Here is a 57,671-nt window from a genome sequence, read left to right as displayed (position 1 = left end):
CGGCCACGGACTCGGCTACACCGACTGGACGTACGAACACATCGAGCTCACGGACACCGAAACGGTCCGCATCCGGCTGCGCAACACCGGCGACCGCACCGGCCGGGAAGTGGTCCAGCTCTACGTCGCCCCCACCCGGCCCGATACCGCGGAACAGCCGGAGCGCTGCCTCGCGGGATTCGCAGCCGTCACCGCGGAACCGGGCGAGGCCGCAACGGCCGACATCCCCCTTCCCGAGCGCGCCTTCACCCTCTGGGACGAGAACAGCGGCGGCTGGACGACGGTCCCCGGCGAGTACCAGGTGCTGGCCGGCCACAACGTCGCCGACACCCGCCTCTCGGCCGTCATCGCCGTACCCGCCGAGGACGCCTGAGACTCGACCGCTTCCATGAAGGCACTCCACGAAGGCAGCACTCCACGAAAGGGACTCGACCGCCATGCAGTCCGCCCCGCCCGCCGAGCCCCTCAACATCCTGTGGCTGTACTGCGACGAACTGCGCGCGGACGCGCTCGGCTGCTACGCCACAGGACCCTTCCGCCCCCACACGCCCGCCGTCGACCAACTCGCCGCATCCGGCGCCGTGTTCCAGGAGTGCCACACCAACTCCCCGGTCTGCGTGCCTTCTCGCACCGCGCTCCTCACCGGGCAGCCACCCGAGCGCACCGGCGTCTACCACAACGAGGCGTACGCCGACGGCTTTCCCCTGCCACCCGGCCTGACCACCTTCCCGGAGGTCTTCGTCCGCCACGGCTACCGCACGGCCAGCTTCGGCAAGGAACACCTCCCGGCCGGGCTGACCCCGTGGCAGGTGCACGACCCCGCCGGCGGCGCCATGCGAGCCCCGCTCAGCGGCCGGAACCCGGCAGACTGCGCCCCGGCACTCGCCCCGAACGGGAAGACGATCGTCGCCGGCACACTCCCCGAAGGACAGCCGTACACCCCCGCCCAGGTCACGGAGAACGCCGCCGCCTGGATCGCGCAGGCACAGGAACCCTTCCTCGTACGGGCTTCCTTCCCGCAGCCGCACACCCCGGTGATCGTTCCGCACGCGTACGGGCAGGTGCACAGGCCCGAGGACTTCCCGGACGTGCTCCCCGGCTCACGTACACCGGTGAGCCGGTTCGAGCGACGCTTCGCGGAAGTCAGCGGCGGCGGCCCGGACGCCGACCCGGCCGTTGCCCGCCAGGCCCACGCGGCGTACCACAACCTGGTCAGCTGGGTCGACGCCCAACTCGCCGTCCTCATGGACGCCTTGCGCGCCAAGGGAGTTGCGGACCGCACCGTCGTCGTCCTCACCTCGGACCACGGCGCCCACCTCGGCGAGAACGGGGCGTACGGCAAACACACCTTCGCGCGCGGCTCCCACCGGGTGCCGCTGATCATCAGCGCACCCGGACGCCTCGCGCGCCAGGTCCGCACCGACCTGGCCCAGTCGCTCGACCTGGCCCGGACCCTGTTCGGGCTGTGCGGCATCGAGGCGCCGGAGTCGTTCGACGGACGCGACCTCTTCCACGACCCGGCACCGACCGGGATCTTCTCGACCATCGGCTACGGCGCACCATGGAGCCGGGCCTTCCCCAACCAACAGCACGGAACCTACGACGACGGCCGAGGCTGGCCCCGCCGCTCGTGCATCCGCACCGACCGCTACCGCCTCGACGCCACCGTCCGGATCGACGGCCGCCCACCACGCGACAACGAGGAGGAGGACCTCGTCCTGATCGACCGCGTGGCCGACCCCGACGAGACGGTCAACCTGGCAAACGACCGTCAACTGGCCGACCTGGTCAAGGACTTGCATGCCCGCCTTCTGAAGAACGCCGTGGAAGTCGACGACGACCTGCTCAAGGACCTCGCCCTCAAGACCCTTGAACGGCACCGGGAGCTGCGGCGCAGCGGCCGTAGCACGCTGTGAGGCTCGGCAGCCGCTGCCTGTGCGGTTCATCAGCACGCAGCACCCCGGCGACAGCTCGATCGCCCGGACTCCGGCCGAGACGGTTACCCCGCCTGCTGTGGCTGCATCAAGTCCGAGGCCCCTCACCCCGCACCGGCCTGCCCAGCGTCTTCACCACAGGCGACGTGTGTCCGGCGCGGAACCCATCCGGCACAGGACGGATCAGATGGATCTCCTCGACCAGGACCTGCGCCAACTGGAATGGGTGCCACTGGAGTTCCGCTACCGCTTCCGCTGCAACGTCTCCGACTGCACCGGTCACGACATGGCTTTCCGGGACCGGGAGGCCGGCGAGTCGTACCGCAAGTACCTGCGCCAGTACGAGCAGCAGGGCGTGGAGGAGAAGCTGCGGGAGCGCTGGTTCACCTGGATGTTCGCGCCGGACCACGTCGTCCACTGCTTCGTCGGCAACCTGGCCAAGCAACCCAGGACGTTCATGCTGCTGGCTTCTTCCATCCGCGGCGCGACATCGTCGAGAACTACCAGGAAGAGCTGTTCTCGCTGTAAACAGCCCGCGCAGCACGTCTCAAAGGTCCTCTCATGATGCCCGGATTTTCTGCGGGAGCGACGGGCATTGCCTCCGGGTAGCACGCCCGGGGATCCGCAGGAGGGCCGCACGCACAGGGGCCTGAACGAGCGACAGCAGGACGTTCTCGACCGGGTGGACCAGGGGTGTCCTGAAGGGATTTGGCCGGACAGCACATACAAGGTCAGCACTCAGGCTTGGCAAAGCCGAGGATTGATCAAAGTCATCAAACGCCGGGGGCATTGGAACGCCCAACTCACCGACAAGGGTCGGCAGTACCTCGCAAACGGCGACACCAGCCCCGGAGAGCGCAGCGGCGAAGCATCTGAAGTGCCCGGGGGAACGCTGACGCCGCCACGGCCCCATCCCGTTCCGAAGGCCCGCACGAACTACACCGCCGACCAGCTCCTCAAAGAGCTAAGCGCCAACAACAACTTCCTCGTCAAGCACGTCGAATCCGGCCCACACACGGTCAATTGGGCATCACGGGTCAACGCCGCACGCAAGTCCGGCAAGATCCCGCACACCCAGGATCTTCGCGGAAAGCAGACCCGCCGCGGCTACGAAATCAAGCTCATCGACATCCCAGCTTGGCGCCATATCGAACCCGCCCCGGTCCCCGTACCGGCGCGATTGACCCGACCTCATTCGGTGGTGATCGCACATCGCACTTCAAAGCAGGCTCAGCCCATGGGCCTGACCAAACCCGTTCAAGGGCGCGCCCTGCGCATCATCCAGGCACTCATCACCACCACCGCATCGCAAGGCCACACGGCAGCACTCGGCCCCACGCAGGGCGCTCCCCCATCGCATCGACGCCGCAGCGCACCACCCCACTTCACCATCACCGCCCGAGACGCAACGGTCGGCTTCCTCGTCCTCCAGGAACAGAACCGCAGCGCACACATCCCCACCGACAAGGAACTTGCCGACGCCAAGAAGCACACATGGATGCGCATCCCCCGCTTCGACCACACCCCCGCCAACCGGCTGTGTTTCATCCTCCGCGGCGGCAGCCCGCACCGCGGCAACGAAGGGACCGATCTCCCCGACCGACCTCTGGAAGACCAACTCGCCGAAATCGTGCAAGAAGTCGACCTTCGCGGCGAAGCCGCGGAACGCGACCGCCACGCAGACGAGCAGCACCAGGAGGCGGCAGGGCAGAACTGGGAAAGCGCCGCGCTCAAAGCCCGCGCCGCACACACCCACACCTATCGCGTCAAGCACCTCGAAGAACAGGTAGACGCCTGGCACCAGGCCAAGCGCCTGACCGAGTACGTCACAGCGGTGCGCGACCACGCCACGTCACTGCTTCCCGGGCAGGAAAGGACCGAGATCGAGGCGTGGCTCGCGTTCGCAGACGCCCACCTTCAACAGCTCACCGAGTCCGCCTCGGCACCAAAGCTACCCATACCGCCGCAGCCCAGCGGAGCAGACCTTGAGCCTTTCCTCGGCCGTCGAAGCCCCTGCGGACCCCGCTCCCCCCAGGCCCCAAATCAGGCCATAACCGGCAAGGCTTCACCAAGAGACAGCAAAGAAGGGGCCCCGGAAGACCGCACCTGACGCACCGCCACCTGCAGGACCGCACCCCTGACGATCCATCAGGACATGCGTCAAACGTGCGTCAGAAAGGCCTCACGCGCGTCGAATGTGCGACAAGATATCACCCGTAACGCCCACACCACACATCCTGCGCACGCGAAAAACCGCAGGTCAGACGCCCTTCGATGCCCTCTCAAGGATCGCCACGCACTCCACATGGTGGGTCACAGGAAACAGATCGAACGCCCGCATCCGCCGAGGCACATACCCGGCCTCCCGGAAGTACTTCAGGTCGCGGGCGAGGGCGGCCGGGTCGCAGGCGACGTAGGCGATGCGGCGGGGGGTGAGGGCGGCGAGTTGGGTGACGGTGTTCCGGCCGGCGCCGGCGCGCGGGGGGTCGAGGACGACGAGGTCGGCGTCGGTGATGCCGGTGCGGGGGAGGATCGTCTCGACCTTGCCGTGTTCGATGCGGACGCGGTCGAGGTCCTGGAGGTTGTGGCGGGCGTCCTCGACGGCGCGCTTGCCGGATTCGATGCCGAGGACGGCGCCCTTGTCGCCGACGCGTTCGGCCAGGGCTCCGGCGAAGAGGCCGACGCCGCAGTAGAGGTCGAGGGCCATGTCGCCCTTCTTCGGCATCAGGCCCTGCATGACGGCCTCGACGAGGAGGTCGGCGGCCTTCGGGTGGACCTGCCAGAAGCCGCCGTTGCCGACCCGCCAGGTGCGGTCGGCGGCGCGTTCGCGGACGAAGGGGCGGCCGTGGACGCGGTGGACGCCGCCGTCCTTCTCGTCGACGCGGAGGACCGAGACGGGCTTGTCGAGCTCGACGAGGGGGAGGCGGCCGCCGGGCTGGGGGGTGAGGATGACCTGGCGGTCGTGGGAGCCGGTGGCGGCAATCGCTTCGACGGAGGCGATCTGCGGCCACTCGCGCTGCTCGATGCCCAGTTCGGAGACGCCGGGGGCGGCGATCAGGCAGTGGGTGACCGGCTCGACCTCATGGGAGCGGTGCTTGCGCAGGCCCGCGCGGCCCTCGGCGTCGACGGCGTACTGGACGCGGGTGCGCCAGGCCGGGACCTCGCCCTTGGCGACCTTGTCGCCGGGGGCCGGCTCGACGGTGCCGTCCCAGCGGGCGTCCTCGGGGGTGAGGCCGGCCAGCCGCTCCAGCTGTTCGGTGATCACCGCGCCCTTGAGGCGGCGCTGGGCGCCGGGGGCGGCGTGCTGCCAGTCGCAGCCGCCGCACTTGCCGGGGCCCGAGAAGGGGCAGGGCGCCTCGACGCGGTCCTTGGAGGGGGTGTGGATCTCGACGGCGTCGGCGCGCAGGAAGCGGGCGCCCTCCTCGCCGTCGGTGACGCGGGCGGTGACCCGCTCGCCGGGGAGTGCGTGCCGCACGAAGAGGACCTGGCCCTCGTCGGTGCGGGCGATGCAGTGGCCGCCGTGCGCGACCGGGCCGACCTCGACCTCGTACTCCGCGCCGACCAGCGACTTCTCGGGTTCTGTCTGCATGGCGGCGAAGCTCCAAAGGTGGGGGTGGCGCGGCGGGGCCGCGGCCGGGTACGGCGGGACGACAGCCTTCGAGTCTACGTGCCGTCGTGCCGTGCCTTGTGCCGCGGCCGCCGCCCGCCCCGCGGGGCCGCCGCCGCTACTTCTTGGTGGCCGCCTTGTCCTTCTTCGGCTGGGTGACAGGGCCGCGGCGGACGGCACCCGGCGCGTTCCACTCGGCGCGCTTGCGGGCCCGCCGCTTGGCGGCCTCGGAGGAGTCGAGCTGCCAGGGCACGGAGGTGACCATGACGCCGGGGGTGAACAGGAGCCGGCCCTTGAGGCGCAGGGCGCTCTGGTTGTGGAGGAGGTGCTCGTACCAGTGGCCGACGACGTATTCCGGGATGTAGACGGAGACGGCGTCGCGCGGGCTCTCCCGGCGCAGCGACTTGACGTAGTCGATGATCGGGCGGGTGATCTCGCGGTACGGGGAGGCGAGGACCTTGAGGGGGACCTCAATGCCGCGGCGTTCCCACTCGGCGCGCAGTGCCTTGGTGTCGGCCGGGTCGACGTCGACGCTGAGTGCTTCGAGGGTGTCGGAGCGCATCAGCTTGGCGTAGTTCAGGGCGCGCAGGGTGGGCTTGTGCACCTTGGAGACCAGGACTATGGCGTGTACCCGGGAAGGGCGGACGACCTCGTCGTCGGGGGTTTCCTCAGCGGCGATCTCGTCGGCGACCCGATCGTAGTGCCGTCGGATGGCACTCATCGTCACGAAGAATATGACCATGCCGAGCAGCGCGACCCAGGCGCCGTGCGTGAACTTCGTCAGCAGCACGACGATCAGGACGAGGCCGGTGAAGGTGGCGCCGAACGCGTTGATCGCGCGGGAGCGGTGCATCCGGCGGCGGGCGGCGACGGACTTCTCGGCGCGCAGGTGGCGGTTCCAGTGCCGGACCATGCCGATCTGGCTGAGTGTGAAGGAGACGAAGACGCCGACGATGTAGAGCTGGATCAGGCGGGTGGAGTCCGCGCCGTAGATGTAGACGAGGACGGCGGCCGCGCCGGCCAGCAGCACGATGCCGTTGGAGAACGCCAGCCGGTCGCCGCGGGTGTGCAGCTGGCGCGGCAGGTAGCGGTCCTGGGCAAGGATCGAGCCGAGCAGCGGGAAGCCGTTGTAGGCGGTGTTGGCGGCGAGGAAGAGGACCAGGGCGGTGGCGGCGGCCAGCACGACGAAGAGGAACGAGCCGCTGCCGAAGACCGCGGCGGCGACCTGCGAGATGACCGGGTCCTGGGTGAAGCCGGAGCCGACCGGGACGCCGTGGTGCAGCAGGTCCTTGGCCGGCGACTCGGCCATCTTGACGTCGGTGGCCATGGCCAGGGCGATGATGCCGCAGAACATGGTGACGGCCAGGCCGCCCATGAGGGCGAGGGTGCTGGCGGCGTTCTTGGACTTCGGCTTGCGGAAGGCGGGCACGCCGTTGCTGATCGCCTCGACGCCGGTGAGCGCGGCGCAGCCGGAGGAGAAGGCGCGCAGCAGCAGGAAGACCAGGGCGAAGCCGGCCAGGCCCTGGTGTTCGGCGTGGACGGTGAAGTCGGCGGTGGGGGCCTTCATCGAGTCGCCCATGATCAGGCCGCGGAACGCACCCCAGAGGATCATGATGAAGACACCGGCGACGAAGACGTACGTCGGGATGGCGAAGAGCTTGCCGGATTCCTTGACGCCGCGCAGGTTCATCAAGGTCAGCAGCACGATGGTGGCGATGGCGCAGAGCGTCTTGTGCTCGACGACGAACGGGATCGCGGAGCCGAGGTTCTCCACGCCCGATGAGATGGAGACCGCGACGGTCAGGACGTAGTCGACCAGCAGGGCGCTGGCCACGGTCAGACCGGCCTTGGGTCCGAGGTTGGTGTTGGCGACCTCGTAGTCGCCGCCGCCGCTCGGGTACGCGTGCACGTTCTGCCGGTACGACGCCACGACGGTGAACATCAGCACCACGACGGCGACCGCGATCCACGGGCTGAAGTGGTACGCCGACACACCCGCGACGGACAGCACCAGCAGCACCTCGCCCGGCGCGTAGGCCACGGAGGAGAGCGGGTCGGAGGCGAAGACGGGGAGTGCGATGCGCTTGGGGAGAAGGGTCTCGCCGAGCTTGTCGCTGCGCAGTGCGCGCCCGATCAAGATGCGTTTGGGCACGTCGGTCAGTTTGGACACGCAGAGGATGCTAAGCCTTCGTCAAGGCCGTCGCCCACCCGCCTCCCTCGCGGGCGGACGGCCCGCCGCCGGGTGTCCCCCCGCCCGGCCTGGCCGGAAGCCCGCCGGGCGTCCCGCCACCTGCACACGATCTGCACGACTCGTCCGCCGGATACCGACGAGGGGTGCAGGAGGCCCCGCCGGGTGCCGCCGCGGCGGGGCGCCGGCCTCGGACCCGGGCTCTCAGCGGGCCCGCCAGGTGGCCTTCACCTCCTGCCAGCGGCGGGCCGCGTCGCCGGTGAGGCGGCCGCGGATCTCGGCGAGCTTGAGCAGGTTGGCCTCGGCGCCGCCGGTCAGCGTCTGCGCCTCGCTGCGGTAGTGGTCGTCGATCAGCGCGTCGACTTCCGTGTCGTTCATCACGGGGACCAGGCGCGCCGCGAGCTTGTTGGTGTTGCGGTAGGAGCCCTGGAGCAGGAACGGCGGTTCGGTGCGGGTGGTGTCCGCCTGGGAGGCGGAGGCGAGGTAAGCGCGGTTGACGTCGAGCACCGTGCGCCGCACGCGCAACAGCTTGCGCAGCACGGCGAGGATCTGCTCCAGCTCTTCCGGGGCGTACGGGTGGGCGAGCAGGTCGGCGCGGGCGGCCGGGGCGTTCTGGGCGAGCCGGACCAGCAGGGCGGTGTCGGCGCGGTCGCGGGCGGCGAGCGGGGCGAGGACGGGGTTGGCGGTGAGGGCGTTCTCGATGTGGGAGAGCGCGAAGAGGTCTTCCTTGCCGGTGAGGACGTCGCCGAGGTTCCAGACGTCCGCGCGGTTGGCGAGCATGTCGGGCAGCCGGAAGCGCTGTCCCGACTCGGTGTACGGGTTGCCGGACATGCAGACCGCGAAGCGCTTGCCGCGCAGGTCGTAGCTGCGCGCCCGGCCGTCCCACACGCCTTCCATGCGGCGCTGCGCGTCGCAGAGCGGGATGAACTTCTGGAGCAGTTCGGGCGAGGTGTGCTGGATGTCGTCGAGGTGGAGGAGGACGTTGCTGCCCATCTCCAGCGCGAACGAGATCTTCTCCACCTCGCGGCGGGCGGCGGCGTCGGGGGCCGCGGCCGGGTCGAGGGAGGTGGTGCCGTGGCCGAGGGCGGGGCCGTCGACGGTGACGAGGACCAGGCCGAGGCGGGCGGCGACGTATTCCAGCAGGGTCGTCTTGCCGTAGCCGGGCGGTGACAGGAGCAGCAGCAGGCCCTGGCTGTCGGTGCGCCGTTCGTCGCCGGCCGCACCGAGCTGCTTGGCGAGGTTGTCGCCGATGAGCGGCAGGTACACCTCGTCGATGAGGCGGCTGCGGACGAAGGAGGGCAGGACGTCGGGGCGGTAGGAGTCCAGCCGCAGCCGGCGGCGTTCGGCGGCGAGGAGGGCGGTGCGGCGGCGGGTGTAGGCGCGGTGTGCGGGGACGCGGGTGGTGCGGAAGGTGCGGGTGCGGGCGAGGAGTTCGTCCAGGCGCAGCGGCAGGGTGCCGTCGGCGCGGATCCGGGGGTGGCTGCCGAGCAGTCCGCCGACGACAGTGGCGACGGGTGCGTCGATCTCGCGGCGCGGCAGGTCAGGGCCGCACAGTTCGATGGCGGCGGCCTCGGCGAGGTCGTCGCGGGGCGCGCCGCGGTCGTCGGCGTAGCCGCGCAGCCAGGCGGTGACGAGGTGGTGGCGGGCGGCCAGGTCTTCGCCGAGGGCGCGCAGGTCCTCGGCGAATTCCTTGACGGCGGTGGATTCGGGGCCGCCGAGTGCCTGCCGGAAGCCGGCCAGCAGGGCGCGGGCGGCGGCTCCGGTGGCGAAGTGCGGGCGGCCGGCGGCCAGTTCCTCGACGAGGTAGCCGCCGAGGCCGGCCGGGCCGTGGGGGTCTGGTGCCGCGTCGGCGGGCGGCAGGCCGGTGTCCGTCAGGAAGCGGGTGGCGGCCTGCGTCAGTTCGGCGGCCAGTTCGGCGGTGTCCGCGCGGCGGCCGAAGCGGGCGCGGGCGCGGGCCAGGGAGTGCGCGCGGGTGGTCCACAGGGTGCGGGCGGTGTGGTCGGTGCCGTGGCGCCAGAACAGCTGAGCTGTGGCGCGGGTTTCCGGGGTGAAGCGGAGCAGTCCCGCGTCGGCGCGCAGTTGCAGCAGGGCGGTGAGCACGGCGGTGGTGTCGTGGTCGTGCACGCCGCGGTCGTAGCCCTCGTCGTAGCGGTCCTGGGCGGCCCGGCCGACCAGGCCGGCCAGGGTGCCGTCGGCGGCCGCCGCGCGCAGCGTGTCCAGGGTGAGGTCGTCCTCGCCGGTTTCGGCCCGGTCCAGCAGGAGGGCCGCGAGGTGTTCGGCGCGGTAGACGGCGGGTGATTCCGAGGGCAGCGGCTGGTCCCAGAAGGCGCGGTCGGCGGTGAGGCGGTCGTCGGCGGCGGGTGCGCGGTAGTCGGTTCCGGTGACGGCGAAGGCGAGGCGGCCTTCGTACGGGACGAGGGTGAGGTCGAGGGGCTGGGTGTTGACGGCGAAGCGGTGGCGGCCGAGGCGGAGGGTGCCTGCGGTGTCGTAGAGGTCGGCGCGGTCGCGCAGGGCCCGGCCGGCTTCCTGGCGGGCGGCGGCGAGCCGGCCCTCCAGTTCGCCGGCGCGTACCGGGTCGGCGAGGGCGCGCAGTTTCTCGGCGGTGGCGCGGACCTTGGCGACCAGCGGGTCGGCGGCGAAGTAGGCGTGGACCTCGTCGGCGGTGTCGAGGGCGCGGGCGTGGCGGGTGACGGTGGTCAGGACCCGGTCGGCGGATGCGGCGAGCCGGTCGGTGCGCCGGGCGCGTTCGTCGAGCTGGGCCTGTTTGCGGGCGGCGAATGCCTCGCTGATCTCCTCGCGCCGGGCGGCGATCCGCGCCGTGCGGTCGTCCTGGCCGGTGGCGGCGCCGTCGTCGGTTCCTGCGAAGCGCGCTTCGAGGTTTTCGACCTGGAGGAGCAGCCTGCCGAGCTGTTCGTCGCACTCCTCGGGACTGGCGGCGTCGGCCAGCGCACCCGCCAGGGCCTGCCCGAGCAGGGCGAAGTGGGCGGCGAACTCCTCTCGGCCCTCGGCGTCGGCGAGGGTGCGGCGGCGGGATTCGAGGGTGGCGCGGGCGCGGTTGACGGCGCCCAGGACGTCGCCGAGGCGGGTGAGGACGGCGGTGCGGACGGTGGTGTCGGGGAGGTCGAGGGTGCCGACGACGTCGGTGACGATCCGCAGCGCTTCGGCCTGTTCGTCGATGCGGGCGGCGAGCGGCGCGGCGTCGGCGGCGGCGCCGATGGCGGCGGCCTGGTCGGTGAGGCCGGCGACGGTGCGGTGGGTGGCGGCGAAGGCGTCGTCGGCGCTGAGGAAGGCGACGGCGCGGCGGCCGGTGGCGGCCAGGTCGTCGGCGAGTGCGGCGGTGAGCGTGTCGATCCGGTCGGTGTCGGTGTTCCGGGTCTCGCGCAGGCTCTCCAGGTGGCCCTGGGCGTGGCGGAGCGCGGCGAGATGGCGGACCCAGGTGTCGGCGGACTCCGGCCGGTCGGCGCGGATCCGGCGGACCAGGGCGGTGGTGCGGGTCTCGGCTTCCGCGAGCTGTTCGGCGGCGCGTTCGCGGAGCGCGGTGACCCGCGCGAATTCGTCGATGACCTGGGATGCGGTGGCCCGGACGGTCGCCAACGGCTCGGCGGGCGCACCGAGTTCGGGGTCGGCGAGCCAGTGGTGGGTGTCGGCGGCGCGGGCGGCGGCGGCCGCGATGGCGTCGAAGACGGCGGCGGACGGCTCGGTCCCGGCCGTCATCCGGGCCACGGCGAGGACGTCGGAGATGCCGCGGACGAGTTCGGCGTTGCCGATGCGGGCCAGCGGTCCCTCGCCCTGTGGCAGGGCCGCCGTGTAGGCGTCGGAGGTGAAAGGGGTGCGCCAGATCTGGAGGGGGTGGACGCGGGCCGGCTCGGGGCCCCGGTCGCGCAGTACGGCCAGGGTGCCGTCGTCGAAGAGGGCGTAGCCGCGGGTGGTGAGCGGGGCGGCGGCCTCTTCGCGGATGACGTTGTAGGGGAGCAGGAGGGTGCGGCCCTCGGCACGGTCCTGGAAGACGTACAGCAGGTCCTCGCCGTTCGGGGAGCGGACCGCGCGGACGAATTCCAGTCCTCGGGTGCCGGTGTCGAACGTTCGGGTGGCGCCGGTGGTGAGGTGGTAGCCGCCGGGGAAGACGATGCCCTGGTCCTCGGGGAGGGTTCGGCACGCCTGGCCGATGGCATCGATGCGGACGGCGGTGCGGGTGCGGGTGTGGTAGACGAGGTGGCGGTCGGCACTCTCCTTGTAGGGGCGTATCCGCAGCAGGATCAGCGGGCCGACCCGGGCGTGTGCCACGTCGGCGTCGGCGAGCGACTGGAGGGGTTCGTCGACGGGTTCGCGGTGGATGCCGTCGGCGGTGGTGGTGTCGTTGTCGGCCTTGAGGGTGAGGGCGCCGCCGGAGGTGGAGACGTAGACGGTGTCCTGCACGGCGATGTGCGGGTGGCGTCCGGCGACGTGGTCCTCGCGGGTGGCGGGGGTCCAGGTGACGTCGTGCGGGGGCGGCAGGGTGAGGTCGCGTTCGCCCTTGGCGTCGAGGTAGGACGGGGTGCCGTCGGCGGCGATCCGCCAGCGCAGTGCGCGGATGTCGGTGAGCCGGTCGCCGGTACGGAAGACGGCGAGCAACAGGGTGTCGGTGCGGCGCAGTTGGAGCAGGCGGGCCTGGCGGTAGTAGCGGTGCAGTTCGTCGAAGTCGTGCAGGAAGCGCGGGTCGTCGAGGAGGCCGGGGAGCGCGCCGGGTGCTGCGGGTTCGACGTGGTCGCCGGCCAGGCGGTGCAGGGCGAGGACGTCGGCGACGGTGGTGGGCGCGCCCTCGGTGCCCGCGGCGACCGGCGGGTGGTGGCCGAACAGCAGGTGGCCGCCGACCTGGGCGATGTCGCGGGGCAGGCAGGCCGCGGCGGTGTGCAGCCGGCCGGTGGCGAGGAGTTCCTGTGCGGTGCCGCCGAAGGCTTCCGTACGGCGGGTGTTGAGCGTTCCGGCCCGGGTGGCGAGGTCGTCCGCCGCGGCGGCGAGACGGCCGAGCAGCACCTCGTAGGTGCCGTCCGCCACGCTGCCGCCCGGGTCCGCTGCCGCCGTGGCGGGCGGTGTGTGCTGCGCATTGTCGGTGTTCACGTGCTTCCCACTCCCTGCTGACTCGGTACGGGTGGCGGGACGACGGCACCCGGCTCCCCCGCCGCCGTGCCCGCCGCCCCGCGGCCCGCTCCCCTCTCCCCTGCCGGCGCCCTACGAGGCGTTCGCCACCCCGCCGTTCCGCGCGGCGGGCAGGCCGGCGCCGAGGTCGCCGAGCCGGGTCTCGGCCAGGCCGCCCGCGCGCAGGGCGTCCAACAGGTCCTGGAGCGGCCCGGATTGCGGGCCGCCGGTCGCGATCAGCCGGCCCAGCGCGCCGGCCAGGGTGAGGTCGCGCAGTCCTGACGCCCCGAGGCCGCCGAGCATCGCGCCCAGGTCATCGGTGAACGTCGAGTGCTCCTTGTCGAGCCAGGGGCCCGCGAGCGTGCGGACCGTCTCGGAGCGGTCGACCAGCGCGTCCAGGCCCTTGGCGGTGCCGATGGAGCCGACGAGCTTGTCGAAGAAGGCGCTCTCCCCGCCGACGATGTCGATCCGGGCGTTCTCCAGGCCGGTGGCCAGCACCGTCGCCTGGGCCTCGGCGACCTGCCGCTGGACGTCGATGCCCGCCAGCCGGATGTCCTTCTCGGCGGCAAGACGCAGCCGGTACTCCTCGTGCTCCCGGCTCGCCGAGTCCAGTGCGGCCATCGCGGCGGCCTTGTCGGTGAGCCCCTCGGCCTCCGCCTTGAGCTTCTCGCCGATGGCGACGGCGTCGGCGAGCGCCTGCGCCTTGGTGCCCTCGGCGTCCGCGAGCGCCTTGAGGCGGGCGCCTTCCGCCTCGGCCCTGAGCAGCGCGCCGGCCGCCTCCGCCTCGGCGAGCCCGGACTTCTCGATGGCCTGCGCATTCCGTTCGCGGACCTGGACGTCGGCGAGGCCGGCCGCGGCGGCTTCGGCCTGGACGCCTTCGGCGAGCCGGATCTTGGCCTGCGCGTCGAGTTCGGCGGTGCGGTGACGGGTCTCGGCGAGGGTCATCTGCTCGGCGGCGCGGTGGGTGGCCGCCTGCTCCGCCGCCTCGGCCGCCTTGATGTCCTTGACCAGGCGCTCCTGGGCCTCGGCCTCGGCGCGGATGATCAGCGACTGCCGCTCCCGCTCGGCCTCCTCGACCGTGCGCAGCTTCTTGATCTCCTCCTCCTGGGCGGCGACGGTCTTCTCGACCGCGATCCGCTCCCGGATGACATCGGCGATCTCCCGCTTCTCCGCCTCGACCTCCTTGTCGGCGGCGATGCGGGTCAGCTGCGTCTCGCGTTCCCTGGCGATGACCTCCAGCAGCCGGTCCTTCTCGATGCGCTCGTTCTCGATGGCGATGACCCGCTCCCGGTTCTTGACCGCCACCGCGATCTCCCGCTCGCGGTTCTCGTTCTGGATGCCGAGCGCTTCCTCCGTCTTGAGGTGCGCGGCCTGCGCCCGCAGCCGCTCCTCGGCCTGTACGCGGGCGGTCTCGGCCTCTTCCCTGGCCCGGACGATCTCGATCTCGCGGTGCTGCTTGATCTCCGCGTCGGCCTGCCTGCGCTGGAGTTCGAGCACGGCTTCGCGGGCGTCGACGTTCTGCCGGGTGATCTCCTTCTCCTCGTGGCGCTGGTACTCGTTGGTGCGGACGTGCTCGATCGCGGTCAGCTCGGTGATCTTGCGGATGCCCTGCGCGTCGAGGATGTTGGCGGCGTCGAGCTGCGCCAGCGGGGTCTGCTCCAGGTGGTCGATGGCGGCGTCTTCGAGGCTGTAACCGTTCAGATCGGTGCCGATGACGGCGATGATGCGGTCGCGGAACTCGTCCCGCATCGTGTAGAGGTCCTGGAAGTCCAGCTGCTTGCCGACGGTCTTGAGCGCTTCGGAGAACTTCGCGTTGAACAGCGCCTGGAGGGTGCTGTCGTGGCTGGCGCGCTCGGTGCCGATCGCCTGGGCGACCTTGACCACGTCCTCCTTCGTCTTGTTGACGCGGACGAAGAACGCGATCCGGATGTCGGCGCGGATGTTGTCCTTGCAGATCAGGCCCTCGTGACCGGTGCGGCCGATCTCGATGGTCTTCACCGAGATGTCCATCACCTCGGCCTTGTGCAGCACCGGCAGCACCACGGCGCCGGTGAAGGTGACGTCGACCTTGCGGTACTTGGACACGATCAGCGCCTGGCCCTGATGGACCTTGCGGTAGAGGCGGGTGACGGCGAAGAGCGCCACGAGCACGATGAGGACGACGACGGCGATGGTCACGCCGATTCCTATGGTGATGGCATCCATCGGTGAATCCCTGTGTAGGTGCGGGAAGTTGACGACGCGTGAGGGTGACGGGCAGCGCGCGGCGGGCAGGGCGGCGCGGGGCCCGGCGAAGCGGCGGGGCGGGCCTCAGACGAGGGGTTCGTGGGGGTCGAGGGCGCCGTCGAAGGGCGCGACCCGGAAGAACTCGCCGTCGGCGTCGTAGTCGAAGATGAGGGCGCTGCTGCCCGCGGTGAGACCGGTCTCCTCGCTGCGTACCTGCACGGTCGCGGTGGCGCCGTCATCGGCGCGCACCTCGGCCTGGCCGAAGCCGGAGTCGACCCGGCCGGTGCGGATCACGCAGATCCGGCCGATGAAGTCGTCGCGGGAGGCGACCTGTTCGGGCGGCAGCATCCGGCGGGCGATGCGGGCCGCGAGCCGGGTACCGGCCCAGGCGGCGGCCACCGCGGCCGCCAGCGATCCGGCCCGCAGCGGCAGGTCCGTGGTCAGCGCGGCGCCCGCGAGGCTGACGAGCCAGGCGATGAGCAGGCCCAGCGACAGTGTCACCGTCACCGGAAGCCCGGCCTGGGCGTCGGTGCCGGCGTGGCCATCCTCACCCCCGTCGAGGATGTGCACGCCGGCGCCGCCGATCAGCACCAGCAGCCAGTACCCGGCGACGATGACCAGCGCGAAACTGAAGAGCGCCGCCGGAAAGGCGAGCGCAGCATGCAGAAAGTCGCCCATGGTCGTCCCCCGTCGCGCTGCCGATGACCGTGCTGCTGTCGATGAATCCATCGTGGCAGCACGACAGGCGCGGGCACATTGCCGGAATCCGGCAATCTTTATGCGTTCTTGATGGCCTGCTATCGCCGTACGGAGTGCGCCGCGGGGACCGGGCACGGGGCCGGGGCACGGCCCACCGGCCGTACGCCCTACAGCGGCTTGTCCGGCCAGCCCAGCACCCGGGCGCCCATCGCCGCGGTCTCCAGCGTGAAGCGCTGCAGCCCGTCCGCGGGGTCGTAGCCGGTCAGGAACTTGATGCGGTCCAGGCGGTACGACAGGGTGCGCACGCTCAGCGACAGCCTGCGGGCCGCCTCGGCGTTGACGTAACCGGCCGCCGCGCACGCCGACAGCGTCTCCAGCAGCGGCCCGGCCCCGCCCCGCGCCTGCGTCAGCGGCCCCAGGACGGTGCGTACGAGATCGGCCATCGCCGCGCGGTCGCGCAGCAGCACGGGGAAGACCAGCAGGTCCGCCGCGCGCAGCACCGGCCCCGTCAGCTCCAGCTGCTCACCCAACTCCAAGGCGCCCAGGGCCTCTTCGTAGGAGCGCACCACGCCGCCCGCGCCGGAGTGCGGCCGCCCGATGGCGACCTGCTCGGCGCCCCGCTGCCCGTTCTCCGTCGCCCGCGCGAGGGTGGCGAAGGCGTCCAGGAGGGACTTCTCGGCGCTGGCTGCGATGCAGATCAGCCGGCCGTCCTTGGTGGTGATGAGCACATCGCGGTCGCCGAACCGGCCGATCAGCTCCCGCTCGACGCGGCGGGCGACGGGATGCACGTCGTCGAACGGCCCGGTGCCCTCGGCGACCGCGACGGCGTGCGCGTGGGCGAGCCGCAGCCCGAACCGTTCCGCGCGTTCGGCCAGCCGCCCCAGGTCGCTGCGCCCGTAGAGCAGATCGTCGACGAACTCCCTGCGCGCCGCCTCCTCCTGACGCACCGCAAGGCGCTGGGCGCGCTCGTGCCCCTCGCCGAGCGCGGAGACCGCCGCGTCGACGGCGGCCAGCAGGGCGTCGCCGGTCCTGGCGCGTTCGGCGGCGCCGGCCGAGCGCGCCACACCCGGCAGCGTGCCCCAGAGCCTGCGGGTCTCGCCGAGGTACAGGCCGACCAGCTCACGCAGTCCGTGCCCGGCCTCGGCCGCCCGCTCGCCGAGGTCGCGCAGCGACTCCAGTTCGGGCCTGCGCAGCGGCCGTCCGGTGGCCGAGACGTCGCCGAGCAGGATGTCGTAGCCGTCGAGGTAGCCCGCGGATATCGCGGCCGTCCCGGGCGCCGTGCGGCGGCTCACCGGATCCCGCCGCACGAAGCCGCGACCGCGGGCCGCCCCTCGCCCCGGCGAGCCCTCCGCCGGCCTCCCCCGCACCTGTCCACCACTTCTCGCACTCCTCACCCGTTGATTGCCGGATCCCGGACACCGGGACACCCTCAATCCTGCCGGATCCCGGCAGCGGCCGGACGCCGGCCCAGCAGTTCGCCGAGCCCCCTGCGGGTGGCGGCGAGCAGCACCCGGTCCTGCGGCCGCAGGACATATCCGTCGCCCAGCTCGTGCACGAGGTGCGCGGGTTCGCGTTCCTGGCCGGTCTGTTCGGCGGCGGGAGCCTCGTCCGCCTCGGGGTCGTCGGGTGCCGAGGTGTCCACGGCCAGCACCCGCAGCCGGCCGGGGCGCAGCACCTCGGCGAGGGTGCGGCCCTCCAGCGCCGGATGCCCGCGCGCCTCGACGCGGGCGACCAGCAGCACCCGGCGCTCGACGGGTACGGCACCGATGATCTGACGGCCCATCATGGCGCCGGCGAAGGCGGGCGCCGCCAGGAAGGTGACGCTGCGACTGCGGGTCAGGGCGCGCGGGTGGGCGGCGCGCAGGGTGCGGTAGACGGCGGTGGCGAAGCGGTCGTCGAACAGCCGCAGCGTCACCCGCAGCCGCGGGGTGAGCGAGCGGGCGTAGAGGGCGGCTTCCAGGTTGGTGCTGTCCACGCTGGTCAGCGCCAGCAGGGTGCGGGCCCGTCCGATCTTGGCCGCCTCCAGGACGCCTTCGTCGGTGACGTCCCCCAGGACGGTGGGCACCCGCAGCCTGCGGGCCAGCGCGATCCCGCGCGCATCGGGGTCGGCCTCGATGCACACCACGGGAATGCCCATCTCGTGCAGCCTGGCCAGGACGCGGGTGCCGACCTTGCCGAGACCGAGCAGCACCACGTGACCGGACAGGCCGCGCGGCGGACGGCGCAGGGCGGCGGCGCTGCGGAACGTCCCCAGCGCCTCCAGGACCGCCGCGATCAGCACCGGCAGCAACAGCAGCCCGGTCAGCCCGGACAGCAGTTGCAGCACCTTGCGGGCGAGCGGCTCGTCGATCGCCGGGTCGTTGATGGCGAAGAGGTCGAGGAGGGAGAGGTAGACGGCGTGCAGCGGGGGTTCGCCGGTGGTGAGGGTGGAGGCGACGGCGAGCGCCAGCACCGCGCCGACGATGCCGGCCAGCGAGAGGCGCAGCCGCCGGGAGAAGAACGAGCCGAGCGGGGCGCCGCGGCCGCGCAGCGCGCGGGGGCGCTGCTGCCGCCCCGCGTAGGAGACGGCCTCCAGGACGACGGAGCTGCGGCCTTCCGCGACGGCCGCCGTGGCCATCCGGTCGTCGGGGAGCATCACCGGCCCGTCGTCGGCGCCCGGACCGCCGTGCGCGCCACCGTCGTCCGCCGGGTCGTCGCCGGACGGGGACAGCAGCGCGAGGGTGCACAGGGCGGGCCCCGGACGGCCGGACGTGCCCGGCGCGCGCTCCACGGCGCGCAGCAGCAGCCCGTCCGCCTCGATGACCTTGCTGGTACCGGCGACGGCGGTGGCCGTGAGGGCGGGCGCCACGGTGTCGGCGTCGGAGAGCACGGTGGTGGAGGCGTCCACGGCCCCGGCGCCCTCCGGATCGTCCCGGGCGGCCACCGCAGCCGCCTGGTCGAGCAGCTCTTCCAGCTGCTGGCCGAGCTTGCGGTTGTAGAGCCGGATGACCAGCCGCAGGCGGGGGTTGAGGCGGCGGGCGCGCAGCGCGGCGTGGATGTTGGTCTCGTCGTCGTCATAGACCAGCGCCAGCGCACCGGCTTCCGGAACCCGCGCCTCGATCAGCGTCCCGTCGTCCGCCTCCGCCGACTCCAGGATCCGTATGGCCTCCTCGGGCGGCTCGTCGCCGTCGGCTCCGGACGCGTCGGACGGCAGCAGCGAGGTCCTGGCCATCGCCGCCGAGACGCGTCCCAGCAGGGCGGTGGCCCGGCCCAGACCGGGCAGTGCGGGCAGGACGCGCGGGCGGTGCGGTTCCCGGGCGGAGGGCAGGACCAGGGTCACCCGCTCGCGGTAGACGTCCCGCAGCTCGGCGGCGATCCGATGGGCGAGGGCGTCGTCGCCGCAGATCACCATGTGCGGGGGCGGCGGGGGCTGGGGGGACTGTTGAGGCAGGTTGGGCACACCGCGTAGGTTGCCTCATGATCACCGGGCGGCGCATCCGGTGGCAGGCACTCCGGATACCCCCGCTCCGCCGCACACGAAGCCGCCGCACGCACCCCCGCAGGCCAGCCCGCGGACACCCGCCCCACCCACAGGACACCCTCGATACGGAACCCGCGTCATCACTTCGGTTGGTGTCCGGAACGTCACCAACCGTGCACGCTGTCCTTTCCCGGACCGGAACGCACCCGCGGATGAGGGCGGCGCAGGAGATGCGGCATAAGCTCGTCCCCCGGGCAACGCCGAACGCCGTTGCCCCGTTGTTGCCCGGCAGGCGGAGAGAGAAGAGTGAGCAGGGTGTTTGTGCAGGTCAGCGGGATGATCAGGACTGCGGGGTAGGTGAAGGTGCACATCGTCATCATGGGATGCGGGCGCGTCGGCTCCGCACTCGCACAGACCCTGGAGAGCCAGGGCCACACCATCGCCGTCGTCGACCAGGACCCGACCGCCTTCCGCCGCCTGGGCTCCTCCTTCGGCGGCCGCCGGGTGACCGGCGTCGGCTTCGACCAGGACACCCTGCGCGAGGCCGGGATCGAGGAGGCGGGCGCGTTCGCCGCCGTCTCCAGCGGCGACAACTCCAACATCATCGCCGCCCGGGTGGCCCGCGAGATGTTCGGCGTCGAGAACGTCGCGGCCCGGATCTACGACCCGCGCCGTGCCGAGGTCTACCAGCGCCTGGGCATCCCCACCGTCGCCACCGTCCGCTGGACCGCGGACCAGATGCTGCGCCGGCTGCTGCCGTCCGGCGCCGAACCGCTGTGGCGCGACCCCAGCGGCGGCGTCCAGCTCGCCGAGGTGCACACCTCCGCCTCCTGGGTCGGCAACACCATCGGCAAGCTCCAGGAAGAGACCGGCGTCCGCGTCGCCTTCCTGACCCGGCTGGGCGAGGCGATGCTGCCGACCTCCCGGACGGTCCTGCAGGAAGGCGATCTGGTGCACGTGATGATGCGCGTCGACGACGTCGAGACGGTCGAGGCGGCATTCGCCGAAGGACCTGAGGAGGCCCACGCATGAGGGTCGCGATTGCCGGCGCGGGCGCGGTGGGCCGTTCCATCGCGGGCGAACTGCTGGAGAACGGGCACGAGATCCTGCTCATCGACAAGGCGCCGACCGCCATCTCCGTCGAGCGGGTGCCGCTCGCCGAGTGGCTGCTGGCCGACGCCTGCGAGATCACCTCGCTGGACGAGGCGGCGCTGCAACGCTGCAACGTCGTCATCGCGGCGACCGGAGACGACAAGGTCAACCTCGTCGTCTCGCTGCTCGCCAAGACCGAGTACGGCGTACCGCGGGTGGTCGCCCGGGTCAACAACCCGAAGAACGAGTGGCTCTTCAACGAGTCCTGGGGCGTCGACGTCGCCGTCTCCACCCCGCGCCTGATGTCCGCCCTGGTCGAGGAGGCGGTGAGCGTCGGCGACCTCGTACGGCTGCTGCGCTTCAGCCACGGCGACGCCAACCTCGTCGAGCTGACGCTGCCCCCGGAGGCGGCCCTGGCCGGCACCCGGGTCGGCGATGTGGAGTGGCCCGAGGACACCTCCCTGGTGACGATCATCCGCGGCACGCGGGTGCTCACCCCCAACAAGGAGGACGCCCTGGAGGCGGGCGATGAGCTGCTGTTCGTCGCGGCCCAGTCGCGCGAGGAGCAGCTGGAGGACCTGCTGTCGGTCCGCCGGAAGGAAAGCTGACACCACGGGCGGGCCCGCGCGCACGGCGCAGCGGCCCGCCCGGCAGGCAAACACCGCAGGGCCCGGGAACCGAACGGTTCCCGGGCCCTGCGGCACTTCGGTGAGCGGTCAGCGGCGGTGGCGCGGCCCGTCCTGCGACCGCCCGCGGACACCCGCATCCGCGGCTTCGGGCACGGCGCCCTGCGCCGGCCCGTCCACGGCAAGGCCGCGCTTCGCGCGCTCCTTCGCCTCCTGCTCCGCCTTCTCCTCGGCCTCCATCTCCGCGAACACGTCGATCGGCGCCGGCGCCTTCGCCAGGAACACCCAGGTCAGGTAGACGGCGAGGAGGAACGGCGGGATCTTCAACGCGATCAGCACCCAGCCGAGCTGAGCGGTGTCGGCCCACCAGTACAGCGGGAAGAGAATCGCGCACTTGGCGAACAGGATCAGCCCCCACGCCCAGCTGGCCTTCGCGTACGCCTTCTTGCGGCCGGGGTTACGGGTGCGCCAGGACAGGTTCTCCTTGAACACCGGGCCCAGGATCAGCCCGATCAGCGGGACACCCGCGACGGTCGTCACGATGTACGCCACCGCGAGGCCCAGCGTGTACAGCATCCCCGGCAGGTAGAAGTCCTTGGCGTTGCCGGTCATCATCGCGAAGACCACACCGAACGCGACGCCGAAGACCCCGCCGAAGGCGTGCTTGACGGTGTCCTTGCGGACCAGCCGCACCGCGGCCAGCACCAGCGAGACCGCCAGCGCGGCGATTGCCGAGACGTGCAGGTCCTTGTTCACCGTGAAGATCGTGACGAACAGCAGGCCCGGCAGCACGGTCTCCACCATGCCCCGGACCCCGCCGAACGCCTCGAACAGGGCCGCCTCGGTAACGGTCTTGCCGTCGGCGGCCACTCCTGGCGTGCCCGCGCCCGCGGCCGGGTCTGCGGAGGAGTCCGGGTGCGCAGCGGCGGCGGGCGGGGATTCTGCGAAAGCGTCAGTGGTCGGTCGGTCGTGAGACGTCACCGGCTACTCCTGTCCGAGCGGTCGGAGTTCGTACTTCGGATTGAAGAGCACCCGGCGTCCGTGGCTCATGGAGACCCGGCCCGAGGCGATGAGCTTGCGGCCCGGCTCTATGCCGACGATGGAGCGGCGGCCGAGCCACACCACATCGAGCGCGGCCGAGCCGTCGAACAGCTCCGCCTCCAGCGCGGGCACACCGGCACGCGGCCGCAGCGTCACGTGCCGCAGGGTGCCGGTGACCTTCACGATCTGCCGGTCGTCGCAGTCGCATATACGGGTGCAGCCCGTCGCCTGCGTATCCTCCCGCAGCTCGGCGGTCTGCAGCTCCTCCTCGGAGGACGACAGCCTGTCGAGCATCCGGCGGAAGCGGCCGGCCGGCTTCTCGGATCGGATCCCAGCACTCATAACTCCAGCGTACCGGTGCGCCGGACCCCCGATCACTGCCCGGACACCCTCTTCACCGTCCCGCGCGGCGTACGAACCCCGCGGACGGCCGCCCCTCACCGCTCGAACCGGTACCCCATCCCCGGCTCCGTGACGAAGTGCCGCGGATGCGAGGGATCGCCCTCCAGCTTGCGGCGGAGCTGGGCCATGTAGACCCGCAGATAGTTGGTCTCCTTGCCGTACGAAGGACCCCACACCTCCTGGAGCAGCTGCTTCTGGCTCACCAGGCGGCCCGCGTTGCGCACCAGCACCTCCAGGAGATGCCACTCGGTCGGTGTCAGCCGGATGTCGCGGCCGTCCCGGTTGACCTTCTTCGCCGCGAGATCGACGGTGAAACCCGCCGTCTCGACGATCACATCGGCCCCCGCTGAACCGGTCGGCTCCGCTCTGCGCACCGCCGCCCGCAGTCTGGCCAGCAGCTCATCCATGCCGAACGGCTTGGTGACGTAGTCGTCCGCCCCGGCATCCAGCGCCTCGACCTTCTCGTCGGACGTCTGCCGGGCGGACAGCACCAGGATCGGCACCCGCGTCCAGCCCCGCAGCCCCTTGATCACCTCGACGCCGTCCATGTCGGGCAGCCCGAGGTCCAGCACGATGACGTCGGGATGCCGGGCAGCGGCCAGTTTCAGGGCACTGGCCCCGTCGGCTGCGGCATCGACCTCGTACTTGCGCGCCTTCAGGTTGATCACGAGGGCGCGGACGATCTGCGGCTCGTCATCGACCACAAGCACCCGGTTCACTGGCGTTCTCCTCGCGGTATCGGTGTCCACGGGTCCGGGCCCGCGGAAGGAAGAAGGGGGGCGGGCGGAGCGGCGGCCTGTCCCGCCCCGCGGCTCACGCGGCTCATGTGACGGCCTGGGCCGGCAGATCCGGCCTGACCGGCGGACGCCCCGGCGCCGCCCGCACCGTGAGCACCATCGTCATCCCGCCGCCCGGGGTGTCCTCCGCGACGAGCGTGCCGCCCATCGCCTCGGCGAACCCGCGCGCCACGGCGAGCCCCAGGCCCACCCCCGCGCCGCGCGGCGCGTCACCATGACGCTGGAACGGCTCGAAGATCCGGTCCTTGGCCTCGTCCGGCACGCCGGGACCGCGGTCCACGATCCGCAGCTCCACCCGGTCACCCAGCGCACTCGCCGCAACCAGCACCCCCGTGGCGTCCGGGCTGTACTTCACCGCGTTCTCCACCAGGTTGGCCACCGCACGCTCCAGCAGCCCCGGATCGACGGCGATGATCGGCAGCTCCTCCGGGATGTCCAGCGTCACACTGTCCTCCGGCACCCCACCGAGCGCCATCGGTACCACCTCGTCGAGATCGATCTCCCGGATCAGCGGGGTGACCGTGCCGGTCTGCAGCCGCGACATGTCCAAGAGGTTGCCGACCAGGTGATCGAGCCGGTCGGCGCCCGCCTCGATGCCGGCCAGCAGCTCCGCCTCGTCCTCCTGCGACCAGGCGACGTCGTCGGAGCGCAGCGAGGTGACCGACGCCTTGATACCGGCGAGCGGCGTCCGCAGATCGTGACTGACCGCGGCCAGCAGCGCCGTCCTGATCCGGTTGCCCTCCGCCAGCTCCTGGGCCCGCGCCGCCTCCCCCACCAGCCGCTGCCGGTCCAGGACGACGGCGGCCTGTGCGGCGAACGCCGCCAGCACCCTGCGGTCCTCGGCGGGCAGCACCCGCCCGCTCAGCGCCAGCGCCATGTGGTCGCCGACCGGCATGTCCACGTCCGCGTCCTCGGGCCGCAGCAGCTCCGTGCCGTCCGACACCTCCCCCACCCGGCCCGCGCAGGTCCACGGATCCACATCGCTCTGCCGCTCCAGCAGCGCCACCGCGTCCATCGCGAACGTCTCCCGCACCCGCTCCAGCAGCGCGTCCAGACTCGTCTCGCCCCGCAGCACACTGCCCGCCAGGAACGACAGGATCTCCGACTCGGCGCGCAGCCGGGCCGCCTGGTGGGTACGGCGGGCCGCCAGATCCACGACCGAAGCAACCGAGACCGCCACCGCGAAGAAGATCACGATGGCGACGAGATTCTCCGGATCGCTGACCGTGAGGGTGTGCGTCGGCGGCGTGAAGTAGAAATTCAGCAGCATCGACCCGACAGCCGCCGACGCCAGCGCAGGCAACTGCCCGCCGAGCAGCGCCGCGACCACCGTCAGGAACAGGAACAGCAGCACGTCATTGGCCAGGCCCGGCCCCTCCTCGACGCTGGTCAGCAGCAGCGACAGCAGCACCGGCGCCACCACCCCCACCAGCCAGCCGGCGATGATCCGCGCCCGCCCCAGCCGGGCACCGCGCGCCACCGGCAGCCCGCGCCCCTTGGCGACCTCGCCGTGCGTGACGATGTGCACGTCCAGATCGGGGCCCGACTCCCGGGCGACGGTGGCACCGACACCGGGCCCGAACACGTACTGCCAGGTCTTGCGGCGGCTGGAGCCCAACACGATCTGGGTGGCGTTCACGCCCCGCGCGAACTCCAGCAGTGCCGCCGGAATGTCGTCCCCGATGACGTGGTGGAACGTCCCGCCCAGGTCCTCCACCAGGGTGCGCTGGACGGCCAGTTCCTTGGGCGAGGCGGACGTCAGCCCGTCGCTGCGCGCGATGTACACGGCGAGTACCTCGCTGCCCGAGCCCTTCGCCGCCATCCGCGCGGCACGGCGGATGAGGGTACGGCCCTCCGGACCGCCGGTCAGCCCGACCACTATTCGCTCGCGCGCCTGCCAGGTGGAACGGATGGAATGCTCGGCACGGTACTGCTGGAGGTATTCGTCCACCCGGTCGGCGACCCACAGCAGCGCCAGCTCGCGCAGCGCCGTGAGATTCCCCGGGCGGAAGTAGTTGGACAGCGCGGCGTCCACCTTGTCCGACTGGTAGATGTTGCCGTGCGCCATCCGACGACGCAGCGCCTGTGGCGACATGTCGACGAGTTCGAGCTGCCCGGCCCGGCGCACCACCTCATCCGGAACGGTCTCCTGCTGCCGGACACCGGTTATGGCCTCGACCACGTCCCCGAGCGATTCCAGATGCTGGATGTTGACCGTGGAGATCACATCGATGCCGGCTTCCAGCAGCTCCTCGATGTCCTGCCACCGCTTGCCGTTGCGCGAACCGGGAACGTTGGTGTGCGCCAGCTCGTCGACGAGAGCGACGGCCGGCCTGCGCTCCAGAACCGCGTCGACGTCCATCTCGGTGAACGCCGCGCCCCGGTACTCCATCTCACGGCGCCGCACCTGCTCCAGCCCGTGCAGCATCACTTCCGTACGCGGCCTGCCGTGGTGCTCGACGAACGCCACCACGAGGTCCGTCCCCCGCTCCACACGGCGGTGCGCCTCCGACAGCATCGCGTACGTCTTGCCGACGCCAGGTGCCGCGCCGAGATATATCCGTAGCTTGCCGCGTGCCATGGCCTCATTGTCTTACGTGAAGGCCGCCCCCACCGGGCTGGACCTGCTCCGACAGTACCTACCCCCGGAGCGGACAAACGCCCAGGAGGCCGAGGCGGGGAAGGGTTTTGACGCGACCCTGATGTCGCGCCGCACCCCTGACGGCCAGCGCGACGAGCCCCCGAACCGCTCTCTCCGGCCCGGCAAAACCGCAGCTCCGTCCCGGTTCCGTCCGTCGGAAGCGCCCGGTCCCTGCCGTTGTCGACGGACTGCGACGATGTGTGCTGTGACGGTTACGGCGGGGGCGGCCGGCCGGTACGGCAGGTAGGGCCGGCCGATTCGACCGACTGCCAGGGCCGACCTACGGCTGATCGTTTACGACTGAACGCTACGACCGGGAGAGCTATGAGGACGGAAAGGACCGCCGTGGGCGAAGGCACTGATGAGGGTGGTGTGGGCGGAGAACGCTGCGCGGCCGTTGAGACTGGTGCGGCCGGTGACGCCCCGTACAGCGCATCGGCGGTGGCACCTGAGCAGGGCCATCCACCAGGCGCCGACCACCCCACACCTCCCGGCAACGCGACCACCTTGCGCATCGCCCACACCGCCGACCTCGACGCGACCACCCTCCGCTCCGCCCGCGCCCTCCTCCACGATGTCTTCGACACCATGACGGCCGAGGACTGGGAACACGCCTGCGGCGGCCTGCACGCCCTGATTCACGAGAACGGCGAGCTGATCGGGCACGCCTCCGTCGTCCAACGCCGGCTGCTGCACGGCGGCCGGGCCCTGCGCTGCGGCTACGTGGAGGGCGTCGGCGTCCGCGCGGACCGACGCGGGCGGGGCCATGGCGCGGTGCTGATGGGAGCCCTGGAACGGGTGGTACGCGGCGGCTACGACCTGGGCGCCCTCTGCGCCTCCGATGCAGCCACCGCCTTCTACACCGCTCGCGGCTGGCAACTCTGGCGCGGCCCGTCCTCGGCCTTCACTCCGGAAGGCGTCCGCCCCACCCCGGACGAGGACGGCAACCTCTACGTCCTGCCGACCACCGTCCCGCTCGACCTCAGCACCCGCCTGACCTGCGACTGGCGCGACGGCGACCTCTGGTGACAGACCCTTCGACGCCCGGCGCCACGTGTCTCCCGCACCGCACCGGTCACCGCGACCAGTGCCCTGGGCGGCTCAGCCCCGACGGCAGCTTCGTCGCCGCGTCCCCCTTGGCGGCATTGAGCTGCGACTGGGTCAGGAAGAGGCAACCGGTGAGGTCGGCTCCGCTCAGGTCGGCGTCCCGGAAATCCACCCCGATCACATCCGCCGACCGCACATCGGCACCCTTGAGGTCGGCCGCGATCAGATACGCGCCCCGGAGGTTCGCGCCCCGCAACGCCGCACCCCGCAGCCTGGCCCCCATCAGGTCGGCTCCCCGGTGGTTCTTCTTACGCCCCGGCACCTCCGCCCGTACCAACTCGCTGGTCCGCAGCAGCAGCCCGCTGATCTCGTGACGGATCGTCGCCACGTCCGTCCCGATGAGCGTTTCGGCGCTGCTGCGGGTGAGGGCGTCGAGGTCGTCGTACGCCCGCCGCAGTTCACCGTGGAGCGAACCGGCCTGCGGCAGCGCCAGCGCCTCGGTCAAGTACCAGAGCAGTTCATGGAGTTGACGCATCACGGGAAAGACGTCGAACATCTGGCGGGCGGTGTGCGGCGCCTGCCGCCAGTCCTGGCCCCCGTACGTCGTCTGCGAGACCTTCTGCCCCGCGCCGAAGCAGTCGAAGACCGTGCAGCCGGAGAAGCCCTGCTCGCGGAGGCTGCTGTGGATGCCGCAACGGAAGTCCGTCTGCAGATTCCCGCACGGCGTGCCCGCCGCCTTGTCCACCGCGAAGCCGGACGAGGCCGCGAAGGGCAGCGCGACACAGCACAGCCCGAAACAGTTCGCGCAGTCCGCCTGCACCTCGCTGCGTCCCCCACCGGGCACAGTGGCTTCACACTTCTCGGACACCGCGAGCCATCTCCTGCCACAAAACAAGCGCCGCCACATGCCACGCCGGGAACCCCTCATTCTCCCCGACAACCAGCGCCCCTACGGCCCACGGGGGGGAGGGGCCCCCCCCCCCCCCCCCTCTCCCTCCCTCACCCCGCCTCCGTGATCAGCCCATACTCTCCCGCGATCACCCCGCCTCCGTGATCAGCCCATCGCTCAGTTCCAGGACACGGTCGGCGAGAACGATGAGGTTGGGGTCATGGGTAGCGACCAGCGCCGTGACGCCCTCACTACGAACGACCGCACGCAGCAACTCCATCACCTCGCGCCCCGTCTCGGCGTCCAGCTGTCCGGTGGGCTCGTCCGCTATGAGCAGGGCGGGGCGGTTGGCGAGCGCGCGGGCGATGGCGACCCGTTGCTGCTGCCCACCGGACAATTCGCCGGGTCGCTGTTCCGTGTGATCGGCGAGCCCGACCAGCGAGAGCAGCAGGGCGACGCGTTCCTCCCGCTCTCGCGGCGCCACTTTGTTCAGACGCAAGGGCACCCCGACGTTCTCGGCAGCGCTGAGAATCGGTATCAGCCCGAAGGACTGGAAGACGAACCCGATGCGGTCGCGCCGCATCGCCAGGACGCCGCTCTCGTCGAGGTCCGCCAGGCACGTCCCGTCGACCGTGATCCGTCCGGAATCGGGGGTGTCCAGGCCACCGACGAGGTTGAGGAGCGTGGTCTTGCCGGAGCCCGACCTGCCTCGCAGGGCGACGAGTTCCCCTCTCGGGACGCGGCAGTTGACACCGCGCAGCGCATGCACGGCGCCGGCGGCGCCGCCGTAGCTGCGGTGCACATCCTCGACGACGACCATGGGCCCGGACGGCAGCCCTTCAGCCAACGCCGCCCCCACTCCCCTCGGCGCCGTGTCACCGCCCCGCTGCCCGCCACCGCTTCGCTCGTCCGTCATGCCCACTCCCCCGTCTTCCTCAGCTGCCTGCGCGGCGGCCCGCTCACGACCGCTCGCCCCTCCCCTGCCACCAACCTTCAACCGCTCCGGCGGTCTCCGCTCCGGCCCCCGCAGTCCCGCATCGCCGTGCGTCGCCTGCCGGTTGCGTCAGTATGCGTACGGCCCGATCCGGCAGGCAACGCCTGTGGATAACTCATGGATCCAGATCGATTTCCGCCCGGCACAGCCACATCGGCACGGCCTGCCGACGCGGATGAGCACCCCGCCCCCGGCCGACGGAGAGGTCACGCGATCCGGCCGCCGCCGAGGCACGCAGGTATCCAGACGCGGAAGGTGACCTCGGCCCGGTCAACGGTGCCGACGGCCAGGCGAACGATCCTCGCCCGGGACCAGCAGCCCTGCCACAAACGCCTGCGGTGGCCCGCGCACCCAGGCGCAAGCCACCGCAGCGTCAATCCCCGACGTCAACATTCCGCAGGGGAAGTCACCCCTCACCGCCGGTCGCGTCACCACGCGAAGGCGACAGTCGGCTGACGCGCAGGCGACATGTCACGGCGCGGGCCGGTCATCCCTTCTGCTGCACCATCTCCCTCAGGGCGGTGTTCAACTCCAGGACGTTGACGCGCGGTTCTCCCATGAAGCCCAGGACGCGTCCCGTGGTGTGGCCGGTCACCAGCCGGCGTACCGCCGCCTTGTCGAGGTGGTTTTCCTTGGCGACACGGTCCACCTGCAGCTGCGCGTACGCCGGGGAGACATCCGGGTCGAGTCCGGAACCGGACGACGTGACGGCGTCCGCCGGCACCTTCGCCTCCGGCACTCCGTAGGTCACCGAGACCCAGTGCTTGCGTTCCTTGACCGCTTTGATCAGGTCGGTGTTGCTGGCGGCCAGGTTCGTGGCGCCGGAGACCTGGAGGTCGTAGCGGGTGTTGACGCCGTTGTCCTTGTTGCTGCCCAGCCCTGCCGAGGGCCGCGGCTGGAAGAACTTGAGGTCCGGCACCGGATTGCCGTGCTTGTCGTGGCCCTTGTCGTAGCGCTGGCCGAGCAGTGACGAGCCGACGACCTTGCCCTCGGAGCGCACCTCGGACCCGTTGGCCTTCTCGGAGAAGGCAGCCTGGGCCACCCCGGTGACGGCCAGGGGGTAGAGCACCCCGCAGATGACGGTCAGGACAAGCAGGGCGCGTAGGCCCGCGGCCGCCAACCGTGCGGTGTTGCGTACGGAGTTGTTCACGACGGTCACCCGATTCCGGGGATGAGGGAGAGCAGCAGGTCGATGGCCTTGATGCCGATGAACGGTGCGATGAGGCCGCCGATTCCGTAGACGGCCAGGTTGCGGCGGAGCATCCGGTCGGCGCTGACCGGCCGGTAGCGCACTCCCTTGAGGGCCAGCGGCACCAGCGCGATGATGATCAGGGCGTTGAAAATGATCGCCGAGAGGATCGCGGAGTGCGGTCCGGACAGCCGCATGATGTTGAGGGTGTCGAGGCCCGGGTAGGCGGCCGCGAACATCGCCGGGATGATCGCGAAGTACTTCGCGACGTCGTTGGCGATCGAGAAGGTCGTCAGCGCGCCCCGGGTGATGAGGAGTTGCTTGCCGATCTCGACGATCTCGATGAGCTTGGTCGGGTTGGAGTCCAGGTCCACCATGTTCCCGGCCTCCTTGGCGGCCGAGGTGCCGGTGTTCATGGCCACGCCGACGTCCGCCTGGGCGAGCGCGGGTGCGTCGTTGGTGCCGTCGCCGGTCATCGCGACAAGCTTGCCGCCGGCCTGCTCCCGCTTGATGAGCGCCATCTTGTCCTCGGGTGTGGCCTCCGCGAGGAAGTCGTCGACACCCGCCTCATCGGCGATGGCCTTGGCCGTCAGCGGGTTGTCGCCGGTGATCATGACGGTCTTGATGCCCATGGAACGCAGGGCGCCGAACCGTTCGCGCATGCCCTCCTTGACGACGTCCTTGAGGTGGATGACGCCCAGCACCCGTGCGCCGTTCTCATCCTCCACGGCGACCAGCAACGGGGTGCCGCCGGCTTGCGAGATGGTGTCGGTGAGCTGGGCCGCGTCGTCGGCGACGGTGCCGCCGCGCTCCTGGACCCAGGCGATGACCGAACCGGTCGCGCCCTTGCGGACCTTGCGGCCGTCCACGTCCACCCCGGACATCCGGGTCTGTGCGGTGAACGGCACCCACTCGGCGTCCACCAGCTCGCCCTGGTGTCGCTCGCGCAGTCCGTATGCCTCCTTGGCGAGGACGACGACCGAGCGGCCTTCGGGTGTCTCGTCGGCGAGTGAGGACAGCTGGGCGGCGTCCGCGACCTCGGCGGCTGTCGCTCCGCGTACCGGCACGAACTCGGCGGCCTGACGGTTGCCGAGGGTGATGGTGCCGGTCTTGTCGAGCAGCAATGTCGATATGTCACCCGCTGCTTCGACGGCCCGGCCCGACATCGCCAGCACGTTGCGCTGCACGAGGCGGTCCATTCCCGCGATGCCGATGGCCGACAGCAGCGCACCGATCGTCGTCGGGATGAGGCACACCAGCAGGGCCAGCAGCACGGTCATCGACTGTCGCGCACCCGCGTAGACGGCGAACGGCTGCAGGGTGACGACCGCGAGCAGGAAGATGATGGTGAGGGACGCGAGGAGGATGTTGAGCGCGATCTCGTTGGGGGTCTTCTGCCGTGCGGCACCCTCGACGAGGTTGATCATCCGGTCGATGAAGGTCTCGCCGGGCTTCGTCGTGATCTTGATGACAACCCGGTCGGACAGCACCTTCGTACCGCCGGTCACCGCGGAGCGGTCACCGCCGGATTCGCGGATGACCGGCGCGGACTCGCCCGTGATGGCGGATTCGTCGACCGATGCGACACCTTCGACGACGTCACCGTCGCCCGGGATGATGTCGCCGGCCTCGCAGACGACGAGGTCACCGATGCCCAGGTCGGTGCCGGGCACCGATTCCTCCGCCGTGCCGTTCAGCCGGCGGGCCACGGTGTCGGTCTTGGCCTTGCGCAGTGTGTCGGCCTGCGCCTTGCCGCGTCCTTCGGCCACCGCTTCGGCGAGGTTCGCGAAGATCACGGTGAGCCAGAGCCAGGCGGCGATGGCCCAGCCGAAGCCGTCCGTAGGTGCCAGGCAGGCGAAGATGGTGGTCAGCAGGGCGCCGACCTCGACGACGAACATCACCGGCGAGCTGATCATCACCCGCGGGTCGAGCTTGCGCAGGGCGTCCGGGAGGGAGGCGATCAGTTGCCGGGGGTCGAACAGGCCGCCGCCCACGGGGCCGCCGCCTGGCCGGTTTCCGCCGGAGACGTCCTCGTGCGGGGCGCGGGTCGGGGTTGCGGTGGACATGGAGCCGGGCTCCTCCGGTTTCACGGGTGCGGTCATGACAGCCCCTCGGCGAGCGGCCCGAGGGCCAGTGCGGGGAAGTAGGTCAGACCGCTGATGATCAAGATCGTGCCGACGAGCAGCCCCGCGAAGAGCGGCTTCTCGGTACGGAGGGTGCCGGCCGTCTCGGGCACGGGCTGCTGCCCGGCGAGCGAGCCGGCGAGCGCCAGGACGAACACCATCGGCAGGAAGCGGCCGAGCAGCATGGCGAGGCCGATCGTGGTGTTGTACCAGGGGGTGTTGGCGTTGAGCCCGCCGAACGCGGAGCCGTTGTTGTTGGCTCCGGAGGTGAAGGCGTAGAGGACTTCGGAGAATCCGTGCGGTCCTGCGCCCAGCGCCTTGGTGTTGAGGATCGAGCCCAGGGCGTCGGGCAGCACCATCGAGGCGGCGGTGAAGCCGAGTACCAGGGTGGGGGTGACCAGGAGGTAGCACGCGGCGAGTTTGATTTCGCGGGTGCCGATCTTCTTGCCGAGGTACTCGGGTGTCCTGCCGACCATCAGGCCGGCGATGAACACCGCGATGATCGCCATGATGAGCATGCCGTAGAGGCCGGATCCGACGCCGCCGGGGGCGATTTCACCGAGCATCATGCCGAGCAGCTGGATGCCGCCGCCGAACGCGGTGAACGAGGAGTGGAAGGAGTCGACGGCACCGGTGGATGTGAGGGTGGTGGCGACCGAGAAGATCGCCGAACCGCCGATGCCGAAGCGGTTTTCCTTGCCCTCCATGGCTGCGCCCGCGGCCTGCAGGGCCGGGCCGCCGTGCGCGAACTCGGTCCACATCATCAGCGCGGTGAAACCGAGCCAGATGATGCCCATCGCGGCCAGGATGGCGTAGCCCTGCCGGAGGTTCCCGATGAGCCGGCCGAATGTGCGGGTCAGCGAGAAGGGGATGACGAGGATCAGGAAGATTTCGAAGAGGTTGGTGAAGCCGTTGGGGTTCTCGAACGGGTGGGCGGAGTTGGCGTTGAAGTAGCCGCCTCCGTTGGTGCCGAGTTCCTTGATGACTTCCTGGGAGGCCACCGCGCCGCCGTTGGTCTGCTGGGTGCCTCCCATGAACTGTCCGAGCCCGTGGATGCCGGAGAAGTTCTGGATGGCGCCGCATGCGACGAGCACGATCGCGCCGATGACGGCGATCGGTACGAGCACGCGGGTGACGCCGCGCACCAGGTCGGTCCAGAAGTTGCCGAGGTCACCGGTGCGTCCGTCGGCGTCCGCCGCACCGCCCCGGGCGCGCGCCCGGACTCCGGCGAAGCCGCGGATCAGGGCGACGGCGACGGCCATACCGGTGGCGGCCGACACGAAGTTCTGCACCGCGAGGCCGGCGGTCTGCACGACGTGGCCCATGGCCTGTTCGCCGCTGTAGGACTGCCAGTTGGTGTTGGCGACGAAGGACGCCGCGGTGTTGAACGCCTGGTCCGGGCTGATCGATGTGAAGCCGAGTGACAGCGGCAGGCTGCCCTGGAGGCGCTGCAGCAGGTAGAGGAAGAGCATGCCCGCAGCGGAGAACGCCAGCACCGACCGCAGGTAAGCAGGCCAGCGCATCCCGGCGTTCGGGTCGGCGCCTATGCAGCGGTAGATCACCTTCTCGACGCGCAGATGTTTCGGGGAGCTGTAGACGGCGGCCATGTGGTCGCCGAGAGGGCGGTACACCAGGGCCAGCGCGGCTATGAGCGCTGTCAGCTGGAGCACGCCGGCAAGAACGGGGCTCATGCGGTGCTCAGAACCTCTCCGGGAAGACGAGGGCGAGAACCAGATAGCCGAGCAGGGCGACGGCCACTATCAGGCCGACGATGTTTTCCACGGTCACAGCTTCGTCACCCCCTTGGCGACGAGAGCCACCAACGCGAAGACCGCGATCGTGACGACGACGAAGGCCACGTCGGCCATCGTGTGCTCCTAGGAACGGCGGGATCGGACCCCTAGAGCAAACCGCCGCGGCGTCGGCGCACGACCGCCGTTGACGCCTCCCATACGGCGCGCGGCCTTCCCTTGACGCTTTCTCTACGCCCCCGCTCCCACCTGCACCGACAGCGCAGCGGACGCCCGCGCACAGGGGGCTCACAGCGGCATGGGGACGGCGCGCGGACCGCTTTGGCAGGGGGAAATCAAGCCGATACGAAGAGGTGCGGACAGCACAGGGGCCGTACTCCCTGTGTGGGGAGTACGGCCCCTGTGACCGTGTGAGAGGCGGGCGCTTCCGGAACCCGCGGCTCCAGGCGCTCCGCGCCGGCCGGCAGATCCCGCTCGGCGGCCCCGCTCAGCGGATCTCGGTGGTCTCCGGCCCGCGCTCCAGACGATCGACGCCGCCGCCGAAGCGCGACCCCTCGGCCGGCTCCTGCTGCACGCCGTCGGGCACCATCTGCGCGTCGTCCGGCAGCTTCAGGACGATCGGGTCGCGCGGCGCCATCGGGGCGTCACCGCGGATCACGACGGTGTCCAGGAAGATGTGCTCCAGCACCCCGGCGGCCTGCGGCTGCACCGCGCCCTGCCCGGAGATGACACCGCGCAGGAACCACCGCGGCCCGTCGACGCCGACGAAGCGCACGACCTGCACGCCGTTCGTCCCGTCCGGGAGCTGTACGGGCACCTGGGCGCGCAGTTCCCACCCGAGGGGGCCCTCGACCTCGTCGATGACGCCGCCCTGCTGAGTGATGCCGGAGGCGATCTCCTCGCGGACCTCGCCCCAGATCCCCTCGTTCTTGGGGGCGGCGAACGCCTGCAGCTGCACGGCGCTGTCCTGCAGCACGACGGTCGCGGCGACGATCGCGTCACCGGCGACCTCCACCCGCAGCTCCATGCCCTCGACGCCGGGCACGAACAGGCCGCCGAGGTCGACCCGGCCCTCGGCGGGGTCCTTGACCTCCGACGCGTCCCAGGGCCCGTCGGGACGCGGCGCGGGCGGCAGGGTGAGCCGCCGGCCGTCAGCCGCCTCTTCCCCGTCGGCCTCGTCGCTCACCGCCGCCTCGTCGGCGAGCTCCGTGTCCTCCGCCGGCTCGTGCGCAGCCTCGTTCTTCTTGCGACGTCCGAACACGTCACTGTCCTTCCCGGTCGGCACCGACCGATGCGTAGCCATTCCCGCCCGTGGAGCCGCCCACCGCCGCATGGCCGCCGGTGGATCCGAATCCCCCCTCGGCCCGCGCCGAGCCGGGAAGTTCCGCCACCTCGTGGAAGCGCACCTTCTCGACCTGCTGGACGACCAATTGGGCGATCCGGTCGAACCTCTCGAACCGCACGCTCTCGCGCGGATCCAGATTGACCACGATCACCTTGATCTCCCCACGGTACCCGGCATCCACCGTCCCAGGGGCATTCACCAACGCCAGTCCGCAGCGGGCGGCGAGGCCGGAACGCGGGTGCACGAAGGCGGCGTAGCCGTCGGGCAGCGCGATCGACACACCGGTGGGCAGCACCGTGCGCTCGCCCGGCGCGAGTTCGGCGGCCTCACGGGTCACCAGGTCGACCCCGGCGTCGCCTGGGTGCCCGTACGAGGGGACGGGTACGTCGGGGTCGAGCCGCCGCAGCAGTACGTCGACGGGATTGCGTCCCTGGCTCACGGGTTCACCTCGAAGGCACGTGCGCGCTTGACCTGGTCCGGGTCGGCCATCGCCGCCTGGATCTCCTCGGTCCTGCCATTGTCGATGAAGTGGTCGACCTTCACCTCGATGAAGACGGCGTCGGCCCGCACCGCGGCCGGTCCGTCGGGGCCGCCTATCCGGCCGACGGCGGTCGAGTAGATCTTCCGGCCGTGCACCGCGGTGACCCGCGCGTCCAGGTGCAGGACGGTGCCGAGCGGCACCGGGCGCAGGAAGTCGGTCTCCAGCCTGCCGGTCACCGCGATCACCCGCAGCAGCCAGTTCAGCGCGCCCAGCGTCTCGTCGAGCGCGGTGGCCAGCACGCCGCCGTGCGCGAGGCCGGGGGCGCCCTGGTGGGCTTCCTTGACCACGAATTCGGCGCGGACGCTCACGTCCTCGCCGGCCCGCGCCTCCAGGTGCAGGCCGTGCGGCTGTCCGGTGCCGCAGCCGAAGCAGCGGTCGTAGTGCGCGCCGAGAAGTTCTCCGGGCGCCGGCGCCTCGGGGTGCCGGACCGGGGCGACGGCGTCCTCGGGTGGCGTCAGCCGCGTCCTGGGTTCGTCAGTTCCACTCACGAGTGCAGACCCTACCCGCGCGCGTCAGGGGCCCATGCCGCCGTGCCAAGCTGGTGCCATGCAGCCGTACGAAGAACGTCTCACCGCGCCCCGCTCCTGGTGGGTGATCGCCGCCCTGGTCGGTGTCGCCTGCGCCCTGATGCTGCTTCCCGTGGGCACGCTGCCGATGCTCGGCGGGCTGGTCGGCGGGGCGGCGGTGTCCGCGGTGGTGGTGAGTTCGTACGGCTCGGCGCGGATCCGGGTGGTCGGTGACGCGCTGATCGCCGGCGATGCGAAGATCCCGCTGACCGTGCTGGGCACGGCCGAGGTGCTGGATGCGGAGGAGGCGATGGCCTGGCGTATGCACAAGGCCGACGCCCGTGCGTTCATGCTGCTGCGCAGCTACATCCGTACCGCGGTGCGGGTGGAGATCGACGACCCGTCGGACCCGACGCCGTACGCCTATCTGTCGACGCGTGAGCCGGAGCGCCTGGTGGCGGCCCTGGCAGCCGTTCGCGCCTGACCTGCGGGACGGGGGCGGCGGCCGGCGGGACGGGTCGTGGCCGGTCCTGTGCGGCTTCCTGCGGGCCGGTCAGGGGGTGCGCGAGGCGTCCGGGAAGGTGCCCCACGGCACCTGCCGGGCGCGCAGGTCCTTGCGGATGGTCGCCGCGAGCTTTCCGGTGTCCCGGCGGTTCAGGAACGCGCCGATCGCGGCGCCGACCATGAACGGGGTGAGGTTGGGCAGATTGCGCAGCGTCCGCTTCATGATCTGCTGGCGCAGTTCACGCCTCATCTGCCCGCCGAGCGCGATGTTCACCGAGGCCGGTCTCGTGATCTCGATGCCGCGTTCGCCGGTCCAGGACGTCAAGTAGGCCATGGCCCGCTGCGTACGGGTGCCCGGCGGCCGCAGTCCGTAGACCTCGTGGAGTTCGGCGATGAGCTTGATCTCGACCGAGGCCACGCCGACGACTTCGGCGGCCAGCTCGGCCGGCATGGCGGGCGGCACCGGCAGCATCGCGGCGGCACCCACGCCGGCGCCGACCGTTGCGGTGGCCCTGGTGGCGCCCGCGATGAGCTTGTCGGCGAGTTCCTCGGGGGTCAGTCCGGGGAACTGGGCGCGCAGGGTGGCGAGGTCGCGGACCGGGATCCGCGGGGCGGTGGCGATCAGCCGGTCGGCGATGGCGGCGAGTGAGGCCCGCGCGCTCCCGCCGCCTCTTCTGGCGCCACGGCCGACCCTGCCCGCGAGCGAGGCCGCGCGGCCTCGCTCCTGCGGTGCACCGGTCGTCCGCTCCGCGGGAAGGGCGGTCGGGTCGGCGGGCACGGGCGCGGTTTCCTCGCGTGATCGTGCGCCGGCCGCCGGGCCTCTTACGCCCTTGTGGCCCTTACGGAACGGGTTCACGCCTGCCACGGCGTCGACCGGTCCTTCAGGCCGCGCAGTCGCGGCAGATCGGGTTGCCGTTCTTGTCCTCCGCCGCGAGCTGGCTGCGGTGGTGAACCAGGAAGCAGCTCATGCACGTGAACTCGTCCTGCTGCTTGGGCAGGACCCGTACGGCGAGCTCTTCGTTGGACAGGTCGGCGCCGGGGAGTTCCAGGCCCTCGGCCTGCTCGAACTCGTCGACGTCGACGGCCGAGGCGGATTTGTCGTTCCGCCGCGACTTCAATTCCTCGATGCTGTCCTCGTTGAGGTCATCATCTGTCTTGCGTGGGGTGTCGTAATCCGTAGCCATGTCGCTCTCCCCCTCTGGGTGTCTGCGGTGTCTCAGCGCTCGTAACGCGTGAGAGGTCGGACTTGTGCCCGACCTGAGGCGGAGATTTTGCCTCACATCAAGGTCTGTTACTCAATCGACACCCAACCGCACCCCTGGCGAGGTGATCGGTTTGGATGGCGAACAGGACCGTACACGGTCCGAATGTCGCACCGCGCGGATGCCATCACGTGTACTTCCCGTGATCAGGGCCCCCGGAAACCCGGATTTTCCCGGCTTTCCACCGGGTGTTTTGATCACGGAGAGTTGATGCCCGGAATGCGGCTCCTGTGAGCGATCACACACGGGAGAACTGGCGGGAAAGGCGCCTGAATTCCGCGCAAAGCGAACTCGGCGAAGGATGACCGCCGCGCCACCGTCCCGTCAAACCGCGCCCAGGCCCCGAAGGGCTGTGCGGCCGCTCAGCGAGCGATCGGCCGCACAAACGTCCGAGGGGGCCGGGGCCGCCGCCCGGCGCCCCCAGCGGCCGCACAGCCGCCGCGGCGGGCCCCGTCCGTCCGGGGCGCCGCCGTCACAGCGGCGGGGCGGTCACAGCGGCAGGACGACCCGCATCGTGAGCCCGCCGCCCTCACGTGGCTCCGCCGTGATGCTGCCGTCGTGGGCACGCACCACGGAACGCACGATGGACAGCCCCAGACCGACGCCCTTGTCACTGCCGGTCCGCTCCGTACGCAACCTCCGGAACGGCTCGAAGAGGTTCTCCACCTCATAAGCCGGAACCACCGGCCCCGTATTGGAGACCACCAGCACCGCACACCCCGGCTGCGGCTCGGTGGCAACCTCCACCCAGCCGTCCCGGGGAACGTTGTAACGCACCGCGTTCTGCACAAGATTCAGCGCAATCCGCTCCAGCAGAACTCCATTGCCCTGCACGAACACCTGCTGACGCACCCCACGGAACTCCACACCCTTGGACTGCGCCTCACCACGGGACTGCTCCACCGCCTGCGCCGCCACCTCGGACAGATCGACCGGCTTCTTGTCCACGATCTTGTTCTCACTGCGGGCGAGCAACAGCAGCCCCTCGACCAGCTGCTCACTGCGCTCGTTGGTCGCCAGCAACGTCTTGCCCAGCTGCGCCAGCTCCGGCGACGCATCCGGATCCGCCAGCTGTACCTCCAGCAACGTCCGGTTGATCGCCAACGGAGTACGCAACTCGTGCGACGCATTGGCAACGAAACGCCGCTGCGACTCGAAAGCGCGGTCCAGCCTGTCCAGCATCTCGTCAAAAGTGTCCGAAAGCTCCTTCAGCTCATCATCGGGACCACCCAGCTCGATCCGACGGTGCAGATCGGAACCGGCCACCCGCTGCGCAGTACGCGTGATCCGCCCCAACGGCGACAACACCCGACCCGCCATCGCATAACCAAAGGCGAACGCCACGATCGTCAGCCCCAGCAACGCCAGCAACGAACGGTTGAGCAGGGTGTTGAGGGCGAGCGCGCGCTGGTGCTGGAGGCATTCGGCGGTCGCGCGGTTGAGCTGGTCGATGGTGCCCACGGCGGACAGTCCGGGGCAGGTGGCGCTGGAGACGCTCAGATCGCGCGCGCCGTCGATCTTGAAGGGCAGTTGGTTGCCCGTGCCCAGGGCGTCGGCCGCCAGGATGTAGATGATCGTCAGCAGCACGATTCCGGCCATCAGGAACATGCCGCCGTACAGCAGCGTGAGCCGTATCCGGATGGTGGGGCGCAGCCAGGGGAAGGGCCGGACGTTGACCGGTTTGGGATCCCAGGTGGGCTTGGGCGGTGTCGGCGGCTGCTGGGGCGTCGCTTTCGAGAAGGAAGGCATCGAGGGCATCGGCGGTCAGATCCGGTATCCCGAGCCGGGGACCGTGACGATCACCGCGGGCTCACCGAGCTTGCGGCGCAGCGTCATGACGGTGACGCGGACGACGTTGGTGAAGGGATCGGTGTTCTCGTCCCAAGCCTTCTCCAGGAGCTGCTCGGCCGAGACGACCGTGCCCTCGCTGCGCATCAGCACCTCCAGCACCGCGAATTCCTTCGGGGCGAGCTGGACCTCCCTGCCGTCGCGGAACACCTCGCGGCGATTGGGGTCGAGCTTGATGCCGGCCCGCTCCAGGACGGGCGGCAGCGCGACGGTCGTACGGCGTCCCAGGGCCCGCACCCGGGCGGTCAGCTCGGTGAAGGCGAACGGCTTCGGAAGGTAGTCGTCCGCGCCGATCTCCAGGCCCTCGACGCGGTCGCTGACGTCCCCGGAGGCGGTGAGCATCAGGACCCGGGTGGCGATCCCCAGCTCGACGATCCGGCGGCAGACGTCGTCGCCGTGCACGAGCGGAAGGTCGCGGTCCAGAACGACGACGTCGTAGTCGTTGACCGCGATCCGTTCCAGGGCGGCAGCGCCGTCGTAGACCACGTCGACGGCCATGGCCTCCCGGCGTAGTCCGGTGGCCACCGCATCGGCGAGCAGCTGCTCGTCCTCGACGACGAGAACACGCACGTCGCAATTCCTTCCCCAGGGCCCCGCCAGGCAGGGCACAACAATGTCTCAGAGCCCTTCCATCCTGCCCCGAAGAGCCATAAACCGGCGGTAAGGGGGGTGCGGAGGGGTGCCGGGGCCCCGACGGGCAGGATTCCCGGGCCGGTTGAGGTTTCCCTGAGGTTGCACGGGGGGAGGACGACTGCACACCCGCGATCACGCCCTGTACGGCGTCCACCACCGACCCCGTCCACAGGGACCATGCCGTGATCGACCCACCCGTCGGCACACCCCGTGCCACCCGACCCACGACGAGGGGGCGCACCATGGACGCGTTCACCGCAGGAATTCTGCAGCGCATAAGGAACACCGAAGCCGACTTGGACCGTGCTCGCGCGGCGGGCGATGAGTTCCTCGCCGAGGTCGAGCAGGCGGAGCTCGAGGACCTGCAGCGCCTGGCCACCGAGCACGGCGTGGAGGTCAGCGCCGCGAGCGCCTGACGAACGGCCCGTATACGCAACGGCGCCCCGGTACCCGCCAAGGGTGCCGGGGCGCAGCCGTGCCCGCGGGCCGGTCAGTCGTGCCAGGCGCCCAGGTCCTCCAGCAGCGGCTGGAGCGTGCCGAACAGTTCCGGCGACGCGGCGAGGGTCAGCTCGTGGGAGGGCGGGTCGCCCGGCCGACCTCCGGTGAGCGCACCGGCCTCACGGGCGATGAGGTCACCAGCCGCCAGGTCCCACGGGTTCAGGCCGCGCTCGTAGTAAGCGTCCAGGCGGCCGCAGGCCACGTCGCACAGGTCGATCGCCGCCGATCCGCCCCGGCGGATGTCGCGGACCTGCGGCACCAGGGTGCGCACCACATCGGCCTGCGCGGCCCGGCGCTCGGCGAGGTAGCCGAAGCCGGTGCCGACCAGCGCCTGGGAGAGCGGCGGCGCGGGCCGGTGCCGGATGGGCTCGCCGTTGTTGAACGCGCCGCCGCCGAGTACGGCGTGGTAGGTCTCGCCGCGCAGGGGGGCCGCGACCACTCCTGCGACGGTCTCACCGTCCTTCTCCGCGGCGATGGACACCGCCCAGGAGGGCAGCCCGTACAGGTAGTTGACGGTGCCGTCGACGGGGTCGATGACCCAGCGCACACCACTGCTGCCCTCGACGCTGGCGCCCTCTTCGCCCAGGAAGCCGTCGTGCGGGCGGTGCCCGGCGAGGAATTCGGTGATCAGCTTCTCGGAGGCGAGGTCCATCTCGGTGACGACATCGATGGGGCTGGTCTTCGTGGCGGCCACGCCGAGGTCGGCGGGCCGGCCGTCACGCAGCAACTGCCCGGCGCGGCGGGCGGCTTCGAGGGCCAGCTGGAGAAGTTCGTCGTGCAGCGGGTCGGACACGGGGCTCCTTGCTCGGGCGAGCGGTGGTCGGGCGGGTTCGGGAGGACGGGGCGCGGCGCCGGGGAGTGCGCCGTTACGCCGGGGCTTCGGCGGGGCCCCGCCAGTCGGCGCCTGCGGCGGCCGGGCGGGGGGCGCGCGCCGGGCAGCAGCCGATGGGGCACAGGTCGTGCGAGGCGGCGAGTGCGCCCAGGGCGCAGCGCTCCGGCGTGCGGCCGCGTTCGGCGGCGGCTCGTTCCAGGACGAGGTCGCGGACGGCCGCGGCGAATCGCGGGTCGGCGCCGACGGTCGCCGCCCTGGCGACCGGCAGGCCCAGTTCCGCGGCCTTGGCGGTGGCCTCGGTGTCGAGGTCGTACTTGACCTCCATGTGGTCGGAGACGAAGCCGATGGGGGCCATCACGACGGCCGGGACGCCGGAGCCGTGCAGCTCTTCGAGGTGGTCGCAGATGTCGGGTTCCAGCCAGGGGATGTGCGGGGCGCCACTGCGCGACTGGTAGACGAGCTGCCAGGGGTGGTCGATGCCGGTCTCCTCGCGCACCGCGTCCGCGATCACCCGGGCGACGGCCAGGTGCTGGGCGACGTAGGCGCCGCCCTCGCCGTCGCTGGTGTGGTCCTCGGGGGTGCCCGAGGTGTCGGCCGCGGCGGTGGGGATCGAGTGCGTGGTGAAGGCGAGGTGGGCGCCGGACCGCACGTCCTCGGGCAGGGCGGCGAGGGAGGTGAGGACGCCCTCGACCATCGGCCGGATGAAGCCCGGGTGGTTGAAATAGTGCCGGAGCTTGTCGACCTGCGGGACGGGCAGGCCCTCCGCCCCCAGGGCGGCGAGCGCGTCGGCGAGGTTCTCGCGGTACTGGCGGCAGCCCGAGTACGAGGCGTAGGCGCTGGTGGCCAGGACGGCGATACGGCGGTGGCCGTCGCGCACCATGGCGCGCAGGGTGTCCGTCAGGTAGGGCGCCCAGTTGCGGTTGCCCCAGTAGACGGGCAGGTCCAAGCCGTGCCCGGTGAAGTCCTTGCGCAGCGCGTCGAGCAGCTGCCGGTTCTGGGCGTTGATGGGGCTGACTCCCCCGAACAGGAAGTAGTGCTGCCCCACCTCCTTGAGCCGCTCGCGGGGGATGCCGCGGCCGCGGGTGACGTTCTCCAGGAACGGGACGACGTCGTCGGGGCCTTCGGGGCCGCCGAAGGAGAGCAGCAGCAGGGCGTCGTAAGGACGGGAATCGTACTGTTCGGGCATGCCATCGATCCTGCCACCCTTCCCCCGGGAGCGGCGGGCAGGCCCCGCTCACCGCCGGCCGGAGCGTGCGAGCAGGACTTACGGCGCCTGCTCGCGAGGGCGCCGCGGACGGCCGGAAAACCGGAGGCGTGCGCTCCCTCGCCCCCGTAAGCTGTATCGGCCCTGTTCGTTCCTTACCGATCTTCGGTCCTCATCCGGCGGAGCGCCCCCCGTTGCCCAGTCCCTACCGCGCCATCTTCGGCCCGCCCGGTACCAAGTCCTTCTCCGCCGCCGGGCTCCTGGGGCGGATGCCGCTGTCGATGCTGGGCATCGGCGTGGTCACGATGGTGTCGCAGCTGACCGGCCGTTACGGCCTGGCGGGCGCGCTGTCCGCGACCCTCGCACTGTCCGCCGCGCTGTTCGGCCCGCAGATCTCCCGGCTGGTGGACCGGTACGGCCAGCGTCCGGTGCTGCGCCCGGCGACGCTGGTGTCGGTCGCCGCGGTCGCCGGACTGTTGATCAGCGCGCAGCAGCGCTGGGCGGACTGGACGCTGTTCGTCTTCGCGGCCGGTGCGGGGTGTGTGCCGAGCGTGGGGTCGATGATCCGGGCGCGCTGGGCGGAGCTCTACCGCGGCTCCCCGCGCGAGCTGCACACCGCGTATTCCTGGGAATCGATCGTCGACGAGTGCTGCTTCATCTTCGGCCCGATCCTGTCGATCGGGCTGTGCACGGTGTGGTTCCCGGAGTCCGGGCCGCTGCTGGCGGCCGTCTTCCTGGTGGCCGGGGTGTTCTGGCTGACGGCGCAGCGGGCTACGGAACCCGTGCCGCATCCGCGTGAGCAGCACGCCAAGGGGTCGGCGCTGCGGTCCAGAGGGCTGCAGGTGCTGGTGGCGACGTTCGTGTCCACCGGCGCGATCTTCGGGGCGATCGACGTGGTGACCGTCGCGTTCGCGGAGGAGGAGGGCCACAAGGGGGCCGCCAGTCTGGTGCTGGCGGTCTACGCGCTGGGCTCGTGTCTGGCGGGCGCCGTGTTCGGGCTGCTGCATCTCAAGGGGCATCCGTCCCGCCGGTGGGTGGTGGGGCTGTGCGTGATGGCGGCGAGCATGGTGCCGCTGCAACTGGTGGGGTCACTGCCGCTGTTGGCGGTGGCGTTGTTCGTGGCGGGCCTGTCGGTCGCGCCGACGATGGTGACGACGATGGCGCTGGTCGAGGAGCACGTACCGCGGGCGAAGCTGACCGAGGGCATGACGTGGACGAGCACCGGGCTCGCGGTCGGTGTCGCGCTGGGCTCATCGGCGGCCGGCTGGGTCGTGGACGCCGCGGGCGCGGGCCGCGGCTATCTGGTGCCGTGCGTGGCGGGTGTGCTCGCCGCGGTGGTGGCACTCGCCGGATACCGCAGGCTTCGCCCGGGGGCCGCGGGTGCACGGCCGACGGCAACAACCATTGCGGAACGGGGCGGCCCGGCCTCTCAGGACGAACACCCCGACGGGGAACGGGTGTCGTAGCCACGCGCGCAAACCGGCCGCCTCCGGGCGGCCGCGTGGAACCAGCTGCCTCCCTGTGGGCCACGCGAACCCGACCGCCCCCTTGCGGACCACGTGAACCAAGCCACCTCCTGGACGGCCGCCGGAACTCAGCCGCCCCCAGGCGGGCCACGTAAACCAACGGCCTCCTTGCGGGCCACACGAACCTGGGCGGGCGACATCAACCAGCCGCCTCCCAGCGGCTCGTGCGCACTCACACCCACCCGCGACGCGACGCAGCAGTCACCGCCGCGTCACAGTCACCACAGCGTCACAGTCACCGCAGTCGCCGGCGCCCCGACCCGCCTCCTTGCAGCCCGCGTTGACCAAGCCGCCCCCTTGTGGGCGCAATCGCCACGCAGTCAGTGTGACGTCGGTGTGACATGTCCCGGAGCCGGGCGATTACCACCGACTCCCTGATCATGTGATTCCCGTCACCCCGCCGGGACGGGCCGACAGCGACTGGCATCATGCGCTCAGCTCACACCAACGGCGGCCCATGGGACCGCCCGTGCGGAGGGAGGGGACGTCACCATGGCAGCCAGCAACGCCGTCGGCGGCTCGGGAGGACGCGGCTCGGGAGGACCGTGGCGGAACTGGGCCGGCAATGTCACCGCCCGCCCCGCCCGTACCGTGACTCCCTCCAGCACCGAGGAGTTGGCGGCCGCTGTCCGCACCGCCGTCGACGACGGACTGACCGTCAAGGCGGTCGGCACCGGCCACTCCTTCACCCCGGCCGCCGCCACCGGCGGGCTGCTGGTACGCCCGGAGCGGCTGACCGGCGTGCGCACGATCGACCGGACGGCCGGAACGGTGACCGTCGCCGCAGGGACACCACTCGTGCACCTCAATCGGACCCTGGCCGCGCACGGACTGTCGCTGACCAACATGGGCGACATCATGGAACAGACCGTCTCCGGCGCCGCCGGCACCGGCACTCACGGCACCGGACGCGACTCCGCCTCGCTCGCCGCCCAGATCACCGCCCTGGAACTGGTCACCGCCGACGGCTCGGTGCTCCGCTGCTCCGCGAAGGAGAACCCGGATGTCTTCGACGCGGCCCGGCTGGGCCTCGGCGCCCTGGGCGTGGTCAGCGAGCTGACATTCGCCGTGGAGCCGGAGTTCCTGCTGACCGCCCGCGAGGAGCCGATGGGCTTCGACGAGGTGACCGGCCGCTTCGACGAACTGGTCGCCGAGAACGAGCACTTCGAGTTCTACTGGTTCCCGCACACCGGCAGCTGCAACACCAAGCGCAACAACCGCAGCCAGGGCCCGGCCGCGCCGCCCGGCAGGATCAACGGCTGGATCGAGGACGAGCTGCTCTCCAACGGGGTCTTCCAGGTCGCCTGCTCCGTCGGCCGGGCCCTGCCCGCGGCGGTCCCGGGAATCGCGAAGGTCTCCAGCCGCGCGCTGTCGGCCCGTACGTACACCGACATCCCGTACAAGGTGTTCACCTCGCCGCGCCGGGTGCGATTCCTGGAGATGGAGTACGCGCTCCCCCGGTCCGCCGCGACCGACGCGCTGCGGGAGCTGAAGGCGCTCGTCGAACGATCCCGCTTCAAGGTCAGCTTCCCTGTGGAGGTGCGTACCGCACCGGCCGACGACCTGCCGCTGTCGACCGCTTCGGGCCGCGACACCGTCTACATCGCGGTGCACATGTACCGCGGCACGCCGCACCAGGCGTACTTCGCGGCCGCCGAACGGATCATGACGGCGCACGCCGGGCGCCCGCACTGGGGCAAGCTGCACACCCGCGACGCCGACTACCTGGCGGACGTCTATCCGCGGTTCGGCGCGTTCACCGCGGTGCGCGACCGGCTGGATCCGGAGCGCCGGTTCAGCAACAGCTATCTGCGGCGGGTGCTCGGCCCCTGACGCGGTACGGCCGTGGCCCGGCACCTCGGGAGGGTGCCGGGCCGGCCCCCCCCCCCCACGGCCGTAGCGCGGGTGCGGGTTGCGGGTCAGGAGGCGTCAGGGGCCGGCGCCTGGGTACCGGACTGATCGGTCTGCCGCTCCTGGTCGCCCTGGCCGGTCGACCCGTCGCCGGTGCCACTCCCGTCGCCCGTCGACGCGGTGGGGTCCGGGCTTGTGGTGGGGCCCGACGAGGGCGTGTTGCCATCGGACGGGGTGGGTGTCGGCGTCCCCTTGTCGGTGCCGCTGCCCGTTCCCGTTCCACTGCCGGTGTCGCCGGAGCTGCTGGGGTCCGGGGTGGGGTCGGCGCTGCCGTCGCGGTGTCCGGTGCCGGTGTCACCGGACCGTCCCGGGTCGGGCGTCTGCGGCGTCTCGGGGGCATCCCGATGGGGACCGCCGGAACGGGTGAGATTGCCCAGGGTGGTGCCCTTGCCGCCGCTCGGGGTCTCCCCCGTGATCAGTTCGACGCCGGTGACCACGCCCATGGAAAGCACGAAGATGCCGAGCGTGGCGAGCGCCGGCCGCCGCCAGCCCCGCAGCCGGGTGCCGTACGTCGCGGTGCTGACCTCATCGGTCCCCGGAACCTCCGGGCCCGCGCCGCCGTCACCCGCATCCGGAGCATCCGCCCGGCCGAGCGCCACGGTGCGATCGTCGAGCCGCGGCACCAGCTGCGTACGGTCGGCGGAGCGGCCCGCGTCGGCACCGTCCGTCTTCCGCAGCACACGGGTCGCGTCCGTGTCGGCGGCCCGCAGCATCCGGGTCGCCGCGTCGTCCTCGACGGGCGGCCGGGCGGTGTCGGCCCGTCGCAGCAGCTGCGTACGGTCGTTACCGGGAGCCGCGCCGGAGCCGGGCCGGCGGGCGGCGACAGAGGTGACCTCGTCCTCCGCGCCCTGCCTGTCGAACGTCGGGAGCACCATCGTGGGACCGGCGGCCTGCGGCGCGCCCCGAGTGGCGGGGCCCGTGTCGGCCGTACGCCGCGGCTTGGGCCGGGTGGTGACCTTCGCCTCCTTGAGCTGCTCGCCGGTCCGCCGGAACAGATGCTGGAAGACCGAGCCGCCGGTCGTGGCCACGACGCTGACCACACCCGCGCCGATGATGGTTCCGTAGACGCCGAGCTGACCCGCGAGGAAGGCGGCGACCGCCGCTGCGAGAGCACTGCCCGCAACCTGAGGCACGCTCAGGTCGATCCGTTTCTCCTTTTTCTTCGCGTCGCTTTCGGTTTTTTCGTCCATCTCCAGCCCTTGATCGACATTTCGATCCACCTTGCACAGGTAAGAGACTTTTGGGCGAAGTGAATAGTTCCGGATCTGGAGATTCTGTGAACCTTGCCACCCGCGACCGTGGTAGAGAGATCGACAAGGCGACTCAACTCCGTTGTCGCACCAGAACTTCAGCGGCGCGGCGGTGCACCTCAGTGGCCCGAATGGAGTACTGTGGCGATCCCTGGCCCCGGGATCCCGTCCGGCTGCCCGGACTCACGGGAAGGGGCCCTACAGGCGGCACCCGCCCTGGGGCGCCGCTGCTCGGCACGGGTGATCGATCCCAGGGCAGGCGGTACGGTCACCAGCGTTGCGAACAGGTAACCGTGTCACCACGGCGTTTACGGGCCATGGTCCGACACGCCGGGCAACTCGGCAATGTTGTGGCAGGCTGCACCCGGGCAGGCCACACTCGACTAGCGGAAGCAGCGACGCACGTGACGTCGGCAGGCACCACCCGGGAGGTCCCCATGCCCGAACTGCGTGTCGTGGCCGTCTCCAACGACGGCACACGGCTGGTGCTCAAAGCTGCGGACAGCACCGAGTACACGCTTCCGATCGACGAGCGGCTGCGCGCCGCCGTCCGCAACGACCGTGCGCGTCTCGGCCAGATCGAGATCGAGGTCGAGAGCCACCTCCGGCCGCGGGACATCCAGGCGCGTATAAGAGCCGGATCGTCCGCGGAGGAAGTCGCCCAGCTCGCCGGCATCCCGGTCGAGCGGGTGCGCCGCTTCGAAGGCCCGGTGCTCGCCGAGCGCGCCTTCATGGCCGAGCGCGCCCGCAAGACACCCGTACGGCGCCCCGGCGAGAACACCGGGCCGCAGCTCGGCGAGGCGGTCGCCGAACGCATGCTGCTGCGCGGCGCCGACAAGGACAGCGCCCAGTGGGACTCCTGGCGCCGGGACGACGGCACCTGGGAAGTGCTGCTGGTCTACCGCGTCGGCACCGAACCGCACTCCGCGAGCTGGACGTACGACCCGCCGCGGCGGCTCGTCCAGGCCGTGGACGACGAGGCACGGGCGCTGATCGGCGAGGCCGACGACACTCCCGAGCCGAGTTTTCCGTTCGTGCCCCGGATCGCGCGGCTGCCGCGTGACCGGCCGCTGGACCGCGCCCTGGACCGGCAGATGCCGGACCGCGGCGAGCGCGCGGAGCGTACCGCCCCGGCCGACGAAGAGGCCGAGCCGCGGGTCGCCGAGGAAGCCGTCGGGGAACGCGAGCGGGACTCGCTGACCAGCCTGCTGGAGGCGGTTCCCAGTTTCCGCGGCGACATGGTCGTGCCGGAGGCCGTCAAGGCGCCGCAGGTCGACGAGCCGGAGGACGACGAGATCGAGGAGCCGGCCGCGCCCGCGGCCAGTGCGGGCGCGGGCTCCGCGTACGCCGATGTGCTGATGCCGCGGGCGGTCGCCGGCCACCGTGACCGGCTGACCGGGACGACCGACCGGCAGGCCGAGGCCGACGGTGTCCGGCCGGGACGCCGTGCCGCGGTGCCCAGTTGGGACGAGATCGTCTTCGGCACCCGGCGCAAGAAGCCCGAATAACGAAACGCCGCACCGCGCGAAACCGCCCGCCCCGTGCCGTACGGGGCGGGCGGTTTCGTGCGGTGTGGTGGTTCAGCCGGGCTGGTTGCCGGTGGCCACCGGGCGGGACACGTCGGATGACCAGGCGCTCCACGACCCGACGTACAGCGCGGCCGGGACGCCGGCGACCGCCAGGGCCAGCACCTCGTGGGCGGCGGAGACACCGGAACCGCAGTAGACACCGACCTCGGTGCCGTCCTTGGCGCCCAGTGCCGCGAAGCGGCCCGCGAGGGCGTCGGCGCCGCGGAAGGTGCCGTCCTCGGTGACGTTCTCGGTCGTGGGTGCGCAGACCGCGCCCGGGATGTGGCCGCCGACCCGGTCGATGGGCTCGACGTCACCCCGGTAGCGTTCGGCGGCGCGTGCGTCCAGGAGGACGCCGGTACGTGCCAGCGCGGCGGCTTCGTCCGCCGTCAGCACCGGCAGCGCGCCCGGTGCAGGGGTGAAGTCACCGGCGGGCGGTACCGGAATCTCACTCGTCAGAGTGGCTCCCGACGACGTCCACGCGGCCAACCCGCCGTCCAGCACCCGCACATCGGGGTGGCCGGCCCAGCGCAGCAGCCACCAGGCGCGGGCCGCGGCCCAGCCCTGCCCGCCGTCGTGAACGACCACGGGGCGGTCGCCGCGGACACCGGCCGCCCGCATGGCGTCGGTGAAGACCGCGAGGTCCGGCAGCGGATGGCGGCCGCCGGTTCCCGCGGGCCCGGCCAGTTCCGTGTCGAGGTCGACGTAGACCGCGCCGGGCAGGTGTCCTGCCGCGTACTCCGAGCGGCCGGGCGGGCCGCCGAGCTGCCAGCGGACGTCCAGAAGGACGGGCGGTGTGCCCGCCGACAACTCGTTCGCGAGTTCGGTAGCGGTGATGAGGTGATTCATGGGTCGCATCCTTGCGTAGAGATGGCTACGTACAGAAGGCGGGTGCCCACCCTGCGTATGGCGGAGTTGCCTCGGCCGGTTCGGCTGCCGAACCGGATGTGCAGCGGCAAAAACGGTCATTCTCCCGCACGAACCCGGCAGCAACGGCGCGGCCGGGGCGCACGGCGGGTCACCTGGTGCGAGCATCTGGTCGGGTCTTGCACCCATTCCCCCACACACATGGCCACCACCCCAATGGTCCGAGGAGAGAGTGACGATGACGACCGAGGCAGCGACTCGGCGGATGTCCGGCGCGCCCTGCTGGGTGAGCCTCATGGCACACAGTCTGTCCGCGACGCAGGAGTTCTACGGCGCGCTGTTCGACTGGGAGTTCCGACCGGGCCCGCAGCACTTGGGGCCGTACGCCAGGGCGTTCGTCGACGGGAGGGAGGTGGCCGGACTCGGCGAGCTGGCGTCCGACCGGCAGCTCCCCGGCGCCTGGACCACCTATATGGCCAGTGACGACGCGGACGCGACCGCCGAACAGATCCGCTGCTGCGGCGGGACGGTGGGGGTGGGGCCGCTGGACGCGGACGACGCCGGGCGGATGGCCATCGCCTCCGACCCGCAGGGCGCGGTCTTCGGCGTCTGGCAGGGGAAGACGATGACCGGCACGGCGGCCGTCGGCGAGCCGGGCACTCCGGTGTGGAACGAACTGATCACCCAGGAAACCCATGCGGTCGGCCCGTTCTACGAGAACGTCTTCGGCTACACGTCGCAGGCAGTCGTCTCGGCCGACTTCGACTACCTGACCCTGCACCTCAACGGGCAGGCAGTGGCCGGGATTCGCGGCGTGGGGCAGGCGCTGCCGCGGGACCGCGGTGCGCACTGGATGACGTACTTCGCCGTCCCGGACACCGATACCGCGGCGCGGCGGGTCGTCGAGCTGGGCGGGCAGGTGCTGCGCGCGCCCCGGAACTCCGCCCGCGGGCGGCTGGCGGTGGCCGCCGACAGCGAGGGCGCCGTCTTCACGCTCATCCAGCCGGCCTGACGGGGCCCTAACGGGGCGCGTCGACCGGGAGGACGTCCGGGGAGAGGGCGGCGGCGTGGGCGGTCGCCGAGGTCTGCCGGCGGCGGTGGTGGCGCCGACACAGCACCTCGTAGCCGACCTCCGCCTGCCGGTTGTCGACATCGCCGACGACGACCTGGGCACCCTCGACGACCATCCGGCCGCCGACCGTGCGGGCGTTGTGTGTGGCCCGTGCGCCGCACCAGCACAGCGCCTCGACCTGAAGTACCTCTATCCGGTCGGCCAGTTCGACCAGGCGTTGGGAGCCGGGGAAGAGCTTGCTGCGGAAGTCGGTGGTGATGCCGAACGCGAAGACATCCAGGTCGAGGTCGTCGACGACCCGGGCGAGCTGGTCGACCTGTTCGGGGGCGAGGAACTGGGCCTCGTCGGCGATGACGTAGTCGACCCGGCCGCCGGAGCTGAGATGGCCGACGACGTGGGTGTAGAAGTCCATGTCGTCGGCCGCTTCGACGGCTTCCGTGACCAGGCCGAGGCGGGAGGAGAGTTTGCCGCGGCCGGCCCGGTCGTTGCGGCTGTAGATCATGCCCTGCAGCCCGCGGGCCGAGCGGTTGTGCTCGATCTGCAGAGCGAGGGTGCTCTTTCCGCAGTCCATCGTTCCGGAGAAGAACACCAGCTCGGGCATGGGAAGTTGCGGGCCTTTCGGGCTCATACGGGCAGGACGGCGGGGTGGTGACGCGCGGGTCAGGTGCGGACTTCCAGGAGCGGCACCAGCTGCTCCACGGCGGTCATCGAACCGTGCATGCCGACCATCTTCGATTCGCCGGGCTCGCGCTCGCTCGCGATGATCACCATGTCGGTGTGTGCCGCCGCGACGACGTCGCCGATGCGACTGCGGACCCGGTCGTCGACGCGCGGCCCGAACCAGCCGGCCGCGATGGCCTCGTCGCGGCTCGCCACCCACATCTGCTCGCCGACAACCTCGCGCCACACCGCGAGCACGTCGGAGGCCGCACCGGGGTGAGCGTAGACGTGCCGGGCGCGTCCTTCGCCGCCCAGCAGGCGTACGCCGGCGCGCAGTTCCCAGTCCTCGTCGAAATCGATCCGGAAGTCGGGGCCGAAGGGAATGTCGATCATGCCGTGGTCAGCGGTGACGTACAGGGCGCTGCGCGGCGGGAGTTGCTCGGCGAGCCGCTGCGCGAGGCGGTCGACGTACATCAACTGGCCGCGCCAGGCGTCGGAGTTCACGCCGTAGCGGTGGCCGTTGCCGTCGACCTCGGCGTAGTACGTGTAGACCAGCGAGCGGTCACCGGCGGCGAGTTGCCGGGCGGCGAGGTCCATGCGGTCCTCGCCGGTGAGCCGGCCGTGGAACGTCCCGCCGCTCAGGGCGATCTTGGTGAGGGGCGTCTGCTGGAAGTGCGGCGCGGACACCTGGCAGGTGTGGATGCCCGCCGCGTCGGCCTGCTGGAAGACCGTCGGGTAGGGCTGCCAGGCGTACGGGTCGGTCCAGGGCTGCCAGCGCAGCTGGTTCATCAGCGCGCCGGTGGCCGGGTTCTCGCAGGTGTAGCCGAGCAGGCCGTGGGCGCCGGGCGGCAGACCGGTGCCGACCGAGGCGAGCGAGGTGGCGGTGGTGGAGGGGAAGCCGGCGGTGAGCGGGCGGCCGCTGCCGTTGAACGACGTCCCCAGGAGGGAGGTGAGGAACGGCGCCTCATCGGGGTGGGCACGCAGCAGTTCCCAGCCGAGGCCATCGATGAGGAAGACGCAGACGCGGTCGGCGGGGGCGAGTTCCATCGACGTGCCGAGGCCGGGCAGGCCCTGTCCCGCGGCGATGGCGGGGAGCAGGTCGGCGAGCGAGCCGGTGCCGTAGGCGGGCGGCGGCGCGGCGAGCGGGTCGAGCGGTTCGGGCTCCGGCCAGGCGTTGGCGGTGTACACCATCAGCGGGTGCTGGTGGTGGCCGCGGTGGCCTCGGAGAGCGCCTGGGCGAAGGTGAGCGTCTCACGGACCGAGTCGGGGCCGTCGCCCGCCTCACTGACCCGCAGCGAGAGGTCGTCGGCGGTGGAAGATCCGGTGTAGCCGTGGTCCGCCTCGCAGTTGGGGTCACCGCAGGTGGCGGGCTCCAGGTCGAGGCGCGCGACCGCGCCCCAGCCGATGGTGAGGACGACCTCACGGGGCAGCTGGCCCGGAGTGTACGACTCCGGATTGGCGACCACCCGGCTCAGCACGACCGAGGAGATCCGGCCGATCTTGACGGATTCCGTGGAGGTGGTGGCGTACGGGGACGGTGAGGTGGCGTCGGCGGCCTGCTCGTCGGTGTGGCTGACGATGAAGCGGGTGTCGGTGAGGACCAGGACGGTCACATGGCGGCGGACCTCGTTGGCGTCGAAGGTCGTCTCCTGGTGCACCAGGTACGCCACGACCGGCTCGCCGCCGACCGCGGCCTGCACCGCCTCGGCCACGAGGGCCGGGTAATAGCCGCTGCGCTCGATCGCCGCGCGCAGCCCCTGGGTCGTCGTACCGGTCTTAGCCATGGCATCCATCTTACGGGGCGTGGCGGGGGCAGCAGGACGCGTCGGACGGGGTCTTCTGCACCGGCTCGGGAGCGGCGCACCGGTGCGGGCCCCGAGGCCGGTCGGCCACGGGCGGGCGCCCGCCAAGGAGGCCGTCCGGGACGCCGTCCGCACGGGCGGGCCCGGGACCGCAGGTGCCGCGCTGCGTGCGGGCGGGGCTCGTGCCGTCGGCTCCGCGCCTTCGCCTTGGGCGCCCGCCATCCGCCGCGTGCACGGTCCCGCGGCCCGGCGCGCGTCAGTAGGTGGGCAGCCGGCGGGGGCCGAGGTCGGTGGTGGGGGGCGGGCTGGCCAGCCGGACGGACGCCCCCAGGACGGACAGGCCCTGCGGAGCGACGACGACCGGTTCGAGGTCGACGCCGACGACCTCGGGGTGGTCGTCGACGAGCCGGGAGACCCGCAGCAGCAGCTCGGCCAGCGACGCGGTGTCCACGGGCTGGGAACCGCGCCAGCCGAAGAGCAGCGGGGCGGCCCGGATGGAGCGGATCTGCTCGTCGACGTCGCGGTCGGTGGCCGGGATGAGGCGGTGCGCGATGTCGCCCAGGAGCTGGGAGGGGGCGCCGGCCAGGCCGAAGGAAAGCACCGCGCCGGCCGCCGGGTCGATGGCGGCGCGGATGACCGTGTCGACGCCGCGCGGCACCATCGCCTGGACGACCGGGCGCAGCTCTTCGGGGGAGCCGAGGAAGGCGGTCAGCTCCGCGTAGGTGCGTCGCAGTTCGGTCGCGTTGGCGATGTCGAGGCGGACGCCCCCGAGGTCGGAGCGGTGACGCAGGTGGGGGGCGGTGGTCTTGAGGGCGACCGGGTAGCCGAGGCGGTCGGCGGCGCGGACGGCGGCTTCCGGGTCGGGGGCGGGCAGCGACGGGTGGGTGGGCACGCCGTAGCGGGCGAGGAGGGCGGCGGCGTCTTCGGGCGGCAGCGGCACCGAGCGGCCGGCCACGGGCGCGAGCCGGTCCAGCAGCCGCTCGATGTCGGCGCCGGCCGCGGCCTCCTGGATGTCGTCGTACGCGGGCACCCGGCCCGGCTCGGCGACCTCCCGGCGCCAGGCGGCGTAGCGGACGGCTTCGGCGAGCGCGCGGACGGCGCGCTCGGCGGCGGGGTAGGCCGGGATGCGGATGCCGGCCCGGGGCGGGGCGTCGGGGGCCGGAACGGTGGCTGTCGGTCCGGTGGCCGGGGCGGCCAGTGCCTCGGCGACGGTGTCCATGGCGAGGTGCACGACGGCCACCGGCTTCGTCGGATCCGCCGCAGCGGCCGCGCGCAACGACGTGGCGAGCGCGGCGCCCTCGCCCGGGGAGACCGCGTTCCCCTCCCCCACCCAGGGGATCGCCGTGACGACGACGGCGTCGCAGCCGTCGGCCGCGAGCGTCTCGGCGAGCGCGGTGTGGAAGTCGTCCGGGGTCGCGGCGGAGGCGAGCACCCGGGGGCGCTGCGGGCGCAGTCCCTCCGTGAGGCAGGCGTCGTAGGCCAGCAGGGACAACGCCTCGGAGTTGCCGAGGATGCCGACGCGCGGGCCTGCGGGCAGCGGCTGGGACGCGAGCAGCAGCCCGGCATCGATGAGTTCGGTGACCGTGTCGACGCGGATCACGCCGGCCTGGCGCATCAGGGCGGAGACGGTGCTGTCAGGGATGCGGACGGTGGGAACGGTGTGCCCAGGAGGAGCGGTGCCGTGGTGGCGCGCTCCCTTGGCGACGACGACCGGCTTGACGGCGGCGGTACGGCGGGCGAGCCGGGTGAACTTGCGCGGGTTGCCGATCGATTCGAGGTAGAGGATCGCGACGTCGGTGTCCGGGTCGTCGTACCAGTACTGGAGGAGGTCGTTCCCGGAGGCGTCGGCACGGTTGCCCGCCGAGACGAAGGTGGAGATGCCGGCGATGCCGCCGTCCCCGGGGCCGCGGTCGTGCAGCCCGCTGAGCAGGGCGATGCCGATCGCGCCGGACTGGGTGAACAGGCCGATGCGGCCGGCGCCGGGCATCATCGGCGCGAAGGAGGCGTTCAGCCTGACCCCGGGGGCGGTGTTGATCAGGCCGAAGGCGTTGGGGCCGATCAGCCGCATGCCGTAGGAGCGGGCCTGGCACACCAGGGCACGCTGGCGTTCACGGCCCTCGGGGCCGGCCTCGGCGTAACCGGACGAGAGGATCAGGACGCCCTGCACGCCGTGTTCGCCGCAGTCGTCGACGACCTCGGGGACGCGGTCGGCGGGGACGGCGATGACCGCGAGGTCGACCGGCCCGGAGATCTCCCGCAGCGAGCGGATGGCCGGCACGCCTTCCGGGTCGAGCCGGTCGGTGCCCTCGGGAAAGGCGTGGTTGACGGCGTAGGTGCGGCCGGTGAAGCCGGAGTCGAGGAGGTTGCGCAGCGCCGTGCGGCCGACGCCTCCCGGGGCACGGCCCGTGCCCACGACCGCGACCGAGCCGGGGGCGAGCAGCCGCTGCATGGAGCGGGCCTCGGCGCGCTGTTCCCTGCCGCGCATGACGGCCATGGACTGCTCGGTGGGTTCGAGGTCGAATTCCAGCCGGACCACGCCGTCTTCGAACGTGCGCTTCTGGGTGTAGCCGGCGTCCGTGAACACCTTGATCATCTTGGAGTTCGCCGGCAGCACCTCGGCGGCGAACCTCCGGATGCCGCGCTCGCGGGCCACGGCGGCGATGTGCTCCAGGAGGGCGGAGGCGACGCCGCGCCCCTGATGGGCGTCCTGCACCAGGAAAGCGACCTCCGCCTGGTCGTCCCCGGGGTTCTTGGCGGGCAGCCCCTGGTCGTTGATCCGGTCGTAGCGGACGGTGGCGATGAACTCGCCGCCCACGGTGGCCGCCAGGCCGACCCGGTCCACGTAGTCGTGGTGGGTGAAGCGGTGCACATCGCGGTCGGAGAGGCGGGGGTAGGGCGCGAAGAAGCGGTAGTACTTCGACTCGTCCGAGACCTGTTCGTAGAACGAGACCAGGCGTGCGGCGTCGTCGGGGGTGATCGGGCGGATCCGTGCCGTGCCGCCGTCGCGCAGCACCACGTCGGCTTCCCAGTGGGTCGGGTACGCGTGATCCGGCGGACTCTGCATGCCGACAGCGTACGACCGGGCACCGACAACCGGCTCGGCATGCGTGGCCACCTGCTGCCGGGCAGTCTGTGGGGGGCCGGAGCGCGTCCTGGAGCACCGCGTCCGCACGCCGGGACGGGCACGGAGCGGGCCGGATCGGGTGGTAGGAAAGTCGCGTCGAAAGGCTGCTGGAGCACGCGCCGCAGCGTGAGACACTGGTCTAGACAACCGTTACGACTTGAAGGGCAACACCATGGCTGAGCGCCGCGTCAATGTCGGTTGGGCCGAGGGTCTGCACGCCCGCCCCGCCTCGATCTTCGTCCGTGCGGCCACTGCCGCCGGCGTTCCCCTGACGATTGCCAAGGCCGACGGCAACCCGGTCAACGCGGCCTCGATGCTCGCCGTTCTGAGCCTGGGCGCCCAGGGGGGCGAGGAGATCGTGCTCGCCTCCGACGCGGAGGGCGCGGACACTGCGCTCGACCGTCTGGCGAAGCTGGTCACGGAGGGCCTGGAGGAGCTCCCCGAGACCGTCTGAGCCGCCGGGGCTCTTCGAGTCCACCGCCTCTCGGCAACGGCCCCGCCGCAGCGACCACATCACGGTCGCCGCGGCGGGGCCGTTCCGCTGCGGCGGGCACCGCGCGCCGACGGACAACGGGCAGCGGGCAACGGGCAGCGCTCACGGGACGCGCAATACGCACGCATACGGAATTCCTCAGCTGCGAAGCGCTCACCGGGATAGGTGCTCCATGCACTCCTACCGCGCCCCGCCCGCACCCGATATCAAGAGACCTCCGGGTTCACCGAGAACCATGAAAACAGTTGAGCCGCCCCGCCGCGAAATTCGCCTTCTCCGAATTATGACCCTTTTCGTCGACCGCACCCGGCCCCGTCATATACGTTTCCGAATACCCCAGGTATACGGTCCCCTCGTTAAGAACGGACGCGCTCCGTGTTGACGGCTCGTTTCGTTTACCTCAC

Annotated in this window: 47 protein-coding genes (2 of these 47 cut by a window edge); 14 read left to right on the top strand and 33 right to left on the bottom strand. The window is 71.5% G+C overall.

From position 1 onward, the window contains the following. The 4 genes from LIU39_RS03465 to LIU39_RS03450 all read left to right on the top strand — a co-directional run. On the top strand, nucleotides 1–373 hold the final stretch of the coding sequence (locus tag LIU39_RS03465) for a beta-glucosidase H (RefSeq protein WP_227044404.1). It extends 2,090 nt beyond the left edge of the window; 373 of the gene's 2,463 nt are visible here — the last part of the coding sequence; the start codon falls outside the window, past its left edge; the stop codon is at nucleotides 371–373. A gap of 64 nt (nucleotides 374–437) precedes the next feature. Continuing rightward, complete coding sequence (locus LIU39_RS03460) at nucleotides 438–1,916, top strand: sulfatase family protein (RefSeq protein WP_227044403.1); 1,479 nt, start codon at nucleotides 438–440, stop codon at nucleotides 1,914–1,916. 205 nt (nucleotides 1,917–2,121) lie between these two features. Next, nucleotides 2,122–2,499, top strand: a complete 378-nt coding sequence (locus tag LIU39_RS03455; protein WP_227044401.1) for a DUF8757 domain-containing protein — start codon at nucleotides 2,122–2,124, stop codon at nucleotides 2,497–2,499. A 195-nt stretch (nucleotides 2,500–2,694) separates the two neighbouring features. After that, entirely contained in the window at nucleotides 2,695–4,044 is a 1,350-nt protein-coding gene (locus LIU39_RS03450) for a hypothetical protein (protein ID WP_227044399.1), read from the top strand. A 150-nt stretch (nucleotides 4,045–4,194) separates the two neighbouring features. Here the strand turns inward: LIU39_RS03450 and LIU39_RS03445 are convergent, their stop codons facing one another. The 7 genes from LIU39_RS03445 to LIU39_RS03415 all read right to left on the bottom strand — a co-directional run bounded on the left by LIU39_RS03445 (nucleotide 4,195) and on the right by LIU39_RS03415 (nucleotide 19,160). Next, nucleotides 4,195–5,523, bottom strand: a complete 1,329-nt coding sequence (locus LIU39_RS03445) for a class I SAM-dependent RNA methyltransferase (RefSeq protein WP_227044396.1) — start codon at nucleotides 5,521–5,523, stop codon at nucleotides 4,195–4,197. A 136-nt stretch (nucleotides 5,524–5,659) separates the two neighbouring features. After that, nucleotides 5,660–7,711, bottom strand: a complete 2,052-nt coding sequence (locus LIU39_RS03440; RefSeq protein WP_227044394.1) for an APC family permease — start codon at nucleotides 7,709–7,711, stop codon at nucleotides 5,660–5,662. 222 nt (nucleotides 7,712–7,933) lie between these two features. Beyond that, nucleotides 7,934–12,826, bottom strand: a complete 4,893-nt coding sequence (locus LIU39_RS03435; protein ID WP_372463798.1) for a DNA repair ATPase — start codon at nucleotides 12,824–12,826, stop codon at nucleotides 7,934–7,936. 111 nt (nucleotides 12,827–12,937) lie between these two features. Further along, nucleotides 12,938–15,049: a flotillin family protein gene (locus LIU39_RS03430; protein WP_227044392.1), complete on the bottom strand. Its 2,112-nt coding sequence runs from the start codon at nucleotides 15,047–15,049 to the stop codon at nucleotides 12,938–12,940. Between the two features lie 105 nt (nucleotides 15,050–15,154). Beyond that, a complete protein-coding gene (locus LIU39_RS03425) occupies nucleotides 15,155–15,748 on the bottom strand; it encodes a hypothetical protein (protein ID WP_227044390.1) in 594 nt (197 codons plus the stop codon). Nucleotides 15,749–15,936: 188 nt separating this feature from the next. Continuing rightward, nucleotides 15,937–17,061, bottom strand: coding sequence for a PucR family transcriptional regulator (locus LIU39_RS03420; RefSeq protein ID WP_372463797.1), 1,125 nt, complete (start codon nucleotides 17,059–17,061; stop codon nucleotides 15,937–15,939). A gap of 137 nt (nucleotides 17,062–17,198) precedes the next feature. Continuing rightward, the gene (locus LIU39_RS03415) at nucleotides 17,199–19,160 is read right to left on the bottom strand and encodes an NAD-binding protein (protein ID WP_227044764.1); all 1,962 of its coding nucleotides are present in this window, start codon (nucleotides 19,158–19,160) and stop codon (nucleotides 17,199–17,201) included. A gap of 432 nt (nucleotides 19,161–19,592) precedes the next feature. On the opposite strand from LIU39_RS03415, the gene LIU39_RS03410 reads away from it, so the two are divergent. Then, nucleotides 19,593–20,261 (top strand): potassium channel family protein, encoded by a 669-nt coding sequence (locus tag LIU39_RS03410; RefSeq protein WP_227044762.1) that lies wholly within the window; start codon nucleotides 19,593–19,595, stop codon nucleotides 20,259–20,261. Continuing rightward, the gene (locus LIU39_RS03405; RefSeq protein ID WP_227044388.1) at nucleotides 20,258–20,929 is read left to right on the top strand and encodes a potassium channel family protein; all 672 of its coding nucleotides are present in this window, start codon (nucleotides 20,258–20,260) and stop codon (nucleotides 20,927–20,929) included. The genes LIU39_RS03410 and LIU39_RS03405 overlap by 4 nt, the downstream gene beginning before the upstream one ends. 108 nt (nucleotides 20,930–21,037) lie before the next feature. Here LIU39_RS03405 and LIU39_RS03400 read toward each other — a convergent pair whose 3' ends face one another. The 4 genes from LIU39_RS03400 to LIU39_RS03385 form a co-directional block, all read right to left on the bottom strand. Then, nucleotides 21,038–21,928, bottom strand: coding sequence for a DUF3159 domain-containing protein (locus LIU39_RS03400; RefSeq protein ID WP_372463796.1), 891 nt, complete (start codon nucleotides 21,926–21,928; stop codon nucleotides 21,038–21,040). 3 nt (nucleotides 21,929–21,931) lie between these two features. Then, complete coding sequence (locus tag LIU39_RS03395; protein WP_227044385.1) at nucleotides 21,932–22,330, bottom strand: OB-fold nucleic acid binding domain-containing protein; 399 nt, start codon at nucleotides 22,328–22,330, stop codon at nucleotides 21,932–21,934. Nucleotides 22,331–22,425: 95 nt separating this feature from the next. Further along, on the bottom strand, nucleotides 22,426–23,109 hold the full coding sequence (locus tag LIU39_RS03390; RefSeq protein ID WP_227044382.1) for a response regulator: 684 nt from the start codon (nucleotides 23,107–23,109) through the stop codon (nucleotides 22,426–22,428). Nucleotides 23,110–23,212: 103 nt separating this feature from the next. Then, nucleotides 23,213–25,768: an ATP-binding protein gene (locus LIU39_RS03385; protein WP_227044378.1), complete on the bottom strand. Its 2,556-nt coding sequence runs from the start codon at nucleotides 25,766–25,768 to the stop codon at nucleotides 23,213–23,215. A 567-nt stretch (nucleotides 25,769–26,335) separates the two neighbouring features. Here LIU39_RS03385 and LIU39_RS03380 point away from each other — a divergent pair. Then, on the top strand, nucleotides 26,336–26,857 hold the full coding sequence (locus tag LIU39_RS03380) for a GNAT family N-acetyltransferase (RefSeq protein ID WP_227044756.1): 522 nt from the start codon (nucleotides 26,336–26,338) through the stop codon (nucleotides 26,855–26,857). 46 nt (nucleotides 26,858–26,903) lie between these two features. On the opposite strand, the gene LIU39_RS03375 is transcribed toward LIU39_RS03380, so the two are convergent. The 9 genes from LIU39_RS03375 to LIU39_RS03335 all read right to left on the bottom strand — a co-directional run bounded on the left by LIU39_RS03375 (nucleotide 26,904) and on the right by LIU39_RS03335 (nucleotide 36,195). Next, nucleotides 26,904–27,743 carry a pentapeptide repeat-containing protein gene (locus tag LIU39_RS03375; RefSeq protein WP_227044374.1) on the bottom strand — a complete coding sequence of 280 codons (840 nt, stop codon included), beginning with the start codon at nucleotides 27,741–27,743 and terminating at the stop codon, nucleotides 26,904–26,906. A gap of 169 nt (nucleotides 27,744–27,912) precedes the next feature. Then, entirely contained in the window at nucleotides 27,913–28,584 is a 672-nt protein-coding gene (locus LIU39_RS03370) for an ABC transporter ATP-binding protein (RefSeq protein WP_227044753.1), read from the bottom strand. A gap of 661 nt (nucleotides 28,585–29,245) precedes the next feature. Beyond that, entirely contained in the window at nucleotides 29,246–29,917 is a 672-nt protein-coding gene (gene kdpC, locus LIU39_RS03365) for a potassium-transporting ATPase subunit KdpC (RefSeq protein WP_372463795.1), read from the bottom strand. Next, entirely contained in the window at nucleotides 29,914–32,013 is a 2,100-nt protein-coding gene (gene kdpB, locus LIU39_RS03360; protein ID WP_227044368.1) for a potassium-transporting ATPase subunit KdpB, read from the bottom strand. The genes kdpC and kdpB overlap by 4 nt, the downstream gene beginning before the upstream one ends. Before the next feature lie 32 nt (nucleotides 32,014–32,045). After that, on the bottom strand, nucleotides 32,046–33,761 hold the full coding sequence (gene kdpA, locus LIU39_RS03355; protein WP_227044365.1) for a potassium-transporting ATPase subunit KdpA: 1,716 nt from the start codon (nucleotides 33,759–33,761) through the stop codon (nucleotides 32,046–32,048). A 7-nt stretch (nucleotides 33,762–33,768) separates the two neighbouring features. Continuing rightward, nucleotides 33,769–33,858, bottom strand: coding sequence for a K(+)-transporting ATPase subunit F (gene kdpF, locus LIU39_RS03350; protein ID WP_046925563.1), 90 nt, complete (start codon nucleotides 33,856–33,858; stop codon nucleotides 33,769–33,771). A gap of 450 nt (nucleotides 33,859–34,308) precedes the next feature. Continuing rightward, entirely contained in the window at nucleotides 34,309–35,082 is a 774-nt protein-coding gene (locus LIU39_RS03345) for a DUF3710 domain-containing protein (RefSeq protein ID WP_227044362.1), read from the bottom strand. Between the two features lies 1 nt (nucleotide 35,083). After that, nucleotides 35,084–35,605 carry a dUTP diphosphatase gene (dut, locus tag LIU39_RS03340; RefSeq protein ID WP_227044359.1) on the bottom strand — a complete coding sequence of 174 codons (522 nt, stop codon included), beginning with the start codon at nucleotides 35,603–35,605 and terminating at the stop codon, nucleotides 35,084–35,086. Beyond that, the gene (locus LIU39_RS03335) at nucleotides 35,602–36,195 is read right to left on the bottom strand and encodes a PaaI family thioesterase (RefSeq protein ID WP_227044357.1); all 594 of its coding nucleotides are present in this window, start codon (nucleotides 36,193–36,195) and stop codon (nucleotides 35,602–35,604) included. The genes dut and LIU39_RS03335 overlap by 4 nt, the downstream gene beginning before the upstream one ends. A gap of 58 nt (nucleotides 36,196–36,253) precedes the next feature. On the opposite strand from LIU39_RS03335, the gene LIU39_RS03330 reads away from it, so the two are divergent. After that, nucleotides 36,254–36,697: a DUF3093 domain-containing protein gene (locus LIU39_RS03330; protein ID WP_227044355.1), complete on the top strand. Its 444-nt coding sequence runs from the start codon at nucleotides 36,254–36,256 to the stop codon at nucleotides 36,695–36,697. Nucleotides 36,698–36,766: 69 nt separating this feature from the next. Here LIU39_RS03330 and LIU39_RS03325 read toward each other — a convergent pair whose 3' ends face one another. The 4 genes from LIU39_RS03325 to LIU39_RS03310 all read right to left on the bottom strand — a co-directional run bounded on the left by LIU39_RS03325 (nucleotide 36,767) and on the right by LIU39_RS03310 (nucleotide 40,397). Further along, complete coding sequence (locus LIU39_RS03325; protein ID WP_227044352.1) at nucleotides 36,767–37,495, bottom strand: hypothetical protein; 729 nt, start codon at nucleotides 37,493–37,495, stop codon at nucleotides 36,767–36,769. A 103-nt stretch (nucleotides 37,496–37,598) separates the two neighbouring features. Next, nucleotides 37,599–37,901 carry a DUF4193 domain-containing protein gene (locus tag LIU39_RS03320; RefSeq protein WP_016575747.1) on the bottom strand — a complete coding sequence of 101 codons (303 nt, stop codon included), beginning with the start codon at nucleotides 37,899–37,901 and terminating at the stop codon, nucleotides 37,599–37,601. A gap of 567 nt (nucleotides 37,902–38,468) precedes the next feature. After that, nucleotides 38,469–39,728 carry a sensor histidine kinase gene (locus LIU39_RS03315; protein WP_227044350.1) on the bottom strand — a complete coding sequence of 420 codons (1,260 nt, stop codon included), beginning with the start codon at nucleotides 39,726–39,728 and terminating at the stop codon, nucleotides 38,469–38,471. Between the two features lie 15 nt (nucleotides 39,729–39,743). Next, on the bottom strand, nucleotides 39,744–40,397 hold the full coding sequence (locus LIU39_RS03310) for a response regulator transcription factor (protein WP_227044348.1): 654 nt from the start codon (nucleotides 40,395–40,397) through the stop codon (nucleotides 39,744–39,746). 305 nt (nucleotides 40,398–40,702) lie between these two features. Here LIU39_RS03310 and LIU39_RS03305 point away from each other — a divergent pair, with 305 nt between their 5' ends. After that, nucleotides 40,703–40,876, top strand: a complete 174-nt coding sequence (locus tag LIU39_RS03305) for a hypothetical protein (protein WP_227044346.1) — start codon at nucleotides 40,703–40,705, stop codon at nucleotides 40,874–40,876. Between the two features lie 74 nt (nucleotides 40,877–40,950). Here the strand turns inward: LIU39_RS03305 and LIU39_RS03300 are convergent, their stop codons facing one another. Both LIU39_RS03300 and LIU39_RS03295 read right to left on the bottom strand, forming a co-directional pair. Further along, nucleotides 40,951–41,751 (bottom strand): inositol monophosphatase family protein, encoded by an 801-nt coding sequence (locus LIU39_RS03300; RefSeq protein ID WP_227044344.1) that lies wholly within the window; start codon nucleotides 41,749–41,751, stop codon nucleotides 40,951–40,953. 73 nt (nucleotides 41,752–41,824) lie between these two features. After that, on the bottom strand, nucleotides 41,825–42,976 hold the full coding sequence (locus LIU39_RS03295) for a ferrochelatase (RefSeq protein ID WP_227044342.1): 1,152 nt from the start codon (nucleotides 42,974–42,976) through the stop codon (nucleotides 41,825–41,827). Nucleotides 42,977–43,188: 212 nt separating this feature from the next. Between LIU39_RS03295 and LIU39_RS03290 the strand changes: the two genes are divergently transcribed. Beyond that, a complete protein-coding gene (locus LIU39_RS03290) occupies nucleotides 43,189–44,460 on the top strand; it encodes an MFS transporter (RefSeq protein WP_227044340.1) in 1,272 nt (423 codons plus the stop codon). Nucleotides 44,461–45,012: 552 nt separating this feature from the next. After that, nucleotides 45,013–46,353, top strand: coding sequence for a D-arabinono-1,4-lactone oxidase (locus LIU39_RS03285; RefSeq protein WP_227044338.1), 1,341 nt, complete (start codon nucleotides 45,013–45,015; stop codon nucleotides 46,351–46,353). A gap of 86 nt (nucleotides 46,354–46,439) precedes the next feature. Here LIU39_RS03285 and LIU39_RS03280 read toward each other — a convergent pair whose 3' ends face one another. Then, nucleotides 46,440–47,621, bottom strand: a complete 1,182-nt coding sequence (locus LIU39_RS03280; RefSeq protein WP_227044336.1) for a hypothetical protein — start codon at nucleotides 47,619–47,621, stop codon at nucleotides 46,440–46,442. Nucleotides 47,622–48,118: 497 nt separating this feature from the next. On the opposite strand from LIU39_RS03280, the gene sepH reads away from it, so the two are divergent. Continuing rightward, complete coding sequence (sepH, locus tag LIU39_RS03275) at nucleotides 48,119–49,189, top strand: septation protein SepH (protein ID WP_227044335.1); 1,071 nt, start codon at nucleotides 48,119–48,121, stop codon at nucleotides 49,187–49,189. Nucleotides 49,190–49,261: 72 nt separating this feature from the next. Here the strand turns inward: sepH and LIU39_RS03270 are convergent, their stop codons facing one another. Beyond that, nucleotides 49,262–50,098 carry a sulfurtransferase gene (locus LIU39_RS03270; protein WP_227044333.1) on the bottom strand — a complete coding sequence of 279 codons (837 nt, stop codon included), beginning with the start codon at nucleotides 50,096–50,098 and terminating at the stop codon, nucleotides 49,262–49,264. A 256-nt stretch (nucleotides 50,099–50,354) separates the two neighbouring features. Here LIU39_RS03270 and LIU39_RS03265 point away from each other — a divergent pair, with 256 nt between their 5' ends. After that, a complete protein-coding gene (locus tag LIU39_RS03265) occupies nucleotides 50,355–51,128 on the top strand; it encodes a VOC family protein (RefSeq protein WP_227044332.1) in 774 nt (257 codons plus the stop codon). Between the two features lie 7 nt (nucleotides 51,129–51,135). Here LIU39_RS03265 and LIU39_RS03260 read toward each other — a convergent pair whose 3' ends face one another. From LIU39_RS03260 to LIU39_RS03245, 4 genes are all read right to left on the bottom strand, one after another. Continuing rightward, nucleotides 51,136–51,789, bottom strand: coding sequence for a thymidine kinase (locus tag LIU39_RS03260; RefSeq protein ID WP_227044330.1), 654 nt, complete (start codon nucleotides 51,787–51,789; stop codon nucleotides 51,136–51,138). Between the two features lie 59 nt (nucleotides 51,790–51,848). Continuing rightward, nucleotides 51,849–53,039, bottom strand: coding sequence for an alkaline phosphatase family protein (locus LIU39_RS03255; protein WP_227044328.1), 1,191 nt, complete (start codon nucleotides 53,037–53,039; stop codon nucleotides 51,849–51,851). Next, nucleotides 53,039–53,632, bottom strand: coding sequence for a DUF5998 family protein (locus tag LIU39_RS03250; protein WP_227044326.1), 594 nt, complete (start codon nucleotides 53,630–53,632; stop codon nucleotides 53,039–53,041). The genes LIU39_RS03255 and LIU39_RS03250 overlap by 1 nt, the downstream gene beginning before the upstream one ends. Nucleotides 53,633–53,906: 274 nt before the next feature. Next, nucleotides 53,907–56,714, bottom strand: a complete 2,808-nt coding sequence (locus tag LIU39_RS03245) for a bifunctional acetate--CoA ligase family protein/GNAT family N-acetyltransferase (RefSeq protein WP_227044325.1) — start codon at nucleotides 56,712–56,714, stop codon at nucleotides 53,907–53,909. A 232-nt stretch (nucleotides 56,715–56,946) separates the two neighbouring features. On the opposite strand from LIU39_RS03245, the gene LIU39_RS03240 reads away from it, so the two are divergent. Continuing rightward, nucleotides 56,947–57,228: an HPr family phosphocarrier protein gene (locus tag LIU39_RS03240; RefSeq protein WP_227044323.1), complete on the top strand. Its 282-nt coding sequence runs from the start codon at nucleotides 56,947–56,949 to the stop codon at nucleotides 57,226–57,228. 434 nt (nucleotides 57,229–57,662) lie between these two features. Here the strand turns inward: LIU39_RS03240 and LIU39_RS03235 are convergent, their stop codons facing one another. Further along, a protein-coding gene (locus tag LIU39_RS03235; RefSeq protein WP_227044321.1) for a GntR family transcriptional regulator crosses the window boundary here: on the bottom strand, nucleotides 57,663–57,671 show its final stretch. It continues 642 nt past the right edge of the window; the window shows 9 of its 651 coding nt (coding positions 643–651); its start codon lies off the right edge, out of view — the gene reads right to left on this strand; it ends in the stop codon at nucleotides 57,663–57,665.

The organism is Streptomyces pinistramenti (genome assembly GCF_020564935.1).
Lineage (GTDB): Bacteria > Actinomycetota > Actinomycetes > Streptomycetales > Streptomycetaceae > Streptomyces > Streptomyces pinistramenti.
Note: the sequence above shows the minus strand (reverse complement) of the source record. Positions and strands in the feature narration are given on the sequence as shown.

What these genes read in the sequence shown, in the direction of transcription:
- LIU39_RS03460 (WP_227044403.1), top strand. Translation starts at nt 438, where the DNA reads ATGCAGTCCGCCCCGCCCGCCGAGCCCCTCAACATCCTGTGGCTGTAC.
- LIU39_RS03455 (WP_227044401.1), top strand. Translation starts at nt 2,122, where the DNA reads ATGGATCTCCTCGACCAGGACCTGCGCCAACTGGAATGGGTGCCACTG.
- LIU39_RS03445 (WP_227044396.1), bottom strand. Translation starts at nt 5,523, where the DNA reads ATGCAGACAGAACCCGAGAAGTCGCTGGTCGGCGCGGAGTACGAGGTC.
- LIU39_RS03430 (WP_227044392.1), bottom strand. Translation starts at nt 15,049, where the DNA reads ATGGATGCCATCACCATAGGAATCGGCGTGACCATCGCCGTCGTCGTC.
- LIU39_RS03425 (WP_227044390.1), bottom strand. Translation starts at nt 15,748, where the DNA reads ATGGGCGACTTTCTGCATGCTGCGCTCGCCTTTCCGGCGGCGCTCTTC.
- LIU39_RS03415 (WP_227044764.1), bottom strand. Translation starts at nt 19,160, where the DNA reads ATGGTGATCTGCGGCGACGACGCCCTCGCCCATCGGATCGCCGCCGAG.
- LIU39_RS03405 (WP_227044388.1), top strand. Translation starts at nt 20,258, where the DNA reads ATGAGGGTCGCGATTGCCGGCGCGGGCGCGGTGGGCCGTTCCATCGCG.
- LIU39_RS03395 (WP_227044385.1), bottom strand. Translation starts at nt 22,330, where the DNA reads ATGAGTGCTGGGATCCGATCCGAGAAGCCGGCCGGCCGCTTCCGCCGG.
- LIU39_RS03385 (WP_227044378.1), bottom strand. Translation starts at nt 25,768, where the DNA reads ATGGCACGCGGCAAGCTACGGATATATCTCGGCGCGGCACCTGGCGTC.
- LIU39_RS03370 (WP_227044753.1), bottom strand. Translation starts at nt 28,584, where the DNA reads ATGGTCGTCGTCGAGGATGTGCACCGCAGCTACGGCGGCGCCGCCGGC.
- kdpB (WP_227044368.1), bottom strand. Translation starts at nt 32,013, where the DNA reads ATGTCCACCGCAACCCCGACCCGCGCCCCGCACGAGGACGTCTCCGGC.
- kdpA (WP_227044365.1), bottom strand. Translation starts at nt 33,761, where the DNA reads ATGAGCCCCGTTCTTGCCGGCGTGCTCCAGCTGACAGCGCTCATAGCC.
- LIU39_RS03330 (WP_227044355.1), top strand. Translation starts at nt 36,254, where the DNA reads ATGCAGCCGTACGAAGAACGTCTCACCGCGCCCCGCTCCTGGTGGGTG.
- LIU39_RS03320 (WP_016575747.1), bottom strand. Translation starts at nt 37,901, where the DNA reads ATGGCTACGGATTACGACACCCCACGCAAGACAGATGATGACCTCAAC.
- LIU39_RS03315 (WP_227044350.1), bottom strand. Translation starts at nt 39,728, where the DNA reads ATGCCTTCCTTCTCGAAAGCGACGCCCCAGCAGCCGCCGACACCGCCC.
- LIU39_RS03305 (WP_227044346.1), top strand. Translation starts at nt 40,703, where the DNA reads ATGGACGCGTTCACCGCAGGAATTCTGCAGCGCATAAGGAACACCGAA.
- LIU39_RS03295 (WP_227044342.1), bottom strand. Translation starts at nt 42,976, where the DNA reads ATGCCCGAACAGTACGATTCCCGTCCTTACGACGCCCTGCTGCTGCTC.
- LIU39_RS03285 (WP_227044338.1), top strand. Translation starts at nt 45,013, where the DNA reads ATGGCAGCCAGCAACGCCGTCGGCGGCTCGGGAGGACGCGGCTCGGGA.
- LIU39_RS03280 (WP_227044336.1), bottom strand. Translation starts at nt 47,621, where the DNA reads ATGGACGAAAAAACCGAAAGCGACGCGAAGAAAAAGGAGAAACGGATC.
- sepH (WP_227044335.1), top strand. Translation starts at nt 48,119, where the DNA reads ATGCCCGAACTGCGTGTCGTGGCCGTCTCCAACGACGGCACACGGCTG.
- LIU39_RS03270 (WP_227044333.1), bottom strand. Translation starts at nt 50,098, where the DNA reads ATGAATCACCTCATCACCGCTACCGAACTCGCGAACGAGTTGTCGGCG.
- LIU39_RS03265 (WP_227044332.1), top strand. Translation starts at nt 50,355, where the DNA reads ATGACGACCGAGGCAGCGACTCGGCGGATGTCCGGCGCGCCCTGCTGG.
- LIU39_RS03260 (WP_227044330.1), bottom strand. Translation starts at nt 51,789, where the DNA reads ATGCCCGAGCTGGTGTTCTTCTCCGGAACGATGGACTGCGGAAAGAGC.
- LIU39_RS03255 (WP_227044328.1), bottom strand. Translation starts at nt 53,039, where the DNA reads ATGGTGTACACCGCCAACGCCTGGCCGGAGCCCGAACCGCTCGACCCG.
- LIU39_RS03250 (WP_227044326.1), bottom strand. Translation starts at nt 53,632, where the DNA reads ATGGCTAAGACCGGTACGACGACCCAGGGGCTGCGCGCGGCGATCGAG.
- LIU39_RS03245 (WP_227044325.1), bottom strand. Translation starts at nt 56,714, where the DNA reads ATGCAGAGTCCGCCGGATCACGCGTACCCGACCCACTGGGAAGCCGAC.
- LIU39_RS03240 (WP_227044323.1), top strand. Translation starts at nt 56,947, where the DNA reads ATGGCTGAGCGCCGCGTCAATGTCGGTTGGGCCGAGGGTCTGCACGCC.